Below are 55,205 nucleotides of genomic sequence, written 5' to 3'. Positions count from 1 at the left end.
GCCTGGCACCGCCGCTCTGTGAGCTCTGGCCGGCCCGGTTTACCCGGCGGTCCAGGCCCACGAGGTTATCTTTCCGGAATCAGGCCTTTCGGCGCAAAGCGCATGACCAGCAGCAGGATCGCCCCCATCAGCAGATACCGCATATAGACGGACCCGGCGACGAGATGCTGGGCCAGGGCCGACTCTTCCGGCATCGGATAGGTCAGGACATTCATGAACCAGCCGCCAAGCGGTTCTGCCTGGACCCACAGGAACCAGATCACGAACCCGCCGAGCACCGCGCCCCAGTTGTTGCCGGAACCGCCAAGAATCACCATCACCCAGATCAGGAAGGTGTAGCGCAGCGGAATGTAGCTGGTCGGCGTCAGCTGACCGTCGAGGGTGGCCAGCATGGCACCGGCTACGCCGCACACCGCGCAGCCGAGCACGAAGACCTGCAGGTGCCGGGCCTTCACATCCTTGCCCATGGCGGCGGCCGCGTCCCTATTGTCCCGGATCGCCCGCATCATCCGCCCCCAGGGCGACTGCAAGGCTCGCTCGGCCAGCCACATGATGATGGCCAGCACGGCAATGAAGAGCAGGGCATAACAGATCTTCACGAACACACCGGCAGCTTCCGACATGTCGCTCACCCCAATCGAGGAGGCGAAGGAAATGAACCAGTCCGTCTCGACAAGATCCACCTCGTAAGGGACCGGGCGCGGAATGCCAGTCACGTTCTTCACCCCGCGCGAGAGCCATTCCTCGTACTTGATGACGGCGATGATGATCTCTGAAATGCCGAGCGTGGCGATGGCCAGATAGTCGGCGCGCAGGCCGAGGGAAATCTTGCCGATCAGCCAGCCCGCGCCGGCCGCCACGAGACCGCCGACGGGCCAGGCCAGCAGGACCGGCAGGCCGAGTCCCCCGAGATAGCCGGTCAGTGCGGGATCGATGGCCTCGATCCGCTCTGTCGCCGGACCGAAGAAATGCGTCGTCAGGAAATAGCCGGGGATCAGCAGAAGAACCACCACATAGGGACGCAATCCCCGTGGAACGGCACGGCGGGCAAGCATAATGGCGACGACGGTTCCCACGAGAGAGAGGAACGACAGGAAAAGATCGCCTCCCGCGACCTCCCAGGCCTCCTGCACCGGCGCCATGGAAATCAGCACGGCGGCCAGGGCGCCGAGCGCCGTGAACCCCATGATCCCGACATTGAACAGGCCGGCATAGCCCCACTGCATGTTCACGCCGAGCGCCATGATCGCCGAGATCAGGCACAGGTTCAGAATGCCGAATGCAACGTTCCAGCTCTGGAAAAAGCCGACGGCGATCAGCACCAGGCCCATCAGGCTGTAATAGAGGGCGACCTTCTTCGTCATATGACTTTTCCTCGAATGATGCCCGTCGGTCTGACCAGCAGGACAGCGACCAGGATGACGAAGGACACCGCGAATTTGTAATCGGTGGAGAGCAGCTGGACGAGCCCGTCCGGCACCCAGCCATCCGGGCCGAGAAAGGCCAGGAAGCGCTTGAAGGCGTAGGTCACCATCACTTCCGAGAAGGCGATGATGAAGCCGCCAAGCACGGCCCCCACCGGCTGGCCGATGCCGCCGAGAATGGTCGCGGCGAAGATCGGCAGCAGGATCTGCAGGAAGATGAAGGGCTTGTACGTCTTGTCGAGACCGTAGAGCGTGCCGGCGATGGCGGCGAGCGCGGCAGCGATGATCCAGGCGATCAGCACAACCTTTTCCGGATCGATGCCGGACAGCAGCGCCAGGTCCTCTTCATCGGAATAGGCCCGCATGGCCTTGCCCCAGCGCGTCCTTTGCAGGAACCAGAACAGGAAGGCGACGACGACCAGCGCGACCACCACCGTGATCACCTGGCTTTGCTTGATGGCAATGCCCTGATCGAGGCCGGTGGCGGCCTTGAACTCCCGCACGGTGATCAGGAACCTGGCGCCGTCCGCGAAACTCTGGTCGTCCGGCCCGATGATGATGCGGATCAGCCCCGCCATCACGAACATGACGCCGACCGACACGATGGCGAAAACGATCGGGTTCGACCGCTTGCGGCGGTAGAAGCGGAAGACGAAACGGTCCGTCAGGCAGGCCATGCCGATGGCGGCGAGAATGCCGATCGGAAGAGCCAGAAGCGCTGTCGGCAAGGGATCGATGCTGACCCCCTGCGCCTGCAGGAACCAGGTGGCGAGGATCGCCGCCATGGCGCCGAAGGACATCATCTCGCCATGGGCAAAATTGGCGAAGCGCAGGATGCCGAAAATGATCGTGACCCCGAGGGCGCCGAGCGCGAGCTGGGCACCATAGGCCAGGGCCGGGACGAGGACGAAATTGCTTAGCAGAGCGAATGCGTTGGCGATATCCATCTCAGCCCCCGAGGAAGGAACGGCGAACTTCCTCGTTCGCCAGAAGGGCCTCGCCGGTATCGGTGAAGCGGTTGGTGCCCTGCACGAGGACAAAGCCGTGATCGGCGATCTCCAGCGCCTGGCGGGCGTTCTGCTCGACCATCAGGATGGCGATACCGGTGCGCGCGATCTCGACGATCTTGTCGAACAGCTCGTCCATGACGATCGGCGACACGCCGGCCGTCGGCTCGTCCAGCATCAGCAGCTTGGGCTGGGTCATCAGCGCCCGGCCGACCGCGACCTGCTGGCGCTGCCCGCCGGACAGCTCACCGGCCGGCTGGTTCCGCTTCTCGGCCAGGATCGGAAACAGGGAGAAGACCTGCTCCTTCGACTCCGTGATGTCGTCCTCGCGGATGAAGGCGCCCATCTCGAGATTTTCCTCGACGGTGAGCGAGACGAAGACGTTCCGGTTCTGCGGCACGAACCCCATGCCATGGCGTACCCGTTCCTGCGGCGCCATGGAGGTGATGTCCTCCCCGTCGAAGACAACACTGCCCTCGCGCAGGGTGAGCATGCCGAACACCGCCTTCATCGCCGTCGACTTGCCGGCCCCGTTCGGGCCGACGACGACGGCGACTTCACCGCGCTCCACGCGCAGTTCGCAGTCGGTCAGGATATCGGCCCCGCCATAGCCGCCGGTCATGCCGGTCGCGGAAAGAAAACTCATTGCTCCGACACCCGCTTGTGTTTGCGGCCGGTCCCGAGATAGGCCTCGATGACCTCTTCGTTGTTCATCACCTGATCGACGGTGCCTTCCGTCAGCAGCTTGCCCTCGGCCATGACGATGACCGGATCGCAAAGCCGGGCGATGAAATCCATGTCATGCTCGATCAGGCAGAAAGTGTAGCCGCGCTCCTTGTTCAGGCGCTGGATCGAGCGCGCGATGGTCTGCAGCAGGGTGCGGTTAACACCGGCGCCGACCTCGTCGAGAAAAACGATCTTGGCATCGACCATCATGGTGCGGCCAAGCTCGAGCAGCTTCTTCTGGCCACCTGAGAGATTGCCGGCCAGCTCATTTTCGAGATGCTGGATTTCCAGGAATTCAATCACGTCGCGGGCGCGTTCACGGACCTTTTCCTCGGTCTCGCGCACCGCGGCGAAATTGAACCAGGCATGGCGCAGATCCTCGCCGGACTGATCGCCCGGGACCACCATCAGATTTTCCAGCACCGTCAGGCTGGAAAACTCGTGGGCGATCTGGAAGGTGCGCAACAACCCCTTGTGGAACAGTTCGTGCGGCTGCAGCTCGGTCACATCCTCGCCGTCGAGATAAATCGTCCCCGATGTCGGCGGAAAGGCCCCCGCGATGATGTTGAAGAGCGTCGTCTTCCCCGCCCCGTTCGGGCCGATGAGCCCGGTAATGGAGCCTTGCTGGATTTCCAGCGACACGCCATTGACGGCGTGAATGCCACCAAATCGCTTGGTGACGTTTTCAACTCGGATCATTGATCAGTCCAAATGGGCGAAACGGCCAGGCTGGCGCCTGACCGTTCCCCGAAAAGTCTCTGCCCAACCGGTCAGTGATACCCGACGGTCTTCCACTTGCCATCAGCAACCGTGGTCTCACGGAAGCTGCCGGCGGACTCGCCCGGTGCGATCAGTTCCAGCGCGGTGCCGCCGACATAATCGATGTCGCCGCCATCGGCCAGAATCTTGAGCGCTTTCGCGAGTTCGCCCGGGAAGATTTTCTCGCCCGGTGCATTCGCCACTTTCTCGACATGGCTCTTGTAGGCAGCCGGATCTGTGCTGCCGGCGGACTGCATGGCCAGCAGCAGAATGGCGGATGCGTCATAGGCTTCCGGAACGTACGGATCGTCTCCCTTGAAGCCCTTGCCTTCCGCCAGCTTGGCAAGCTGCGCCGCGCCCGGGCTGTCCGTGCCCGGATTGGTTCCGATGGAGCCATCGAGATCGGCGCCGAAATGATCGGTCAGCGCTTCGCCGACCATGCCGTCCGGCAGGACGAACCGGTCGAAGGCACCGGTATCGAGCGCAGCCTGGATCATGCCCTTGCCGCCCTGGTCGAGATAACCGGCGACGATCAGGATGTCGCCGCCGGCAGATGCCAGAGTCGCGACTTCAGCGGAATAGTCGGCCTTGCCGTCTTCGTGCGCGGCAACGGCGGTGATCTTGCCGCCCTTGGCTTCGAAGGCGGACTGGATCGAGTCAGCCAGACCCTTGCCATAATCGTTGTTGGTGTAGGTCAGGGCAGCGGTCTTGATACCTTGCGCGACAAGGACCTCACCGATGATCTGGCCCTGGCGGGCGTCGGACGGGGCGGTGCGGAAGAACACACCGTCATCCTCGATGGTGCTCAGCGCCGGCGAGGTGGCCGACGGGGAAATCATCACCATGCCGTTCGGACGGGCGACGTTGTTCAGGACCGCAGTGGTCGCGCCGGAACAGGTCGCGCCGACGATACCGGCAACCCCCTCGGACGTGATCAGGCGGTCGGCAGCAGCCGTCGCGGCAGCAGCATCGACGCAGGTACTGTCACCGCGCACGGAGACAACCTTCTTGCCGCCAAGGAAAATGCCGCTGTCGGACACTTCCTGAATGGCCATCTCGCCACCAAGCGCCATCGGCTTGACCAGCGATTCCGTCGGGCCGGTAAAGCCCTGGAGCATGCCAATTTTGACGGTGTCTTGCGCATGAGCGGCAGTCGTCGACATCACCGCCGCACATAACAACGGTAGCAATCGTTTCATGGTCGCTTCCTCTGTAAGGTTTCGATTCGTGATTACGAATTCCGAACACTATACAAATCCGGATGCCCCCGGCAATGCCAAGTCAGCGTACCGCGCGCGGAATCAGGAAATCGTCGCGTGATCTCTCACTGCCGTTGATACGCAGCCGGGGAACAGATTGGTGAGACCTGCTCAGATCCGGGGAAACCGGAAAGATCACGCGGCGACGCCCCCCTTCAAAAGGCGTGGCGCTGTTCGATTGCGTCGTCCACCGGAACTTCTGCAACCATCGAGTCAATTTTCGCAATCCAGGTCGCGCGCGCCCGCCCTGTTTCAGGACGAATTGGCAAGTCTCCGGTTCCTATGCACCGAAATACTGACGAGATGCCCTTTTCCGACTAAGCTTTTAGTGTCGAAAGGAACATCGCAGGTTTGAGGTCGGTAACCAACGCAAGGACGCTTTTTGGCAATTCAGGGCAACTACCACTACAGATCTCTTTCACCACTCGGCAGCCCCTCACGCACGCTCGCCGTCGCGTCGGGCTGGAGTTATGGGTGCTGTTCGCTGGATGCACCGGCACAGAGTTTCGGCCCTTTCGCCAATCTGGTCGAAACCTGGCAGTCGCGCCGCCTGGATGGCCGCACTTTGCCTGCCCGCAGGGCGTTCGAGATGGAAGATTTCAGGGACTGGATGGGCCAGATCTTCATCGCCAAGATCGAGAGGGCCCCGTTCGACCTGCGATACACGCTCTGGGGCACCACGCTGGTCGACTGGTGGGGTGTCGATTATACCGGGAAAACCCTGGGAAATCAGTCGGAAAGCCCCGAAAGCTGGAATGCCGAGCGGCGGTATTTCGAGACCATGTCACGCGCGCCCTTCATTGGCCTCGCCGGCGGAATGCTCACGCAGCACAGCCGCGACCATGTCAAGGTCCTCGGCCTGGACCTTCCGCTCGGAGACGGGCCCCGGATGGACCGGGTATTGTCGGCACATCTCCGCGTCAATTTTGACGACGATGTCGGCACGATCATTCCCGACTGCCCGATCACACCTTTCGAAGACACATAGAGCGCCTGCCGGTCGAGAGAGTCCTCGGTCGAACTCGTGCGGAGGCGTCGAGTATCCTATGCGACCTGCCTGACACGGCTGTGTCCGACGACCGGGTCCGGACCTCAAGTTTCTCAAGGCGGATACGCCGGGGCCGGGTACCTGCAATTGTCCCTCCGCACTTGAACGAAAAGGCTCAGGGATTTCTCCCTGAGCCTTTTGACGGCCAGTACGAGAGATCAGAGCAGCGAACCTCTCAAGACTCCGATCCGGCAGGTTACTTCTGAAGCTCGGTCCAGATCGCCGTATAGAGATCACGCGACTCACCGGAGCAGGTCGGCAGGAACTTCCCCGGACCCCGAAGTTCGGCGGGCGTGACGATCTCCGGCGCGGTCCGCATTTCCTCCGGCATGAACGCTTCCGACCCGTCGATGCCGTTCGCATAGCGGGCAAAGGCGGAGATCAGGGCCGCGTTCTCCGGCTCCATGATGAAGTTCTGGAACAGCTTCGCGTTTTCCGGATTCTTCGCGTCCTTCAGGATGGCGACCGCATCCATCCACAGCGGATAGCCCTCTTTCGGATAGCCGTAGGCGACCTTCGGGTTGTTCAGCCGGGCGCGGAAGGTCGAGCCGTTCCAGTTCACCGTCGCCGGATACTCGCCGCTGGAAAGCTTGTCCGTCGTGCCGTAATCCATCGACAGCCATTTCGGCTTCGCGGCGACAAGAACATCCCGCACCTTTTTCAGGACGGTCTTGTCCGTCGTGCAGGGCTCACCGCCGACATAGAAGAGCGTCATGTTGATGATGTCGTTCATCTCCGGCACGACATTGACCTTGCCGACCAGCTCCGCCGGCGGATCGAGGAAGATCGCCGAGGTGTTGATATCGCCGCCATAGACCGAGGTATCCACGGCAACGCCCGTCGTGCCCCACTGCCACGGCACCGTGTAATGCCGCTTCGGATCCCACGGGACATCACGCCAGCTCTCGGAAACGTTCTTGAAATGCTCCATCTGGTCGGGACGGCTCTCAAGCAGCAACCCCTTCTCGACATAGATCGGAACATAGTTTCCGGTCGGCACCACGATATCGAAACCGTGCCCGCCAGCCTCGATCTTGGTCAGCGCCGTCGTGTTGGAATCATAGTCCGTGATGGTGACCTTGACGTCGTGGGCCTTCTCGAACTTCTTGATCAGGTCGGGGTTGGTGTAGTTGCCCCAGTTGTAGATGTTCAGTTCACCTGCGGCGAAAGCCTGGGTCGACAGGGCCAGCAGGGCGGTCGCAGACAGGGCGAGAAAAGACGGGCGCATAATGGATCTCCTTTTGTGCGCTTCGGAATTGTTCAGGTCGATTTTTCATTCCGTCCGGTCAGAATGAAAAATGCAGTAAGCAGCAGAACAGTCAGTCCGAGCAGCGCCGTCGAGATCGCATTGACCTCCGGCGTCACCGCCCGTCTCAGCTGACCCAGCATGTAGGTCGGCAAGGTGTCCTGGCCGGCGGATTTGACGAACTCCGTGATGATCACATCATCCAGCGAAATCACAAAGGCCAGCATGGCGCCCGCGACAACCCCCGGCGCGACCAGCGGCAGGGTCACCCGGCGGAAGGTCTGCCACGGCGTCGCGTAAAGATCCGCCGCCGCCACCTCCAGCACCCGGTCCATCCCCTCCAGCCGCGCCCGGATCGGCAGATAGGCGAAGGGCACGCAGAAGGCCGCATGGGCGAGGATCAGATAGGCAAGTCCCGAATACCCGGTCGCCACCTTGATCGAGGCGAAGAAGATCAGCAGTGCCACGGCGGTGACGATCTCCGGCACCATCAGCGGCTGGTTGATCATCACATAGATGAATGTGCTGCCGGGAAATTTCGCGGTCCGTGTGGTGCCGAGGGCCGCCATGGTCGCCAGGGTTGTTGCGATACCCGACGCCCAGAGCGCAATCACCAGCGAGCGCAGGGTGGCTTCCTGCACCTGCTCGTTCTGCGCCGCGACGGCGTACCAGTCGAGGGAGAAGCCTTCCCAGAGCGCCACTGAATCGCCCGCATTGAAGGAATAGAGCACGATGACGATGATCGGCGCATAGAGCGCGGCAAAGCAGATCATCGTCACGGCGGTGAATCCCGGCAGCCGTCTTACCGAGAACGCCTTGCGAACGGGCTCAGCCATGCGGCTCCTCCCGCGACGATGCCCGGACATACAGCAGCAGCGCCGCCATCACGATCAGCAGCAGCAGGATGGAAAGCGACGAGCCGAGCGGCCAGTTCCGGCCCTGCCCGAATTGCAGCTCGATGAAATTGCCGATCATCATGTTCTTGCCGCCGCCGAGCACCCGCGGCGTCACATAGGCACCGAGCGACGGCACGAAGACAAGAATCGATCCCGCCACAATGCCGGGCTTGATGATCGGCAGGATGACCTTGCGGAACACCTGCAGGCGGTTTGCATAGAGATCGTAGCCCGCCTCGACCAGCCGGAAATCCAGCCGCTCGATCGCGGCATAGAGCGGCAACACCATGAGCGGCAGATAGACATAGGCCATGCCGATCAGGACAGCCGTATCGGTGTACAGGATCTGGATCGGCTCCTCGATCAGACCGAGACCCCTCAGGCTGTTGTTAACGATCCCCTCGTTCCGCAGCATCTCGAGGATGGCAAAGGTCCGGATCAGCAGATTGGTCCAGAACGGAATGGTGATCAGGAACAGCCAGAACATCCGTTCCCTCCCGGACCGGGTGGCGATGAAATAGGCCGTCGGCAGGCCGAGCACGAGCGTGATGAGTGTCGTCGACAGGGACAGCCGGACGGAACGCCAGAAGATTGTCAGATGCGCGTCGGCCAGCCCGACCGTGTCGTCGAAGATGTCCCGGGAGAACAGGATCTGGAACCAGGCATTGAAGGACGGCTCCCAGATCACACCGCTGAAATCGCCGGGCTTGAGGAACGAATAGACCAGCACGATCAGAAGCGGGCCCGACGCCCCCACCAGCAGCAGCAGGATCGCCGGCAGGGACAGCAGCCAGTTGCGCCGGATATGGCGGCGCGTCGCCTCCGCTTCCAGAGAACGCGGCTGTCCGGTTTCGCCTGTCATGCCCCGTCCTCGACAACGCGCAGGGCTCCGGACGCGAAGCGAACGCCGACCCGACCCTGTTTTTCCAGACTCTGGTCGGCTCCCGCCTGTACCCGGGCGACCAGCACCGTGCCGTCGCCAAGATCGACATGGGCATGCATGTCGGTGCCGAAATAGACCAGCTCCGTGATCACGCCCGCCAGCACGCCCTCGCCCGCCGGATCGAGTTCGACCCGCTCCGGACGGATGGCAACGGTGACCCTGGTGCCCTTGGCAAGATTGCCCGGCATCACCGCCGGCGTGTGATTGCCGTTGCCCAACGTGACCGAGCCGGACTCCGCCACCGCCGCAGGCAGGAAATTGGACTCGCCAATAAAGTCGGCCACGAAGCGGTTGGTCGGGGCGTTGTAGATGTCGCGCGGTGCGCCGATCTGCAGGATGCGGCCGGCGCTCATCACGGCGATCCGGTCCGACATGGTCAGCGCTTCTTCCTGATCGTGCGTCACGAAAATGAAGGTGATGCCGGTCTCCATCTGCATCCGCTTCAGCTCGATCTGCATCTGCTTGCGCAACTTCAGGTCAAGCGCGGACAAGGGCTCGTCGAGCAGCAGCACGGACGGTTTCGGGGCCAGCGCACGGGCCAGGGCGACACGCTGCTGCTGGCCGCCGGAAAGCTGCGTGGGGTAGCGATGGGCCATCTGCTCCATGTGCACCAGCGTCAGAACCTCATCGATCGCGTGCGCCACCTCGGTCTTCGTCTTGCCGAGCATCTCGAGTCCGAAGCCGACATTCTGGGCCACGGTGAGGTGCGGGAACAGCGCGTAGCTCTGGAACACCGTATTGACCGGCCGCTTGAAAGGCGGGTCCGTGGTGATGTCCACGCCGTCCAGCACGATGCTGCCATAGGTCGGCGTCTCGAAGCCCGCGATCATCCGCAACAGCGTGGTCTTGCCGCACCCGGACGGGCCGAGCAGCGTGAAGAACTCGTTCGTCCTGATATCGACCGAGACATCGTCAAGCGCCCGGAGCCCGCTGGATACCGACCCGAAGATCTTTGTCACCGATTGTGCGGAAACGGCTATCTCGCTCACTCACTCGTCTCCTTGGAACCGGCATGCACCGCCGCAAGCGGCGGACGTTTATGAAACCAGGGCTGCGCCCGTTCCAGCTCGGCGCAAACGCCCATCAGCAGCTCGTCCGCCCCGAACGGCGCCGCCAGGTGAACGCCTATGGGAAGACCGGCGCTGGACCAGGCCAGCGGCACCGACGCCGCAGGCTGGCCGGTGGCATTGAAGGACGCGGTGTAGGGTGAATAGGCAAATACCCCGTCGGGCCCGAGCCTGTAGTCGAGATAGCTTTCCCGGTCATGGGAGAACCGGCCGACCCTCGCCGGCGGTTCCGCCAGGGTCGGGCTGACCAGCAGATCGAACCGGGCAAAGAAGGCCGCCATCTGCCGCCCGTAATCGTGCACCGTCTCCAGGGCATCGAGATAGGCAGCGCCGGATATGGTCTCGGCATAGGCGCAGGCACTGCGCGAGACCGGCTCGAGATCGTCCGCCTGCAACTCCCGGCCGAGCCGTTTCAGCTTGTGCTGCACCCCCAGCGCCGTGCCGCAGGCCACGATCACGGTCCATGCCTGCATCATGGCCAGCGTATCCGCTTCCGGCCGGGCAATCTCGACATGGTGTCCCATATCCGCGAGCAGTGCGGCTGCCGCTTCCGCAGCGGCGGCGCATTCCGGATCCACACGCTCCCCGTCGAGGGTCGTCGTGCACAGTGCGACCCGCAGCCCGGTACGGCTTTTCTCCATGGCATTGCTGAATGTGTCTTGAAGCGGCGGCGCCACATAGGGCGCGCCCAGATCCGTGCCGGAGCAGATATCGAGCAGCAATGCGCTGTCCCGCACCGACCGGGTCAAAAACCCTTCGATCGCCATGCCGCCCCAGCCCTCGCCCGACGCGGGGCCGTCAGGCAGGCGGGCGCGCGTCGGCTTGAAGCCGAACAGACCGCAGCTGGAAGCCGGAATGCGAATGGACCCGCCGCCGTCCGAACCATGGGCAGCGGGAACGATGCCCGCCGCCACGGCCGCGCCGGAGCCGCCGGACGATCCGCCCGGCGTGTAATCGAGATTCCAGGGATTGCGTGTCGGCCCGCCATAGACCGCCGCTTCCGTCGCACAGCCGATCCCGCCTTCCGGCGATGTGGTGCGCCCGAACACGACCAGACCGGCCGCAAGCAATCGCGAAACCAGGGTGGAATTGTAGGAATAGGTTGTGTTCCGAAGCAGCCGCGAGCCGTTGTGCCCCGGAAAACCGATGGCTTCGGCACCAAGATCCTTGAGCAGGAACGGAACGCCGGAGAGCGGTCCCTCCGGCAGGCCGGCGGCGATTGTCGCACGGGCCCGGTCGACCTGGAGCTGGGTAACCGCGTTCAGCTGCGGATTGAGTGCATCGACACGCGCGACTGCAGCGGAAAGCGCGTCGTCGGCACTGAAATCCCCACGGGAAATCCCGCGAGCGAGTCCGATTGCATCCAGATCGTCGTAACCGGACAGCTCTTGCACTCTCACCATCTCCGCTATCTGGGGCACCAGCCATGTCAGCTGACCCTGCTGTGTAAACACTGGGTAAACAGTTGACCAAGACGGGCCCGGACACAACGTCCATTATGGCGTCGTGATCTGAACCGGCCGCAGGTGGAAGCGCCCATCCGGATATGACGGCGCCCGAAATTAGGCGTATGATGCAGGCATCAGGCGGGTCGCGGTTTCCTCGTGATCGGCGCCGGGTCCGACGCCATGCCACGGCTGACTGCGCCCATCGAACCACTCGTTCGGGAGAAGCAAGTCATGGCCACCACAGAACAAATCAGAAATCCGATAGAATGGGGATGGGACCAGCTCCGGGTGCTTCAGCGTGCCTTCGGCGCCACGGGTCACGCGCTTGGCGGCGCCGAAAAAGTCACCGCAACGGTGCGGAAGATCTCGGTCGACGATTTGCGCGATGCCCTCGCCCGCGGCGCCGCCGACTTCGCGGCCTGCCGGACCGACGTGATCTTCCTGTGCCTGATCTACCCGGCCGCCGGGCTGTTCCTTGCGCATCTGGCCTTCGGTTATGATTTCCTGCCGCTGCTGTTTCCGCTCGCTTCCGGTTTCGCCCTTATCGGGCCTGTGGCAGCGGTCGGTCTGTACGAGATGAGCCGCAGACGTGAGCAGGGCCACCACGCCACTTGGGCGGACGGCCTCGGTGTGATCAAATCACCTGCGGCCGGAGCGATCCTGGTGCTAGGTCTCTATCTGCTCGCCATCTTCATCGCCTGGCTGGTGGTCGCCTACGGGATCTACTCCATGACCCTGGGCCCGCAACCGCCGGCCTCGGCGACAGCCTTCGTCAGCGCCGTATTCACCACGGCAGCCGGCTGGGCCATGGCGGTCATCGGTATCGGCGTCGGCTTCCTGTTCGCGGTCGCCGCGCTCACCATCAGCGTCGTGTCGTTTCCGATGCTGCTCGACCGCGATGTCGGTCTCTATCCGGCCATCGCCACCTCGATCCGGGCCGTGGCCGCGAATCCGTTCCCGATGGCCGTGTGGGGCGTGATCGTTGCCGGCGGCCTGGTGATCGGGACCATTCCGTTCTTCATCGGCCTCGCCGTCGTCATCCCGGTCCTCGGCCACGCCACCTGGCATCTGTACCGGAAGCTGGTGCCGCGCTGACGGACAGTCCTCCAGGAGAACCGGTCAATGCGGCCCGGACTTCTCCGCCTGGATCATCAGGCTCTTGATATGGCCGGCGAAAAACCACGTCGCGGGAATGCCCAGAACCAGCCCGCCGGCAATGGATTCATACGGGGTCAGCACAGGCCAGCCGAGCCAGCTGGAAATCAGCGAGGCAAAGAACAGATTGACCGCGGCGGCGCCCGCACCGAATGGGTACAGCCCTGCCAGCAGCTTCCATCCCGGCGCTTCCTTCATCGCCGGCTTACCAGCCATTGCACCGCCGCCAAAGCCAGAAGCAGGGCCACCGATGCCAGCAGGAACCAGCCCTCCGCCGTTGCGGTTTGCGGGTTCGGGATCGGGCGCTGGAAATTCGCCGCATGGGCCTGGAAGGGCAGCAGCATAATACCGAGAAAGAGCAGCGATCGCATGTCAGGTCTCCTGTATCAGTGAGCGATAGATGTCCGGGAGCGCGCGGATCAGGCGCGCGGGATCCGGCAGCAGGGTGAAGCCGGCGCGGTTGAAGATCCGCGCGAACCAGTCCTGGCCGTCAGCGTCGACGACGATGCCGTAGACCGACTGCCCCTGCATGCGCGCCTCGTGCACGGCCATGCGGCTGTCCTCGATACCGTGCACGCCTTCATAATGGTCAAGATCGTTCGGCTTGCCGTCGGTAAGTACCAGCAGGAGCTTGCGCGCGGCACTCTCCTGCGCCAATTGTGCCGTAGTATGCCGGATGGCCGCGCCGAGCCTTGTGTAGTGTCCCGGACGCAGACTGCCGATCCGCTCGGTGACCCGGGCCGACATCGGGGTGTCGAAACTCTTGCACCTTGTCAGGAACACACGGTCGCGGCGCAGCGACGAGAAGCCCCAGATGCCGAAGCGGTCACCGGCAGCGTCGATGCCGCCGGCAAGCGCCATCAGCGCCTCGCGCGCCGTGTCGATCACCGACCGGTCGCCGATCACGGCCTCGGTCGAGCGCGAGCAATCCATCAGCACCGCAACGCAGAGATCACGCTCGGTGACCCGCAGGCTCTGATAGATCCGGTCGCTGGCCGCGCCCGTCACGCGCAACGAGACCTGGGCCGCGATCAGCGCATCGAGATCAAGCTCCGCCCCGTCAATCTGACGCGGACGCATGATGCGGCGCGGATGCAGCGCCTCGAATTGGCGGCGGACACGGGTGATCAGGTGCTGGTCGACCTTGATGTCCCGCGTTGGGTCGGCCGTCGCTTCGGCCTCCAGAACGCGGCAGTGATCGGGCATGTAGGCCCGTGCCCGATGGTTCCATTCGGGGTAGGTGTGATGATCTGCCAGACGTTCGTGATCCGCATCCTGCGGCGCAAGATCGAGATGCAGGCGCAGCCTCGTTGCAGCACGCTTGCGGTTCTGCGACAGGGTGATGTGATCCTGATCCTCCGCCGCCTTCTGGGCATTGTCCTGATCGTCGTCATCGACCGAGCGATTGAGGTTCATGCTCTCGACCCAGCTCAGGATCGCCTCGAAACGATGGATGATGAAACTGTCCTTGCGATCGGCCTGCTCGCGCTCCTCGCGCTTGCCGACCTTTCGCGTGGTCGTCGCCAATCCCGGCGGCGCCGTGCCGGGATCCTGCTCGGCGGCTGCATCGCCCGGCGCAGCCCGTTCCAGCCGAAGCCAGATCGGCACCTGGGCGGGTGATGTATAGCCGCGGTGCGCTGTCGCGGTTCCGGCCCGGGCCTGACGAAGCAACACAATCGCCGGCTCGGATAGCTTTGCCTGGTCGCCGAGATACCGGCGGGTGAGTTCCTCCAGTGCACTCTCGGTCCGGTGTGAAGCATGTGACATACGGGTTTGGAGCAGATGCCTGCGCAAGGCCCTGAAAGGTTGGGTCAGCCCGGGGCAGGCGGCAAGCGTGCGCGACGTTGCCGCTTCCATGGCCAGAAGATGAGCCAGATCCAAGGAAAGCGGATCGGCTGACGGCTCCGGGGAAACCAGGCCGTCACAGCTGGCGGCCATTGCCGCAAGCCACAAATAGGCCGCCCGGTTGAGATCGGGCGTCGGGAATGCGTCCATGACCGGCGGCAGCCGCAGACGTTCACCATCGAAACTGGCCAGATATTCCAGCTGCCGCCCGTCACCGATTGTGCGCAGAACGCCGCGCCGATGCGGTGCCGCTGTCCCGGGCGCGGGGCCGATTTCGACACCCCCCGCTCCGCCCAGCGCCCGAAACAGGACCGCCAGAGAGGCCCGCATCGCCTCCAGCGACACGGCGCTCTCGTCGTAGCCTTCGGGCGCAGCCATGCGGCTGGCCCAGTCATGCCAGAGATTGCCGACCGTCTCTTCGGGCTCCATCAGATCAAGCGGGCTGATCATCTCAAGGCTCCCCGGTCAGCCGTAGACCACGGCGATCAGATCGCGGAGGGCCTGCTGGATGTCCGGCTCGTCGGTCAGCGGCTCGATCACCGCGGCCTCGAGCGCCTGTTCGAGCGGCATGCCGCCCGCGATCAGCGTCGCGGCGTAGATCAGCAGACGGGTCGATGCGCCCTCCTCGAGATCCATGCCGGACAGTGCCCGGATATGCCCGGCCAGCCGGACCAGCGGCGCGACACGGCTTTCCTCGAGACCGCTCTCGCTGGACACGACGGCAATTTCGGTCGCCGCATCCGGGAAGTCGAAACCTATCGACAGAAAACGCTGCCGTGTCGAAGGTTTCAGCCGTTTCAGGATGTTCTGGTAACCGGGGTTGTAGCTCGCCACCAGCATGAAGCCGGGCGGTGCGGTCAGCTCTTCCCCGGTGCGGTCGATCATCAGCGTCCGCCGGCTGTCCGTCAGCGGATGCAGCACCACGGTGACGTCCTTGCGCGCCTCGACGATCTCGTCGAGATAGCAGATCGCCCCCTCGCGCACGGCCCGTGTCAACGGCCCGTCGATCCATTCGGTCTCCCCGCCACGGAGCAGGTAGCGGCCGATCAGATCGGCGGCGGAGAGATCGTCATGACAGGCGACGGTGTAGAGCGGGCGGCCGAGCCGGGCCGCCATATGCTCCACGAACCGCGTCTTGCCGCACCCGGTCGGCCCCTTCAGGAGAAGGGGCAGACCATTGGTGTGGGCCGTCTCGAACAACGTGCACTCGTTGCCGACCGGACGGTAAAACGGGACGGGCTGAGTGCCCGTCACGTTTCTTGTATGCGCGTTCATGCCTGGCCGCTTTCGGGGATAACCGCTTCACCGGGCTCGACGATTTCCCGCTGCGGCACGAGCTGGCTGTACAGGAACAGCAGGGCGCCCAGCACGACGGCAACACCGGCCCCGAAACGCATGAAGTAGAAGATCTCGAGCGTGTCCTGCACATCCATGTAGTAGTCCCCGACCACCCGCTGCATATGCGTCTGGATGGTGCCGGCAAAGGTCAGCACGAAGGTCATGAAGGCCATGCCGCCGGTCATCAGCCAGAAGCTGCACATGTTCAGCACCTGGTTGTAGGGCGAGCGGCCCAGCAAGACCGGCATGGCATAGGTGAACATCGCCAGGTTCAGGGCGACATAGGCGCCATAGAAGGACAGATGCCCGTGCGCTGCCGTCACCTGCGTGCCGTGGGTGTAGTAATTGACCCCGTGCAGGGTATGCAGGAATCCCCAGACGCCGGCGCCGAAGAAGGCGACCGTCGCCGAGCCGAGCGACCACAGCAGGGCCGCCTTGTTCGGATGATTGCGCCGTCCCTTCCAGACCATCAGGAAGGCGAAGCTCATCATGGCGAAAAACGGCACCACCTCGAAGGTCGAGAAGATCGAGCCGACCCACTGCCAGTATTCCGGCAGACCGATCCAGTAGAAATGGTGGCCGGTCCCGAGAATGCCCGAGAACAGCGCCGTGGCGACAATGACATAGAGCCATTTCTCGATCACTTCGCGATCGACACCGGTCAGTTTCAGCATCAGGAAGGCGAGGATCGACGCCATTACCAGCTCCCAGGTGCCTTCGACCCAGAGATGGACCACGAACCACCAGTACATCTTGTCGAGGCTGAGGTTGGACGGGTTGATGAAGGCAAAGATCCAGAGCAGGGACAGCAGCCAGAGCCCGGTCAGAAGGACATTGGTGATCGCCGTCCGGCGCCCGGCCAGTACGGTCAGCGAGATATTGACGAGGAAGATCACCGCCGCCACCAGAATGCCGAACTTGACCCAGAGCGGTTGCTCGAGGAACTCGCGCCCGCCATGGATGCCGACGAGATAGCTCCCGACCGCACCGAGCGTGCCGACAACGAGAATGATCAGCTGCAGATAGGCGAGCTTGACCGAATAGAGCTCCCGCTCGCTTTCTTCCGGAACCAGATAGTAGGCGGCGCCGAAGAAGCCCAGCAGCAGCCAGACGATCAACGCGTTGGTATGGATCATGCGGATGATGTTGAACGGCAGCAGCTCGGACAATGTGTTCGGTGAGACATAGATCCAGCCGGCCAGCAGGCCGCCCAGCACCTGAATGGCGAACAGCCCCATCGCAACAACGAAATAGGCGTAGGCCACTTTTTGTGATTGGTATTTCATGATTTTCTCCCTCAACCCGCGTCGTTCGGCGGCCAGTTCTGGGTGTCGGTCTGATCGGCCCAGCGGAGGAAATCGGCGAGACCGCGCATTTCTTCTTCGGTGATTTCGAAGAACGGCATCTGCCGGCGGCCGGGTGTTCCGGAAGGCTGCGCCTTCATCCACGCATCAAGGATCTCGAATGCTCCTTCCGGATCGTCGAGAACGCCCCAGCGAGTCATCACGTTGCCGACTTCCGGCGCGAAATAGGCGCCCTCGCCATGCAGCGTGTGACAGTTGATGCAGCTGTGCCGTTCCCAGACTTCCTTGCCCAATTTGACTGCTTCGGTCAGCGGCATGCCTGCCGTGGATGTTTCGACGACATAGCGGTGGCTGTGGATTGTCATGACCACGAACACGATTACGAAGAACAGGGATCCTCCATAAAAAATGTTCCTGGCCCGCGATTTCGTAAGGATCTCTGACATTGTGCCGGACCTGCTCCTTGTTGCGGATGGAGCAGAAATACCGGGGGCCGCGCCGGGCAATGTTGTCCCAGCGCAAAGAACTCGGCGATTTGCCGTGTCACAACGAGATCACAGGGGATCGATGGGCATGAACCTTGACCATATGACCGCCTCGGGCTGGGGGAGCTTCGCAGTGCAGGGACAGTAACGCCATGAGACCGCCGGACATCGACGATCCAGACTTGCCGCTGACCACGCTGTTCAAGGAATGGCCCGAGACGCCAGCGGTCTTCATAAGGCACCGGATGTTGTGTTTCGGCTGTCCCATTGCGCCCTTCCACACGATCATCGACGCTTGTGCGGAATACAGTCTGGACGAGGAGGCGTTCCGGGCGGAACTGCGCCAGGCGGCAGGCCTCTAGAACAGGCTATTCTGCGGAAGCTGCGCTTAGCTCCCGGCGCCGCTCAGCAATACCAGACGGTGCGGGTCGGTCACGACAATATGACGCCGGGTGCTTTCCAGAATGCCCTGTTTCTGCCAGGCACTGAGCAGCCGGCTGACCGTATGAAGGGTCGTTCCGGTCATGTCCGAGATATTCTGCCTGGTAACCGGGAACGCGATTTCAATGCCGTTCTCGACCTTCCGGCCGGTCTGGTTGACCATCCTGAGAAGCGCTGCGGCCAGACGCTGTTCCACGGCCTGGGTCGCCAGCTCCATCAACTGGGAATGCAATTCTCCCATGCGCTCGCCGACCACCCTGTAGGTTTCGGTCGCGAAGCCGTCATACTTCGATGTGAAATCACCCCAGAGCCGAACCGGCCACGACAGGGCAATCGTCTCTGCCGCTGCAATCGCGGTCGCGGGATAGGTATCGCGCCCCAAGGCCGGGGCAATGCCGAAAAGCTGACCCGGGGCAATATGCATCGCGATGATCTGTTCCCCGCCGGGCGTTGACTTCACGACCCGGATATAGCCGTCCAGCAACAGGTAGAACTGTTCGGCATGCATGCCCTCGGAAAAGACGGTCGCGCCCTCTTCCACACGTCTGGAGATTGCCTGATCGAGGATTTCCCTAATCTGCGGGCGGTCGAGGCGTCGGAACGGTGGAAGCCCGACGAGAAGGCTTTCATCTAATTTATTCACAACCCGTTCCGAAGTTTGTTGCAGCACAAAGAGCCCTGCACCGCACTAAAGCATAACGCTGTCAGGCAAAAATACCGAAAACAAAGAACGGAATTTTCCATGCTCAACAAAACAATGATGGCGGCTGCAGCTCTTGTCCTGATGGCGGGACCCGCTCTGGCCGAAACCTACGAAGTCAAAATGCTCAACAAGGGCGCAGCGGGTTCCATGGTCTTCGAGCCTGACTTTGTTGCAGCTCAGCCGGGAGACACGATCCGCTTCATCTCCACCGACAAGGGGCACAATGTGGAATCGATCAAGGGAATGCTTCCCGACGGAGTGGAGAAATTCAAGAGCAAGATGAACAAGGATTTCGATCTCACCGTCAAGACGGAAGGCCTTTACGGGCTCAAATGCACCCCGCATTACGGCATGGGAATGATTGCGCTGATCCAGGTCGGCAAAGCCGGCAATCTTGATGATCTGCGCGCCGTCAAACAGCCGGGCAAGGCCAAGAAACGGTTCCATGACGCCTTCGCCCAGGTCAAGTGACCCGGACTTCGGACTGACCGATCCTGAGAGGGCGATGCAGATATGTGGCATCGCCCTTTTGCTGTTCCAAACACGGATGCATCGAGATGAGCAACGAGACGCGGATACCCGGTCGTGAGCCGGCCCTGTTCAGCTATGGATTTCGGCCCTTTTTCCTGTCCGCAGCCGTTTTTGCGGGCGTTGCTGTCTTGTGCTGGATGTTTCTGCTGGACGGAGTGATCGCGCTTTCGGGGCCGTTTGCACCAACGGACTGGCATGTCCACGAAATGCTGTTCGGATATGCATCGGCGGTCATTGCCGGATTCCTGTTCACGGCCATTCCGAACTGGACCGGGCGCGCGCCCAAACACGGCTGGCCACTGGTCTTCCTCTTTATCCTCTGGCTCGCCGGTCGGCTTGCCTGTGGCGGGCTCTTCGGATTGGATCCGGTTGGCGTCATGCTCGCCGATCTGGCATTCCTTGCCGCCATCGTCGCCGCGACCATCACGGAAATCGTTGCCGGCCGGAACTGGCGCAATCTGATGGTCGTGGTTCCGGTACTCCTTCTGCTGGGCGCCAATCTGGTCTTTCATCTCGAAGTCCAGTTCTCCGGAGTCTCGGACATCGGCCGGCGGCTTGGGACCGGCGTCATCGTCTTTCTCATCACGCTGATCGGTGGCCGGATCATCCCGAGCTTTACCCGGAACTGGCTGGTCAAGCGCGACAGCGACAGGCTTCCCGTGCCCTTCAACCGGTTCGACGCTGTCTGTCTGCTTGCCGGTGCGGGCGCCCTGATCGGCTGGTCGTTTTTCCCGGAGAACCCGGTCACCGGGGGAGGCATGCTGGGTGTGGCCGGATTGCATGGCGTGCGTCTGATCCGGTGGCAGGGCGCCCGGACCTGGAGGTCACCGCTGCTCGTCATGCTGCATATTGCCTATGCCTTCGTGCCCCTCGGGCTGGCCGCCGCCGGGGCCGCCTCGATCGGCTGGCTGCCATCCGCCGCCGGAGCGCATCTGCTTGGCATCGGCGGAATCGGCGGCATGACCATGGCGGTCATGATCCGGGCATCTCTCGGGCATACCGGCCACAAACTTGAGGCGGGTCCCGTCTTGACCATAGCGGCGGGTATGATTTTCAGTGCGGCTCTCATCCGGGCCTGTTTTCCGGACGCTTATGTCGGAGGCCTGTCCGGACTCTGGATCGCCGCAGGCCTCTGGATCGCGGGTTTCTCTATCTTCGCGGTGAAGATCGGGCCTTATCTGACCAGCACCAGCCGGAAGCCGACATAATCCGCAGGCAGGCCGGCGGCACAGCCGCCGACCTTCGGATTGCGGACCAGATCGATGACGATCGCGCGATGTTTTCCTTCGGCGATATGGGCGCCGCAATATTCCTGCTGCACCAGAGGCTTCGCCCCGTCGTCGCTCAGGTTCGTATTGGCCACACAGGTATTGGTCCACTCCCAGACATTGCCGGCAAGATCGAACAGACCGTGAGAATTCTCGCCAAACGCCCCGCGCGGCTTGAGTTCCGCTTCGTCACCGTCGCGGGCCGCGACATTGCGGGCATAGGCCTGCAGCCACCGTTGCGCCGGGTCGTCTTCGGCTTCTGCGACGATGGCCTCTTCGACAAACCGCTCGGCGGCGGCGCGCTGCCATTCCCTGTCATCCGGAAGGCGCCAGTGCAGGCCCGTCTGGCGCGAGAACCAGGCGGCATATGCCGTTGCATCGTACCAGTTGACCTCGGTTTGAGGCATCGTGGCGCTGTTCGGGCTGCCGCCCTGGGTAACCACTGAAGCCTTGCAGGCACCGTCGGCGACACAGGCCGCATACTCGGCGCGGCTGACCTGAAACTTCATGATCTCAAGCGGCGCTTCTGCCACGAGCTGTTCCAGCGGCGCCTCAACAAGCTTGCCATAATAGCGATAATTCCCGGCCGGCCGGTACGTGTACGGACCCGGCTCGATCACGACGGTCTCGGGCAAGTCGGTGATCGCGGGCGACGAGACGGTCCAGACGACAAGTGCGGCAATGGATCCGGCCAGAGCAAGCAGGGAGAGCTTTACAGTCAGGGAGTGCATTTCCATATCCCTCGACAAGACAAAAAGGAGCAGCCGTTTCCGGCCGCCCCTCGTTTGAGACTGGTGATCTGGCGCACTCAGGGCAGCGCTGTCTTGCCTTCATGAGCGGCGTTGTATTCCGTCGGCGCGACAACCTGTTCCATCAGGTCGTTGTTCCACTTGCCTTCGACCAGCACGTGAGCGGTCGCGCCAAGATTCACGGCCTCGATCAGGTTGTGGTTCACATAGGCATAGACGCCCGGCTGCAGGAACTCGTAAAGCGCAGCGCCCGCAGAGCCGCCCCGGATGAACCAGGTTTCCAGATCCCGGTCGGGAATATTGTTGAACTTGCCCGCCTCCCAGACCAGATCGCCATGCCCGCCGATCAGGTGTGGGCGGCTGTCGCGGTTGGCCTGACTGTGAACGAACAGAACCCGCTCGCCCTGGACCGCCGTCAGCGCATTGTCGCCCGTGAGGGCGCCGACCCTGCCATTGAACACGACATGGCTCGGGATCAGGCCGTTCATCACTTCGAGAGTGTCCGAATAGCTGTCGCCGACATCCGCGAAGCGCTTGTACTCGCCGTTTTCGTCCTTCGGGACGTAGAAATCATTCTCGCCAATGTAATAGACCCGGTCGTAGCTGATCGGCTTGCCGTTATGATCCGTCAAGCCCTTGCGCGGCAGCACCATGACGGCGCCCGCCATGCCGGAGACAACGTGCCACGGGATCATCGGACCGCCCGGGGCGCAGTGATAGACAAACGTGCCGGGCCGCGTTGCCTTCCAGCGCAGCGTCGTCTTTTCACCCGGATTGACCAGCGTCAGCGAACCGCCGCCGAGCGCACCCGTCGCGGAGTGAAAATCGATGTTGTGCTGCATCATGTTGTTCGGGCTGTTGTACAGCGTGAGTTCAACGTAATCGCCCTCATGAACCACCATCATCGGGCCAGGGACGGAGCCGTTGAAGGTCATCGCCTGAAGATAGGCGTCGTCGGAGATCTGCATCTCCTTCTCGACGATCTGCATCTCGAATTCGACGATACGCGGCTCGGCAGGTGCGATCTGCTCATGCGCATGCACGAACGGCGGTTTCACCAGCTTGTGCTTGATGCGCTTGAGGGATGACAGGTCGGCCGGCGGGGCCATCGACGTATCCATGATCTCTTCGCCTTGTGCGGCCTTGATGACCAGAGGGGTCGCGGCAAGTCCGGCGGCACCGATTAATGCGGCTCTACGCGTCAACATCGCTTCTTCCTTTCGAGCTTGAATTCCATTCGAGGAAAGGTTTAGCGATCCGCTCCGCGCGGTACTTTGTGCCAGCACAATGTCGGGTCGTGTTTCTTGCTGAAACTGCCTGGGCCTCCTGGGCGTACAGGCTGTTGCCCCGGCCTAAATGCGCGGCGCGCCAAGCAACCACAGTCCGAGTGCGGTATAGCCCACCATGAATACCGCCAGCAGAAGCTGGCTGGCGATCGCCCTGCCGCCGGTGCCGAGACGATCCAGCGCGATCATGTGCGCGATGGAGATGCCGATGATATGGCCGATGGTGATGATGGCGGTCTGGCTGTTCCAGATCACCAGGACACTCTCTGGACGGCTGAATATGGAAGTCGTTGTGTGCAGATGCGCTGTTCCGAACAGGTTCCAGCCGCGCGCGAACGGGTCGGAGAGCATCTGGTAGATATACTGATAATCGACCAGCAGCCGGGTCAGGAAATGGGAGCCGTGATAGGCGATGGAAATCGGCAGGATGGAATAGATCAGCCGGCCCGCCAGATCCGCCTCTGCATCCCGTGCACGGGCAAGGACGGCGCCGACGCGGACACAGCCATGGTAGATGACCCAGAGCAGGGCCCAGGCCGCCAGCAGACCCAGGGTATTCTGCCAGATCACCGCCGAGCGCCCGGGATAGTTCAGCGGATTGAAGCCGAGCATGCCCATCCAGCGGAAGGTAGTTGACCAGCCGTCGAAAGTGCCCGCCGCCAGCGACAGAAGCACAAACCCCACCCCGCTGCGCGGCAGCGGCGGCAGGATCCCGGCATGCACGCCGGGCAGACCGAGCCGGACCTGTCCCGAGCGGTCGGTGCCAAACGGTGCGATCTTGCTCACCAGCCGGAAATAGACGTGCAGCGGCTCGGCCCGGGCACACCACTCATCTTTGCCGAACAGCACCATGCCGGCGAAATTGACGCCCCAGAACAGCGACAGAAGCAGCACCAGCCGGTCCGGATCCATGCTGTGCGGGGATATCAGATCGACCCAGATGAAACAGAAAAACTGCAGGACCGCCGGCAGATACCCGAGCCGGGCAGGCAGAGTCATGCAGGGCTGGAAGCGGCGCCGGACGATATCGACGAGCCCGGTCCACGGGTTCAGCACCGCCCAGAGATTGCCGAAAAAGGCGCAGGCCAGCGTCATGCTGATCCAGCCGACGGTCCACAGCACGAGCGGCAAAGGATTCCGCAGCGGATCATGTGCGCCGATCTCACCGGCGACCAGCAGCAGCAGCACCAGTGCGGTCGACGCCAGAGACAGGTATCCGCCGGCCCCCTGCGGCATGCGGAACAGGGAGATCGTCGCGGTCGTGACCCGATGGAATACTTTCTGGGGCACCACTGCGAACAGCAGGAAAGAGGCGGCGACTGCCACGGCCGCGCCGGCGGCGTAGAAACCGGTCGGCAGCAGCAGGATCAGGCCACCGGCGGCTTCATGCGCCACGGCACCCGAGGGCAGAAGCAGGAAGACGGCAGCCAAAGACATAATCACCCGGCCGCTCAATGACCAACTCCCACATATTGGTGCAGAAGCGCTTTATTCTCCCGTACTTCCTCGATCGGGAATTCCGCCTTGATCTCTCCGTGATCCATGAAGGCCACCCGGTCCGCAACCGGCAGCACCGCGTCCACACGCTGCTCCACCAGAAGCACGGCAACACCGGAATCCCGCAGTTTCTTAACGGCATCGCGGATACCCGCAATGGCGGACGGCATCAGTCCCTCTGTCGGCTCGTCCAGCATGATCACCGATGGGGTGATGCACATGGCCCGCGCCATGGCGAGCATGGTTTGCTCGCCGCCCGACAGGGTGCCCGCGCGCTGTTTCATACGCTCTTTCAGGACAGGGAAAAGCTCCAGCGCATAGTCGAGGCCTTCCCGCCCCTGCCCGCGCGTGAGCAAACCGATTTCCAGATTTTCCCAGACCGTCAGCTCCGAGAACAGTCGGCGCCCCTGCGGCACATAGCCAATGCCCGCTCTGGGGATTTCCTCGGCCGGTCTGCCGAACAGGTTCACATCGTCCAGCCAGAGTGCGCCGGAGGCGGGCTTCACCGTGCCCATGATCGCTTTCAGCGCCGTCGTCTTTCCGGCGCCATTGCGCCCGAGAAGACACAACACTTCGCCGCCGCGCAGCTCGATACTGAAATCCCGCAGCGCCTGGCTGCGTCCGTAGAAGGCGTTATAGCCCTCGACCCGCATCACACTCATGCACGCGCTCCCAGATAGGCGGCCTGAACGGCGGCATTGTTCATGATGGCGTCCGGCGTTCCCTCTGCCAGGATGGTCCCGCGCTCCATCACCGTGATCTGGTCGGCCAGGGTCATGACCACATCCATGTTGTGTTCGATCAGAAGCACCGTGGTAACCTTGTTCACGGCCCGGACCACCTCCTTGAAACTCGCAATTTCGGAGTCTGACAATCCTTGGGTCGGCTCGTCGAGGATCAACAGTTTCGGCTGCAGGGCGAGCCCCATGGCAACCTCGAGAAGGCGCTGGTGCCCATAGGCCAATGTCCCCGCGACCTCACTCAGGCGATCCCCGAGCCCGACGGATTTCGCCGCCTCGGCCGCCTCCGCCTCGATATCCACCTCGCTGACATGATTGCGACTGAGCAGGCTGGGGCGCAGCCGGTTGTGGACGGCGACACAGATATTCTCCAGCACGCTCATCGAGCCGTAGATATTCGTGATCTGGAAGGTATAGGCGATGCCCTTGCGCACCCGTTTGTGCGCCGGCATCCGGCTGATATCCTCCCCGGCGAACTCCACACTCCCGGAGGTCGCCTTGATCCGGCCCGACAGCAGATTGACGAAGGTCGACTTGCCGGCCCCGTTCGGCCCGATGATGGCGCGGACCTCCCTTTCCCGGATCTGGAAGTCCACATTCTCGACCGCCTTCAGGCCGCCGAAATAGCGGGTGAGGCCCTTGGTCTTGAGCAGCGCTATTTCAGCCATGGCAGCCACCTGTCGCGCAGGGATCCGAGAATGCCTTTCGGAAACCACAAGGTGAGCACGACCAGCAGGGCGCCGACGACGATCAGATAGGCTGTCGTCACGCCGCTGAGACGGTCGATGAGCAAGGTCATCAATCCCGTGCCGACGAGCGGCCCGAGCAGGCTTCCGGGCCCGCCGACCAGCGTGAACAGCAGCGCCTCGATGGAGATTTTGAATTCCGCGAAGGCCGAGCCGATATAGCCGAACATCAATCCGTAGAGCGCGCCGGCTACACCCGAGATACCGCCGGACACGGTAAAGGCCAGCAGCTTGATCGCGTAGGTGTCGAAGCCGAGCATCCGGGTCCGGTCCTCGTTCTCCCGCACGGCGATAAGCAGGCGTCCCACCGGCCCTTGGGTGAAGGCGAACAGTCCCAGCAGAACCACGCCGAACACACTTAGCGCCAGATTGTAACGCGCCACGCCGGAGGTCATGTCGACCGCCAGCCCGAACAGGGAGAAGCTCCGCGCGGAAGTGGGCAGGGTCAGGCCCTGATCACCACCGGTGAACTCCGAGAAATACAGGATCAGGAGAAACGCCGCCTGGCTGAACATCAGGGTGACGATCATGAAGGAGACCGTCTGCGTCCTGAGTGCCAACAAGCCGATCAGGAAGGACAGGGCGATGGCGGCAAGGATGCCGGCAAGGAAGGCAACGGGAAGGGAGGTCCCGAGATAATAGCTGCACAGACCGGCGCCATAGACACCCGCGCCGAAGAACATCGCGTGGCCAAGACTGACGAGGCCGGTATAGCCCATCAGGACGTTGTACCCCATGGCGAAGACCGCAAGGATCAGGATCCGCGTGAACGCCAGGACCAGATAGTCGGACAGCAGGAATTGCAGGACGAACAGACCTGCCAATGTCGCGAGACAGAGCAGGAACAGCTTTTTGTTACGAAGAGACATCACCGGCCCGCCTTTCCGAACAGACCCTGCGGTCTGAACACCAGCACAAGCGCCACCAGCAACGTCGAGAAGATCTTGGCGAGCGTCGGCGAGAAGAAGACGGACAGCAGCCCGTCGGACATGCCGATCAGGATGGCGGCGGCAATCGTCCCGGGGATCGAGCCGAGCCCGCCCACGATGACGACGACGAAAGACAGCAGCAACGGATCGTGCCCCATCAGGTAATGCGCCTGCTGGCTCGGCACGACCAGGACGCCGCCGATGGCGGCCAGCATCGCACCGACCGCGAACACGCCGGAATAGACCTTGGTCACGGGAATGCCGAAATTCTGCGCCGTCTCCCTGTCCAGCTGGGTCGCCCGCATGTACAGGCCGACTTTCGAGTGGCGCAGCAGGTAAAGCAGCCCGCCGACAAGGACGACGGCAACGGCGATGATGAAGAACTTGTAGCCGGAATAGCCGAACCAGGGGAACCGGACCGTGTAATAGAACGGTGCTTCCACGGCCTGCGCATCCGGCCCGAAGGTGATCAGCGTCATCTGCTGGATGATGTACATCAGGCCGATCGTCGAGACGATGGTGGCTTCCGGATTGTAATCGATCCGCTTCAGGATGGCCCAGTCGGAAGCCCAGGCCAGCGCGCCGACGAACAGAGGCGCGACCAGCAAGGCCGCGATGAAGGGAACGTACGGCGGTCCCGGGATGAGGCTGGCGCAGACCCAGGCCGCGACAGCGCCGAGCATGAAGAACTCGCCATGGGCCACATTCACCACGCGCATCACGCCGAAGACCAGCGACAGTCCGAGCGCCGTCAGCATCAGCACCGATGCCTGCACGAGCCCTTCGAGCGTCGCCAGCAAGAGATAGGGAGCAATATCCATTTATTCTCTAGGCCTTCACCGCAGGCGCCGCATACTTATCCGCCACCGCCAAGGTCGTGATGTGTCCGCGATGGCCGGCGGATGCCCAAGGACAGGAGCACCCGCCGGCTATCGGAGTGATCAGAAGGACATCTTCGTGTAGTCGGCTTCGTCCGGATACAGCGTGTCTTCCGGCAAGACCGTGTGGACCACCTTCAGCTTGCCGTCGACCACCTTGGAGATGTTCTGCCGGGCGAAGGCCTGGTGCATCTTGCCATTGAAGATCTTACGGCCCTGCGGGAACGCGTTGCTCTCCTCGAAACCGGTGATGCTTTCCATCGCTTCCAGCATGGCGATCTTCTGCTTCGGCCCCTTGTAGTCGGCCATTTCCATCGCCTTCTTCATGGCAAACAGCGTCTCCCAGACCGAGAACATGTGGGAGAAGGTCGCGACGCTTTTTGGATCGTCGACACTCGCGCCATTGGCATCCACGCCGACCTTCTCGCGATAGAACTTGTCGAAGGAGGTCTGGTTCGGCTGGGCGTAGCGCGGCATGGCTTCCCAGAAATGCGTACCCTCTAGGTAGGCCAACTGCGGAATGTCGAAGGACACCGCTTCGAGGGAATCGATGAAGCCGAAGATTTCCGGCCGCTTGGAGCCGAGATGCTCGCCCAGCTCCTTGACGAAGGTGAGCACGCCCGGGCCAACGAGGACGTGATAGATCACTTCCGTGTTGAACGGAATCCGGGGCAGGTAGCGGGTGTAGGAGGTTTCGGTCGGCGGGATCGCGACATCCCCGACGATTTCACCGCCCTGCGCCTTGATCGCTGCCGTCAGATTGTCCCGGTGGTCATATCCGAAGGCATAGTCCGGATAGATCATCGTGACCTTCTTGCCGAGATTGCCGGTGATCCATGGCGCCATCGAGATGACCTGGCTCTTCACGTCGCTGATCGACGGCTGAAAGACATACCGGTTGAAGGCACCCGCCGCGAGCGAGTGCGCTTCGGAGCAGAGGAAATACGGCATCTTCAGCTCGCCGGCGCGCGGCGCGCTGGCTGCCGAGACATGCGAGAACAGGTGACCGAAGATGGCATCGACCTTGTGCTCGGCGCTGAATTTCTCAACCGCTTCGACGCCGCGCTTCGGGTCTGTGCCGTCATCCTCGACGATCATCTCGACAGGCAGGCCGTTGATGCCGCCCTGCTCGTTGATCAGCTTCACCGCCGCGAGCGCTGTCCGCTCGTACCAGCGGCCATAGGCCGCGCCGATGCCGGTCCGGTGGAATGGCCCGCCCAGCTTGATCACATCGCCGGATTGCGCCACCGCGCGGCCGATGATCCCCGGGGCCGCGAGCGCCGCACCGGCCACAGCCATGCCCGAGAGCAAGGTGCGCCGCGGCAGGGTCAAAGTCTTCTTGGTACCAGTAACATCCATTATTCCAGTCTCCCGATTTAAGCCATTCCCGTGATGTCGATCTTGATTCCTCCGGCCGCCCGTGCCGGATATTCATTGGGAAACCTTCGCTCCCTGGCGTCGCCCGACATGGGCGGCCGCGCCGGCTTCCGGAAATTCAGTGCCGTCGACCTGTGCAGCCCAACTCAGTCATCAGCCGGTTTGCACGACTCCCGGGACAGGAAGCAATCCCTCAATCCAGGCTGCAATGTCCTCAGCATCGGTCACGTCGGCATATTTCTGGCCCATATCGTAGAGGTTTGCGGCATGAGGCGCGGCGGCCCGTTCCGCACAGCAATCCGCCGCGACGAGAACATTGAACCCGGACTGTACGGCATCCACCACCGTCGCCCGCACGCAGCCCGACGTCGTCGCCCCCGCGACCACGAGCGTGTCCACACCGGCCCCGGCCAGCAATCCGGCGAGAGGCGTGCCGAAGAAGGCGGAAGCGCCTTTCTTCACGATCAGCGGGTCACCGGGCTGCATGCCCGTCCCGGCATCAATCTCGGCAAGGCGCGATCCTTCCAGAAACGCCGTCATGCCCTTCGCCTTCCGAAGCCAGGCGGTGTGTTCGAACTCGCCCGGCTGATAGGCGATTGTCGTGAAGATCACCGGGAAGCCGCCGGCACGGGTGAGGTCGGCCAGCCGTTTGGTCCGGGCGACTTCTTCCGCCATGTCCGACGCCGTCGGATAGCGGACATCGGTGAAACCATAGCTGAAATCGACCACAAGGATCGCCGGGCGCACACCGCGCGGCACGGAATTCCCGAAACCGGCGGCCTGGTATATCCGTTCCTGAGACATCAGTTTATGCCTTCCCTAGAAAAGCTCCGCATATCAGGCACGGAGCCGGTAGATCCGCCACGGTCCATCTTCACAACAATATCCCCTTCCCCGACGATCGGTGTGTCGTCCCGGAACAGAGAGCCGTTCCGCATCGGAATATCGAGGAGACAGGGCCTCCCGTTCGAGGCGTCCCAGCCTCTTCCCGTCATGGACATGATCGTATCGCCGCACACATCAAGGACTTTAGCATCGAAGACCCGGACCGACGCTCGGCGAAAAAGTCGCGGGCGCCGGTTATGGCATATCCTCCCGCGCGTCGGGCGGCGGATAGGTGCGGCCGGACAGCGGCAGTTTCTCCGTCCTTTCGAGCAGCATATCGATCATGCCCTTTTCCGCCCGGTTCAGGCGCGAGGCCGGATTGGTGACGAGAAAGACATCGATGGCCGGCGGATCGTCATAAGGCGGCAATCGCCAGAGCAGGCCATCGGCGACATCGCGGGTCATGACATGGATCGGCAAGGGTCCGATGCCGACCCCGGCGACGATCAGCCGCTTCACCTCTTCCAGCTGGGAGGAGGTCGCACGGATCGTGTGATCGAGATTGAGCTGTGTGCGCAGCACGGCGACGGGCCGGAGCGCGTCCTGCAGGCTGTCTGTGTCGAAGGTGACCGAGGGCTCGCCGTCGAGATCCGCCAATGTCAGATCCTTCTGTCCGAAAAACCGGTGGGTCGGCCCGCAGAAAAAGGCGAAATGCTCCCGGTACAGCTTGTCATAGGTCAGATCGGGATGCCGCTGATGGACCAGGCAGATCCCGAGGCTGGCTTCCTTTTCCAGCACCGACGCCACCACGTCCGCGCTGGTCCGGACGGATATGTCGAAGGTCACGTTGGCATGCTGGTGACTGTAATCCCTGAGGGTTGCGTCCAGCGGCGGAAAGATCACATGGCTGGCCAGGCGTATCCGCACATGGCCGCGGATTTCATCCTCAATATCCCGCAACTCCACCGTCAGCCGGGCAATGGTGCCGTGGATCTCAAGCGCCTCCCGGTAGAGACGCTGTCCGGCGTCCGTCACCCGGAAATGGCTCGGGCCCCGCTCGATCAGGCGCTTGCCGAGGCTCGTCTCCAGCCGCTTGAGCGCATTGCTGACGCTCGGCTGCTTCAGCAGCAGACGGTCCGCCGCGGCCGTGATCCCGCCCTCCTGAACGATGGCGATAAAGGTCCGCAGCAGATTCCAGTCCAGCTCCCGCGCCAGCCGTTCGCTGTCATCCATTCTCGGCAGATCCATCCACCATTCCTCAAATCAATGACCGTAATTTTCATTATCTATTGGAACAATGACCGAGCCTGATGGAGATTTCCACCCTCGATAAGAGCCGGAAAACCGGCCGTTTCGAAACAGGGTCGCGTAGCGTTGGGGACATTCGGGTGAGCGCATTGCGTAGCAAGGCCATGAGGCCATGGTGGCTGCTGTCACCGGCGCTGGTCACGATCACGCTTCTTGTCGTCGTGCCGATGTCGCTGATCCTGATTTATTCCTTCTATATCAATATCGATCTCGGTGTGGACCGGCCGGCCTTCTCGTTCGAGAACTGGCAGGAACTGTTCGCCGACAGCTACTACCATGTGGCCATCTGGAAAACCTTCCGGCTCTCCGTCATCGTCACCGTGCTGGCGGCCCTGCTCGGCTACATTCCGGCGTATTTCATCGCCAACACCACCTACAAGCACAAATGGTTGCTGCTCCTGCTGCTGATCCTGCCGTTCTGGGTCAGCTTCATCATCCGGACGCTCTCCTGGATCCACATCATGGGCAACCAGGGCGCCATCAACGGCATACTGCTCTGGCTCGGGGTGATCGACGAGCCGCTGCAGATGATGTTCAACGAGTTCGCCGTCATCGTCGGCTTCATCCACGTCTTCCTGCCCTACATGATCCTGAATATCTATGTCAGCCTTGAGGGCATCGACCGCAACCTGGTGCCGGCCGCACGGACTCTCGGCTGCTCGCCCTGGCAGGCTTTCCGCGAGGTGACCCTGCCGCTGTCCACGCCGGGCCTCGCGGCAGGCAGCCTGCTGGTCTTCGTGCTCACCGCGGGAAGCTACGTGACGCCGCTCATCCTCGGCGGCCCGAACGATTTCCTGTATGGCAACCTGATCTATGACGCGATCCTGTCCGAGCTGAACTGGCCGATGGGCGCGACCCTTTCCTTCACCCTGCTGGTTCTGCTCGGTCTCGTGGTTGTCCTCTACAGCCGGATCATGGGCATGAACCAACTCTACAAAGCCTTCGGGTGAGGAGCGGACCATGGGTTGGAGCCTGATCCGTTTCTATGCGATCGCCGTCTATGTCTTCATGTTCGCGCCGGTCGCCGTGGTCCTGCTGCTGGCCTTCAACAGCTCCCAGTTCGGCGGTTTCCCGATTGAGGGGTTCAGCCTGCAGTGGTTCGACAAGCTGTACCAGAACGAGGCCATCGTCCGCGCCTTCAAGACCTCGTTCCTGCTCGGGATCGGCACCGCCATCCTGGCGACCACGATTGGCGTACTCGCCTCCCTCGCCCTGGTCAGATACCGCTTCCCGGGCAAGGCCTGGATCACGACATTCCTGATCTCTCCGGTCCTGGTGCCGGAAACGGTCCTCGCCGTCGGCCTGCTGCTGTTCCTGCGCTGGCTGTCGATGCCCCGCTCCTTCTTTCTGCTGCTGATCGGCCACACGATCATCGCCCTGCCCTTTGTCGTGCTTGTCGTCCAGGCGCGGCTGGTCGGCATCCGCAAGGACTATGAGGAGGCGGCGCTCAGCCTCGGGGCCAATCCGCTGCAGACCTTCTTCCAGATCACGCTGCCCCTGCTGATGCCCGCCGTGTTCGCCGGCGCATTGTTCGCCTTCACGATTTCCTTCGACAACATCACGGCGACGGTCTTCTGGCGCCCGGCCGGCTCCGAGACCGTGCCGACACAGATCTTCGGCATGCTGCGCAATTCCGTCAGCCCGGAAATCAATGCCCTGGGCTTCGTCATGATCGTCATCACCGTCGGCGTGCCGCTCATGGCGGGCGGACTCGCCCGGTATTTCACGCGCAAACAACGATCATCCGCCACCCCATGAACAGAGGAGAATCAAAGATGAAAATCAGTTCGACAAAACGGTACGAGACCCTGCGCGAACGTATGGGCAACGGCGATATGGACCGCCGATCCTTCATGGCGCTGCTCGGTTATGCCGGCATCGCCGCCGGTGTCGCCGGCGGCAGCATGACTGCCCTCAGCCGTCACGCCATGGCCGCCGGAACAGAGATCTATTTCGAGGGCTGGGGCGGCGTCGTCAGCGAAGCCCTGCGCAAGCACGCCTTCGATCCCTATACGGCGAAGAGCGGCAACAAGGTCATCGACTCAGCCTTCGGCGGCGAGTCCGAGGTACTGACCAAGATCAAGGCAGCCGGTTCCATCGACGGCCACAACATGCTGCATTCCTCCGGTGTGAGCTGGTATCAGCGCTGGATCGACAACGGCTATGGCAGTGAGCTGAACGAGGCCAACATCCCGAACATGGTCAATGTGATGGACGCCATCATCAAGCCGTTCCGGGCGATCACGCCGAACAGCCTGTCCGCCGTCCCGTACGACTACGGCACCACCGGCATCGCCTACAACACCAAGTATGTGTCCAAGGAAGAAGCCGAGGCGCTCGGCGCCAACCTGCTGCTGAAGAAAGAGCTGAAAGGCAAGATCGGCGGCTGGGGCGGCGACTGGGCGAACCGGGCCTGGTACGGCGCGCTGCAATCCAACCAGGATCCGAACAACATCCAGGACTGGGACGCGGTCTGGGAAAAGGCCCGCGAACATCGCGGCCTGATCGTCAAATACTGGGAGTCCGGCGCCGAGCTGATGGATCTCCTTGCCAAGGAAGAGATCTACGTCACCGAAGCCTGGTCCGGCCGTGTCGCCGCCCTGCAGGCGCAGGGTCATCCGATTGGCTATCTCGATCCGAAGAACGGGCTCGCCTGGATGGAAAGCATGTTCGTCCTCAAGGGCTCGCCGATGGCCGAGGCCGAGGAGCTGCTGAACTTCATGCTGGCACCGGAAACCGCGCTTGCGGTCGCCGAAGGGCAGAAATATCCGTCCTCGCTCGATCCGAACAAGGTCGCCATGTCCGATGTGATCAAGGGCCTGCCGGCCTTCGATCCGACCGGCAAGCTGGAAGGCCTGGTCTTCCGTGACCCGACGACCTGGAACCCGGTCGAAAAAGCGCAGAAGAAACAATGGAACCGTCTCAAGAAAGGCGCCTGAGCCTTTTAGACGCGGCTGCCCGGCCGGCCTCTCCGGAGGCCGGCCGGGTCCGCTGGTACAGTGCATGAAGCGAGGAACGGTCAGTGGCGCAGGTTGAACTTGTCGGTATTCGGAAGGCCTTCGGCCCCGTCATCGCCGTCGAAGACGCACACATCACCTTCGAGGAAGGCTCCTTCACCACGCTGCTGGGGCCGTCGGGCTGCGGCAAGACGACCTTGCTGCGAATGATCGCCGGGCTCGAATTCCCCACCACCGGCGACATCCTGGTCGGCGGCCGGCGGGTGAACGACGTGCCCATCCACAAACGCAATCTCGGCCTGGTGTTCCAGAACTATGCACTGTTTCCGCACAAGACCATCGGTGAGAACATCGCCTTCGGCCTGAAATATCGCGGCGTGCCGAAAGAGGATGCCCGCAGGAAAGTCACCGAGGCCCTGAACATCGTCCGTCTTCCCGGCGTCGAGGAGCGGTTTCCGACCCAGCTGTCCGGCGGCCAGCAGCAGCGTATCGCGCTTGCCCGCGCCATCGTCGTCGAGCCGGACGTCCTGCTGCTCGACGAGCCGCTCTCGGCCCTGGACGCGAACCTGCGCGAGGAAATGCGCGTCGAGCTGAAGGCCATCCAGAACCGCATCGGCGTCACCACGATCTTCGTCACCCACGACCAGTCCGAAGCGCTGGCCATGTCCGACCGGATTGTCGTCATGAGCGCCGGCCGGGTCGAGCAGATCGGCACGCCGGAGCTGGTCTATAATCGCCCCGCCTCGGAATTCGTGACCACCTTCCTCGGCAATGCCAATATTCTCTCCGGCACGGTGAAGGCGCTGAAGGGCGGCATCGCCGAGGTCGAGATTTCCACCCTCGGCAGCATCTTTGCCATGCTGGAAGCAAGCGAGAGCCAGCCGCTGAAAGCCGGAACGCCGGTCAAGCTGTCGATAAAGGCCGAAAAACTGGCCCTGGAAAACCAGCGGGCCGCCGAACAGCACGATACCGTGCTGACGGCACAGGTGCGGGATGTCGATTACCAGGGTCAGGTCGCCCGTTATTTCCTGGAAGCCGGGAGTCAGTCCCTGCAGGCGATCAACCAGATCGACGAGCATCCGCACACGGTCGGCTCGGAGGTCGCAGTGCGGATCCGGGCCCGCGACTGCGTCATCCTGCCGGCGTGAACTGCCGCCCGGGCGCCTGCCGGGATGCTAGTTCGCCGGGATGTCGGCGAACAGGACCCGCGACAGCAGCCGGTCGACAGGCGCGAAATCATCTGTCAGCAACACCGGATCGGGCGCATCCCGGTCAACCAGGGCGCCGATATCGACCCGCTGCCAGGTGCGCTGGATGCCGAATGCAGAATGCATGACGCCTGCCGGGTTCGGACCGGCCGCGGCGACGACGATGTAGGTCACCCGTCCGTCTGTCTCGGCCGGTGCGTCAGCCACGGCCTCCCGCCAGATTTCCACACTGTTGAAATCCACCGTCAGTGTGTGTGTGAGGGCGGCCAGGAAGAGCGGGTTGCGCGCCGCATCGACGACATTCATCACGTAAAAGCCGTTCGGACGCAGCCGCGCGGCAACTTCGGCATGAAACTCCCGGCTGACCAGATGAGTCGGAACCGAGATATCGTGGAAAGCATCCCCGAAAATGACGTCGAAAGTGGGCGTGTTCGGCAGAGACTGCAGGAGGGCGCGGGCGTCGCGATGGTGGATCTCCAGGCCGGGCCGGTCGGACTCCAGCCACATATGTTGCCGCGCCGCTTCCGTGACCACCGGATCGATCTCGGCCACGACCAGACGCGCGCCTTCCACCGTCGCCGCCCAGGAACGCGGCAGGGAATAACCGCCACCACCGATGAAAAAGGCGGCAAAGTCGGTGCCGAGGAAATCCAGCGGGAACCGGCTCCTCGCGAACTCGTCGACAAACTGGATGTAGGGGCTGTAGAGCAGGCTCGGGTCAGCTCTGTCATTGATGCTGTGCACCAGATTGTCCAGCACCATGAGGTTGCTCTGCCGGCCGCTGAAGGGCGCGAAATCATCGATCACAATGCAGAAATAATCGCTCTCCACCGTGCAGCGGGAGGCGAAGGCGCCGCGGGCGGCGCCAGTGCCGGCCAGCGGCACGCCCATCGCGACAATGCAGATGACGGCAATGACGGCAGAGCGGCGGCCGGCCACGATCGCGCAGCAGAGCGCAAGCAGGACATAGAGCAGCGTGACGGCAATCAGAGTGCCGCCGGATCCGACCCAGGAGATGAAGACATAGCCGGCAGAGAGCGTCCCGGCGATGCTGCCGATCGTCCCGAGAGCATACATCCTTCCAAGCACCGCCCCGGTCCGGCCGGGCTCGGCATCGACGGCCAGCTTGGTGACAATCGGCGCCACCATGCCGACGAACAGGCTCGGCAGCAGGAACAGGGCCGTTGTCAGGATCACGACGAGCGTCACCTGCCCGAGCCCCGTTGCCAGCAGACCGACGGCCAGGTCGTTGAGGATGACCAGTGCAAGCAGGCTGCTTGCGCCGGCGCAGGCAAGTGCGCCGGCAAGACGCCTCATGGCGCTTGGCCGGTCGGTTTGCGGGCCGGCCAAAAGGCCGCCGATCCAGTGTCCCACGGACAGCCCGGCCAGAACCACCGCGATGATCGCCGTCCAGGTATAGAGCGACATGCCGACATAGGGGGCGATCAGCCGCCCGGCAACGATCTCCACAACGAGGCCACCGGCCGAACTGAGAAACAGGACGGATGCGAGGAAGAGACGGATGATCAGTGACAGGGGCCTGCCGTTATCTGCGGTCACGGTCATGACAGGATCCTGCCCGGTGCCGGCGCAAAGCCCCGGTCGCGCATCGCCCATTGGCAGGCGCCGGCGCCGAGCCACATTGCCAGCAGAGCAAGCCATGCGGTCAGCGACAGTACAGACCCGCCGGTAACCCCAGCGCCAACCGCACAGCCGCCGGCAAGCATGCCGCCGAAGCCCATCAGCACGGCGCCGACGACATAGCGCACCATGCCCGTCGACTGGTCGAAGACCTCGACATGGAATTCCCGCCGGATCAGGGAAGATGCAAAGGCCCCCAAGGCAACGCCGGGCACGAGGCCGAGACTGAAGCCGAGCGGTATACTGGATTCGGTAATGAGGGCCATGAGGGTATCCGCTGAAGGTCCGGTGAAGGTGACGCTCAGAACCGAGACCGGCTCGAACGAGACATGTGCCAGAGAGGCTGTATAGAGCCATCCGCAGGCGATGGTCGCGCCCAGCGCCACGGAGAGCAGGGCGCGGGACAGGCCCAGGGCCGACCTCGAGGCCAGCACCATTGCGGCCGCCAGCAGGGCGCCGCCGAGAACAATGCCGAAAGCGTCGGGCACATGAAGGTTTATGTTACGGATCTCCGGGCTGACCGTCCACAGGGCGGAAAGCTCGAGCCGCAAGGGCGACAGAATGCCGGAAAGTGCCGCCTGGGCGACAACAGTGACCAGCAACCCGGTCATCAGGGCCCGGAGGTTCCCGGTCGCGGAAAGCACCAGCAGGCGGCTCGCGCAACCACGGGCGAGGATCATGCCGGTGCCGAACATCGCGCCACCGATGATGGCCCCGGAAAGCGTTCCGACAGAGGTCAGCTGCCGCACTTCCATGGCCGGCAAAGCCTCCGTCCACAGCAATACTTGAACGCACAGAAGCGCCGCGCCGAAGACAAGCAGCCAGACCGCGAAACTCGGCCCGAATACGCCGCGCCAGAATTCCAGCGATGCACTCCTCAGGCAAAACCGGCTGGCCTGGGCGCAGGCACCGAATGCGAGGCCGACCAGCAACCCGCCAAGGCCGGCCTTCGCCGGGTCCGACAGCCGGTCGCTTGCCAGCAGTGTCTCCAGAAACTCCATATCGGCCTGCCCGTCAGTCACTCAGGGAACGCTTCCCGGCGACGGTCAGCGCGATACTCGTGTCAGCAACCCCGCCGCCGGCCGGACTGGCCGGCGGCGGGCTCTGTCGATGTCAGCCGAACATGTCCTTGCTGATCCCGGCATACCAGCCGATGCTTTCCTCGTAAGTCTGCTTGCGCAGGGCGGCATTCTCGCCGGTTTGGCTGATAAAGCCCGTGGTCTTGGCGATCTTCTCTGCCGTCGCCTCGTAGGCGGCCCCAACCTTCACACCGTTGTTGGTGCCGATCAGCGACCAGCAGGTGTTCGAGAACTTGGCCGGGAAGACCTTCGAGCCGGTCAGCGCTCCACGAATGGCATTCGCCGCCACCTTGGCCTGGCTGTTGGCGGAGAAGCCGGATTTCGGCATGTCCCCCTGATGCGCTGAATCTCCGAGCACATGGATATTCTCGTCCTCCCGGCTCTGCAGCGTGGCGGGAACCACAGGCGCCCAGCCCTTGTCGTTCGTGATCGCGGCACTTTCGGCGATCCGGCCGGCTTTCATTGCCGGAATGACATTGACAACATCAGCCTTCGTCACCTCGCCGCCTACGACCACTTCCATGCTGTCCGGGCGCACCTCCTGCAGCGGGCCGGTAAATTCAGAGTCCAGCCAGTCGATCATGCCGGGATAGGTGTTTTCCCAACCGGCCTGGAACAGGCCTTGCTTGGAGAATTTCTTCTTCGGGTCGAAGATCAGGATCTTCGCCGTCGGATTTTTCTGCTTCAGCATATGCGCGACCATGGAAACACGCTCGTACGGGCCCGGCGGGCACCGGTACGGATTCGGCGGCGCGATCATGGCGAAAACACCGCCCGGCCGCATCGCTTCGACCTGCGCCTTCAGAAGTTCGGTCTGCGAGCCCGCCTTGTAGGCATGGGGCATGTGGTTCTGCTTGGTGACATCCCAGCCAGGAACCGAGCCATCGACGAAATCGATGCCGGGAGACAGGACCAGCCGGTCGTAGGGCAACGATGCCCCGCCAGCCAGGGAGACCGTCTTCTTGTCCCGGTCTACGCCCACAGCCCAGTCGTGCACGACATTGATGCCGTATTCGCTGGCGAGCGCACCGTATGTATGGCCAAGCGATTCAAGGGTCCTGAAACCGCCGAGATAGAGGTTTGAGAAAAAGCAGCTGAAATAGGTACGGGTCGGCTCGATCAAAGTGACGTCGAGCGCACCTTTGCTGTCTTTCGCGAGATACCGGGCCACCGTTGCGCCACCAGCTCCGCCGCCAACGACAACGACCCTGGGTTTTCCGTGTCCGGCGCCCATGATCATCGGCGCGATGGAGAGTGCGGCGGTCGTCGCCGCTCCCTTAAGGATCGACCTTCTACTCAGAGACATGGCACTTCCTCCCTTGTACGCCCCGTTTATTCGAGGCCTTCGAAATACGCCGCTAAACCCGCGATCTCTTCGTCCGACAATCGCCCAGCGATCATCTGCATGACCGGATGCGCGCGGATCTCTTTCTTGTAGGCATGCATGGCGACGACAAAATCCTCCCGCGGCCACCCCGTGATCGACGGTATTCCATTGTCCGCGCCGCTCGAATGATGGCAGGTCATGCATTCGCCGGAAAGATATTCGCCGTAATCCGGATCGCCAACGATGACGAGAATGGCCGGATCCAGATCATGGTCGGTCGCTGTCAATGTGGGTTCCGCTTCCGGAATATCGCTCGGCTTGTCGGAGAATCCGCGCAGATAGGCGATGACATGCGACCGGTCCTCGGCACTTGGCATGCCGATGAAATTCATCCGCGTCCGCGACACCAGGCTTTTTGGGTTTTCGAGATAGGCGTCGAGACTGTCCGTCGTCCAGACCAGGCCATCGGCCCCGGCCCGGATCAATCCTTCGGAATACCGGAAAGCCTCGACCGAACCGGCGACGCGGCCAAACACTCCGTTGAGGTGCGGGCCGACGCCGTTTCGCGCGCCTTCGCCGACCCGGTGACACGCCTTGCAGACCTGGAACAACCGGGCGCCGGCTGTCGGATCCCCGAGTTCACTCGCGGCGACCGGACCGGCAGCAGGCGAGACGGCAAGCACCATGGCAAGGCTGAGTGCCTTGATAATGAGCGCCGTACACACACTCATCCGGATACCCTTTCCTACTTGGCCATCGCCTTCAGGTAAGCAATCACCGCCGTCAGGTCGTCTTCCTTCTTCAATCCGGCAAAGGCCATCTTGGTCCGCTTGATCATCGACCTGGGCTTGGCAAGGAAGGTCGCGAGCGTTTCCTCATCCCAAACCAGACCATCATCCCCGGCCTGTTTCATATCCTTGGAGTATTTCTTGAAACCTTCCGCAGCACCAGCGGTTCGCCCGAAGATACCGTTCAGGTGCGGCCCGATCTTGTGCTTGGCCTTGTCACCGACAGCATGGCAGGCCTTGCATTTCTTGAAGACCTTCTCGCCGTCCTTGACCAGCGCCGGATCCACCGCGGGAGCGGCGGCAACCTCGGTCGTTTCCTCTTTTGCCGGCGCTGCCTCATCCGCAGCCGGGGCGGCTGCAGAACGTTTAGATGTCGGATCGTCCGGCGTCACGTCGACGACCTGGGCACGGGCGGTGATCTTCACCTCGGACTTGCAGTCCGTCATGCAGGGCGTGCGGTTCTTCCAGACGGCAGTCTCCATACGGTCATCCGGATAGAATCCTCCGGCGTTCGGCATCACCACTTCGCTGAAATTGTCCCGGCTGAGCTCGAAATCTTCATCGACCATGTCGTTCAGATAGAGCAGATAGGCCGTCACCGAGTAGGTCTCGTCAGCCGTCAGGGACTGGGCGTCCCCGAACGGCATGGCCCGGTGTACGTAATCCCAGACCGTCGAGAGATAAGGCCAGTAGGAGCCGATCGTCTTGACCGGGCGGGCACTGGTCAGGGTGTCCCGACCGCCGGCCAGCACGGGCCAGCGATCGACGGCCTCGCCGAAATCACCATGGCAGGAGGCGCAGCGTTCCGAGAAAATCGGCTCGCCGTCCGCCACCGAGCCACTGCCTTCAGGCAGCCCAACGCCATCGGGGCGCACATCGATATCCCAGGCAGCAACCTCATCCGGCGTGGCCGGGCGCCCGAGCCCGGTCGGCTCCGCCATGGCAGGCCCGGCGAGACCTGCGACAACGGTCAGGGCCGCAAGATTAAGAAACCTCGACATTCTCGGCCTCCCCGTTCGCAGTGACGTGCCAGGTCTGGATTCCATTATTGTGATAGATCGAATTCTCGCCACGAACGGCGCGCAGTTCGTTCTTGGTCGGCTGCACGTATCCGGTGCTGTCGACGGCGCGCGACTGCAGGAGCAGCGGGCTGCCGTCCCAGTCGAACTCGTAATAGAAGCGGTGCATCGACTTGTCCCAGGACGGACCGTCGATCCGGGCCTGGCGCCAGTTGCGGCCGCCATCGGTGGTGACGTGCACTTCCTTGATGCTGCCGCGCCCGGACCAGGCAACGCCTGTAATGATGGTCTTGCCTTTGCCGTGCAGGATTGGCGCCTGCGGGCTCGGATTTGTGATCACCGACTTGGCGTCCATCTCCCAGGTGAAGCGGCGCGCTTTCCCGTTCGCCATGAGATCGGTGTATTTCGAGGTTTCCTCGCGATGATGCCAGGGCATGTCGCCGACTTCGATGCGGCGCAGCCACTTGACCCACATGTTGCCTTCCCATCCTGGCACCACCAGACGCACCGGATAGCCTTGCTCCGGGCGCAGTGCCTCGCCGTTCATGGCAAAGGCGACCAGACAGTCGTCGAGGGCCTTCTCGATCGGCACGGAACGGGTCATGGCCGCGGCGTCGGCACCTTCCGGCATGATCCATTTCGCGTTGGTCTTGAGACCGGCTTCCTCGAGGATCGTCTTCAGCGGGATGCCGGTATAGATGACATTGTGGATCATTCCATGGGTGAATTGGCAGCCGTTGAGCTGTGCGCCGCGCCATTCCATGCCGCTGTTGGCTGCGCATTCCAGGAAATAGGCGCGGTTCTCCCGGGGAAAACGCTTCAGATCCTGCATCGTGAAGACCAGCTCGCGCTCGACCAGCCCGTTGATCATCAGGCGGTACTTGGCCGGATCGACTTCCGCGACACCACTGTGATGGCGCTCGAAACAAAGCCCGTTCGGCGTGATCACACCGTCCAGTTCATGCAATGGCGTGAAGTTGATCGAGCTTACCGGGTCGGCGGTCAGCCAGGGAACATTCCGGCGGCGGACATGGGCTTCATACGGGGACGGCGTGCCGTAGGGTTTTACGTCAACGCCCTCGCCAAGCTGGTTAGCCCAGGGCTGAAGCTCGAGGATCGCGGGATCGCCGGCGGCCAATGCCGGCGCGGCGGCGAGCGCGCCACCAGCCGCCAGGCCGCCTTTCAGGAAGGTCCTGCGCGAGGTGGGTGAGGGTGTCTTGTCGGTCATCTTTCCTGCCTCCGGCACGGTCTATCCGGCAATTGTCTTCACGGCTGAATTCGGGGTGATCTCGATCCGTCCCTTGCGGGCGATATAGCTCTCGACAAGGTCGTAGATCGGCGGGCCCTCGGTGTTCTCGTTTACCGACGCCCAGCCTGCGACCACGTAGGACTTGCCCGGGTCGATTGCCTCGCCGGTTTTTAGCAGGGTCATCTCCGAGATGCGGCTGCCGATCGGCTTGGAGACATCGATCGTGTAGCCCATGCCTCCGACGCGGACCATATCGCCGCCCTGCTGATAATAGGGATCCGGATTGAACAGGTTGTCGCCGACATCCTCGAGAATGGTGTGGATCAGCTCGCCCGTCATCTCGCTGCGATAGACGTTGGGATAGGTCATCGCCGTCGCGCCATAGATGTCCTCGCGGGTGATATCGTCACCCGGCAGCAGGCTCGGCCCCCAGCGGAAGCCCGGCGAAAGCGCGATATCGGCTTCGCGTTCCTCCAGCAGGGCCTGGCAGATCAGGTCGTCCCAGGTCCCGTTGAAATTGCCACGCCGATACAGCAGGGACTCGGTCTGGCCGATCACCTCGCCGAGCTCCGTCTTGAACGGCGCCCGCTGGGCATCGACCAGTGCCGTCATTTCCGGATCGGGCGCGATGACATCCGAGAAAATCGGGATCAGGCGGTAGTTGAACCCCTTCACGCCGCCCTCGCGGACATCGAGATCGAGACGGGAGACGAACTTGCCGTGCGAGCCCGATGCGACCACCAGCGTATTGCCGACCTGCACGGGTTCCGGCAGGGCATCGTGCGTATGTCCGGACAGGATGACGTCGATGCCCTCGACCTGCTGCGCCATCTTTCGATCGACGTCGAACCCGTTGTGGGACAGCACGACGACAAGCTCGGCGCCATCGCCGCGCACTTCCTCGACCACCTCGCGCATGCGCTGCTCGCGGATACCGAAGGAGAGATTCGGGAACATCCAGCCCGGATTCGCGATCGGCAGATACGGGAAGGCCTGGCCGATGACGGCGACCTTGACGCCCCCGCGCTCGAACATCTTGTGGGAATCGTAGGCCGGCTCGTTCCATTCACTGTCAAAGATGTTGGCGCCGAGGAACGGGAACGGCAACGCGTCGACAATCTCGGTCACCCGGTCGATGCCGTAGGTGAACTCCCAATGGGAGGTCATCGCATCCGGCTTCAGCCCGTTCATGACATTGACCATGTCCTGGCCCTGCGTGCGCAGGGCGGTCAAGGAGCCGTGCCATGTGTCACCACCATCGAGGAACAGCGCATCCGGCCGGTCGGCACGGATTGACTTCAGAACCGTGGAGATCCGGTCGAAACCGCCGAGCTGGCCATATTCCCGGGCAAGGGCGACAAAATCTTCCGAGCTCAGCGCATATGCCTCGGGGGAGCCCGGTTCGAGTCCATAGGTATCGAGAAACTTCTTGCCGGAAATATGCGGCGGCAGCCCGGCAGACTGGCCAACGCCGATATTGATCGAAGGCTCACGGAACCAGACCGGCATGAGCTGGGCGTGACAGTCGGTCAGATGCACCAGTGTGACATTGCCTGTGGTCTCGAAGTTCAGCAGCTGATCCTGTGTGAGACGCTGCTGTGCGGCGAGCTTGGCCCAGTTCCCGAACCCGCTCAGACCGACGATCGCGGACGCGGCAAACGATGCCTGGAGGAAATCGCGGCGCGACAACATGACATGGAACTCCTTCGTCGGGTCCCGCTTCGGGACATAGCTCTCCCTGCTGAAACGTCCTGCGGTTCAGGCGACGGAAGATGATGCGAATTTTTTTCAGTCTGCGGCGGCACCCGGGAACACGCGGCTCCCGGGTGCCGGCCGGATCAATTGCGCAGTGCCGGCGTCTCGACCGAGAGGCCCTGACCACGCGATGCAAGATAGAGTTCGAGGGCCGTAAACTCGTCCGAACCGCGCTTGTATGGTGTGGCCCGAATGTTATCCATGCATCCCTTGAAACGGCGGTGGATGGAGCCCATCCCCTGCCACTTCAGGCGATAGACCGGAAAGCCATTGGTATGGCCCTGGCTCAGATGGTCGGCCCGGATCATGTTTCCGTAGTTATCCTCATGGCAATTGGCGCACGCCATGTCCAGCTGACCGACACGGGTGTAATAGAGCTCCTTGCCCCGCTCCCACCATTCGGCCGCCGGTCCGTCGGTCTTGACATTGACCGGCATGCCCCGCGACTGCAGGCCGATATAGGAGGTCATTGCCAGCATTTCCTGGCTTTCCCATTTCCACGGCTTGGCCTTCTGATGCTCTTCACGGGACCAGTTGATGTGGTCTTCAAGCGCGAACAGCGTCTTCTTGCCCTCGTGCCATTTCGGCATGCCGGCACGCAGCCCCTTCATGCTTTCGGCGGCATCGCCATGACAGTCCGCGCAAGACTTTCCGTCAGCCCCGTCGGCGGTCTCCCACAGCTCCTGACCGTACTCGGCGAAGATCATCGCCGGGTTCTCGAAATCGTCGGTCTGCAGGGACTGGGTTTCGTCATTCCGGAAACGCCATCCCGACAGGATTTCCGAAAAAGGCGAGTCCGCCGGCGCGTCCAGCTTGGTGACGAAGGTCTGACCCTCGACCACCAGTTCGGCATTTTCGTCGGCCAGCGCCGCACTCATTGTCGCTGCGAAGAGTCCGATCACCCCCATTGCCAAGAGTTTTTTCATGTCATCCCTCCCTTGTCTCCGCTCATTCAAGCGACGGAGATCTTTTTCTCGATGTCGTAGACGGAGCCGTCATCGTCGGTCCATTCGAACCGCATGGTTCCCGATTCCGTCAGCTTGACCGAAAACTCGACATAGGGGTTCGCGGCAATGGCCGGCTCCATGTCCATCCAGAACACGTCCGTGCCGTTAAATTTGGCGACAAACTTGTTGATGATCTTGCGGGGGATGAGCTCGCCGGTTTTCCGGTCCTTGCGCTGTCCCGACTCCATCGGATGACTGATCAGGGTCTTGATCGTGACCGCTTCGCCGACTTTCGCCGACTTCGGCACCTTCACGCGGGGTTTGATATTCGCCATAGTCTTGTCTCCTCGGGTCTTTAGCCGCCGCAGCCGCCGATCGTCACCTTGACTTCGCGCCGGGCCATTTTCGTCGAACCGTCAGCCATCTTCGCGACGGCAACGATGTCCTGCGTGCCCGCCAGGCGGATACGCGTGGACGCACGGCTCTCGGCGCTGGCCTTGGTGAAGTGGAACGTTCCGACACCCGGATTCGGGTTTCCGGCCGCCAGGATCATGATCTCGGTCGCACCGTCGGCGGATACTTCGATCGGAACAGTGTTTCCGTTCTCCGCGATTTCCGGAGCACCGATCTCGACTCCGCCTGTCTCCGGCATGCCACCGGCGAATTTCTTGATGGCCGCTTCGACTGCGTCCTCGCTCGCATTTGCCGGAACCTGTATCAGGCCAACGGCAGCCAGACCGGCAGCAAGCGCGAACAGGTCACGCCGTGTCATCTGCATAGGATATTCCTCCGTTTAATGTCGCTCGTCCGAGGCCCTGGGCCCGCGGTTCGCGCCTATTCTTCTTTCAGCGTCATCAGGTAGGCGACGACATCCTCGACCTGCTGTGCCGAGAGGATCGTCTTGCCGACGAACTTTTCCGCAACCCTGTTCATACCGCTATCGCGGTAGAAGCCAGGCATGATGGTTTCCGGCGAAATGGCCTCTTTCGAATTGACGACGATTGCCCGCAATTCAGCCGGAGTCCAGCGGCCGGCCACACCATCGAGAGGTGGCCCCACCTCGCCGTGATACGGCTGGTCGGCCAGATCCTTGTTCACGTGACAGGCCAGGCAATTGCCCAGTTTCCGGCCCATGAACCACTTGCGGCCCTTCTCGGCATCGCCCGGTTCATTGGTAAGCGGCTGCGTGATCGCCCCATCGACAATCTTGACGTCGGCAGGCTTGACCGTCTCGGCGGAAACCCCCGAAATTCCAAGCAGCAGCGCGAACGCAGTGGTGACTACAATCCTGATCACCGGATCTCCTCCCGTTTTTTTGTCGGACAGCTCTTTGACTGACCTTTAAATTAAAGAGACCGGAAATTCCAATTCAACGCAACAACAAATTCATATCTTTGAATTTGTTGTTGCGTTACAGGCATATGCCCTCTTGAGGAAGCTTCCGGCCAGCCTTACTGCGTCTTCTGTTGTTCGAGGAAGCGGCGGGCATGATATTTCTGGAAATGCTCCTCGCCCTCGTACCCTTTCTCCCGGACCCAGGCGAACATGTTCGTCGTGGTCCACTTGCCGAAGGCCCCGGGCATTGCAGCCACGGCAGCGCGCCCGGCATTCTCGCCGTCCGGCACCTGTTCGGGCATGAAAAGGATCGTCGGCGTGAACACCACGCCCCAGCGTTTGGCCATGTCCTTCTCCGGCAGAGCCGTGCCGTCCAGATCCGTGACTTCCTCATCACCGAACAGATTGTACTGAACGACAACGAAGTTCGCCTTTATGAAATCAACGACTTCCGGGTCGGACAACGGTCCCTCATGCAGCTGCTTGCAATAGATGCAGCCGCGCTGCTCGAAGATCATGGCGAGACGCTTGCCCTGGCTCTCCGCCTCGGCGATATCCTCGGCCACATCCTTGAAGGTGACCGTGAACCACGGCTTCTTGTGCAGGCCGTCCTCACCGACCTCTGCCACTGCCGGGCAGATGACCAGCAACGCAGCGAGCAGCCCAAAAATCACACGCGTCATGTCCTGTCTCCTTATCCGATGGTTCCGAATGCCGGGAAAGTGTCGATCATCCACTGGGCAATGACGCCGACCGTGTTGGTCCCGATCAGCACTGCGAAGACCAGCAGCGTGGCGCCAATGCCTTTCTCGATTGCTCCGAGGTAGCGGCGCACTGATTTCATCCAGCGCATGAACGGTCCAAAGAACAGACCGGCGAGAATGAACGGCAGGGTCATGCCGACGCCATATGCGAACAGCAGAAACGCACCGTGCTGCACCGTCTCCGCGGCGCTGGCGCTGAACAGGATCATCGCCAGGACCGGGCCGACGCAAGGGGTCCAGCCAAAGGCGAAGGCCAGCCCGACCAGATAGGGGCCGATCAGCCCGGCCGGTGCCGCGACATCCATCCGCGCCTGCCGGTACAGCAGGGGGATTTTCACCCATCCGAGAAAATGCAGCCCCATCGCCGCGATCACAACCGCCGCCACATATCGCAGAATGTCAAAATATTCGCGCAATTGCTGGCCGAAGACGGACGCACTGGCGCCGAGACCGACAAAGACGGTGATCACGCCAGCCGAAAACAGAATGGCGGACAGCACCACCTTCCGGCGCGCCGCACCATCACTGTCTGCATCTGAAATCTCGTTCATGGAAACCCCGGCGATATAGCAGAGGTAGAATGGAACGATCGGCAGAATGCAGGGCGTGAGGAACGATGCCAGACCGGCGATGAAGGCCCCGCCTACCCCTATGTCAAATCCCATTTGAAGCCCATTTTCCTGATTCTTTCCTGCGTTTCCCCGACCGAGCTTGCGGTCAACATATTCTCACATTAGAATTTGTTATTATGTTCCATGCTCAATTGCGACAAAGCAAGAAATTGTTGGCTGCGGCCACGATCCTGGCCGCAGCCTTCTCGGCAGCGGCAGGGGCCGGACACGCCCGCGCCGCGAGCGAGCTGCTGATGGTCGAGCAGGCGAACTGCGAATGGTGCGCGGCCTGGAACACGGAGATCGGCGTAGTCTACCATCTGACGGAGGAGGGAAAGCGGGCACCGCTGCGCCGGCAGGACCTTTTCGATCCCTGGCCGGCGGATCTGAAGATAAAGGGCCAGGTCCACTTCACACCGACCTTCATCCTGCTTGATGACGGGGCGGAGACCGGCCGCATCGAAGGCTATCCGGGCGAGGATTTCTTCTGGCCGCTGCTTGCCCGGCTTCTCGACAAAAAGACGCGGAAAATCCCGCCGACGGAAGGAAACGACTGATGAAACAGACGATTTTCGCATGCTCCCTACTGGCCGCGCTGCTGGTTCTTGCGCCAATTCAGCAATCCAATGCGCAGAATGCCGATGCGCTGGTTTCCCAGGAGTCGATGAAGCCCGAGGTCGCGCTTGATCTCGCGAAGGCGGCGCTGAAGATCTGTCAGGAGGCCGGATATCAGGTGGCCGTCGCCGTGGTCGACAGGGCAGGACTGACCCAGGTTCTGCTGCGGGATCGTTTTGCCGGTGCACATACCATCGACACGGCAACCCGCAAGGCCTGGACGGCAGCGAGTTTTCGAACCTCCACTCTGGATCTCACCGCCCTGGTCGAGACCGAGCCCGTGATGGCCCACCTGCCGGACATCACCAACGCCCTCGTCCTTGGCGGCGGCGTTCCGGTTCTGGCGGCGGGCAACCTGATCGGCGCGATCGGGATCTCCGGCGCTCCCGGAGCCGATCTGGACGACGCCTGTGCCCAAAAGGCTCTTGAAACCATCCAGGAATTCCTAGATTTCTAGCACAGCTACTTCCGGAGCCCACCTATGCCCCTGCCCGTCCTGGACGAATCCGTTACAGACGCCGAATTCGACGTGATGGTCGAAAACGCCAAACATGCGACGGAGTTCATGAAGGCGCTGGCGCATGAAGGGCGGCTCCTGATTCTCTGCCAGCTGGCCACGGGCGAGAAGTCCGTGACCGAGCTGGAGGAATTGCTCTCTTCCCGGCAGGCTGCTGTTTCGCAGCAGCTGGCTCGGCTCCGGCTTGAAGGTCTGGTCAATCACCGCCGCGACGGCAAGACCATCTATTACAGTCTGAAGGACGAGCGTGCGGTGCGTATGCTCGAACTGCTCTACGACATGTTCTGCAAGGACGAGGCGGAACCGGCCATATAGGCCCCTGAGCGACGTGCGCCGTCATAACTCCGGATCGACTCCCATGGCGCAAAACGCCACACTCCCGTGATGTTTGCCCTGTCAGAATCGCTCGCAGTGACTCTGGTCGGCTTTGCCACAGGTGCCATTCTGGGCCTTGCCGCACGCATTCCGCGATTCTGTACCCTTGGCGCAATCGAGGATGCGCTCTATGGCGGGAACCGGGACCGGATCATGATGTGGCCGATGGCGATCGGGGTTGCGGTCGCGGCAACCGCTGTGCTTGCAACCCTCGGCTGGGCGACGGTCGAGGATGCCGCTTATCTCCGGTTCGAATTCAGCCTCTCCGCCTCGGTCATCGGCGGCCTGATGTTCGGCATCGGCATGGCGCTTGCCGGCAATTGCGGATTCGGCGCCCTGGCCCGTGTCGGCGGCGGAGACATCCGGTCCGTCCTCATTGTCATGGTTATCGGCATTGCCGCCTATATGGCCGCGGTCGGCCCGCTGGCGGAACTCCGGACGACCTTGTTCCCGCGGAGCGAGGCGGCGGACCCGGCCGCGGGATCCATAGCCCGGTCGATCGCGGAGCATACCGGTATCCCGGTGCTCTACGTTGCCCTCGGCCTTGCCGTTCTGCTGATCACACCGGCTCTCACCGACCCGCATTTCATCGGCAACCGTGCGGCCGTGTTCTGGTCGGTCCTGATCGGTCTGTCCTGCAGCGCGGCCTGGTGGGGAACCAGCTACATTGCGCAAACCGGGTTCGACCCGATTCCAGTTGAATCCCACAGCTTCACCATGCCCCTGGGCGAGATGGTGCTGCAGGTCATGGGGGTCGGCGGCCCGCCCGGCGGGTTCTCTGTCGGGTCGGTCTGCGGCGTGCTGTGCGGCGCCCTGCTCGGCGCCCGGATCCGGCATCAGTTCCACTGGGAAGCCTGTGACGATCCGGGCGAGCTGCGCCGGCAGATCTTCGGAGCTGTCCTGATGGGCTTCGGCGGGGTGATCGCGCTTGGATGCTCCGTCGGACAGGGTCTCTCCGCATTTTCGGTTCTGGCCTGGAGCGCGCCGGTCACCGCAGCAGCGATTGGCGTCGGCGCCATTCTCGGATTGCGATATCTGGTCGAGGGCCGGCAGATGACCGATACTCTGCTGCTGCCCGTCCGGGCTCTTCGCGCCCTGCTTCGCCGCGACCCGGGATCACAACCCTGATGCGGCGCTGACGGATTTCGCGGCACATGGCTGGCGCATCTCGCCAGCGCAATCCGGCGCGAAAACGGCCATGAAAAGATGGGAAATGCACCACCGGTGCATTTCCTGGGGCAGGCTCCGGACCCATTGATCGGTCCGGAGCCCAATGGCAATGCGAAATATCTCTCCCGGCCCCGGGGCACAGTGCCGGAACAGCTGCCTCCCGGAGCTATTTGGCCTTTTTCCCCCCGAGAGAGACCGGCGACTTTGGCGTGAACGAGTTTGCGGTTGCCAGGATTTTGTCTTTCTCCCGTTTCGGCTTCTTGGCCTCTTTGTTTCCACGCCGGTTATTGCCCTTGGCCATGGTCTTTCCTTCCAAAATGCAGCGACCCAGCGCCGGAACGGCGCGGTGATGACTGCAACGATCAGCCGGCTGCAATCGACGGCAGCCAGCGCTGTGATAGTGACATGTTCAAATGATATTGTCGCGGAACGGCGCATGGCGAACGCCAGACGCAAGACCGGATGCTGGGAAAGAGGTCGCACGGCCCGGCGCCGAGAGCACAGCCCTCATCGAGGCCACACCTGACACGGGTCCATCACTCACCCCGCCGGCCTGACAAGCACGGGATCGAGCATCCGTTCGGCCGCCCGAAGCGCGGCATCCGCCCCCCTGGGGGTGTTAATGATAACCAGGCCGCTACCAATCATGCCTGGCGCGCCAGAGTTGCCGCGGAAGCGGACCTCACGGCGCACCATATCCGGCAGATCCGACGAGACGCGCCGCCATGGCCTCGTGCAGCCCGGCCTTCAGAATGGGGTACCAGACCATGACGGTCGCCTGCGGCCATTTTTCGTGCAGGCCGATAACGAAGTCGGCGACGCGGAGATACTCGGTCTTGATTTCGTAACTCGGATCAATCAGTACCAGCCCGCGGCGCGGTGTCGGCGGCGAGATCGCAAGAACCCCTTCGTAGCCATCCCGCTGATGGATATGGACATTGTGCCCACGCATGGCGCGTTTCAGCGCTTTGTGCTCCGCCGGATGCATCTCCATCAGATGGATCACGTCGGTCGATCTGAGCAGCTGAGCGGCGATCAGCGGCGAACCGGGATAGAAGCCCGCGCCGAACCTCCGCTCGGTCATCCGCGTCGCCTCCGCCAGCGGCTGATCCGCGGGAATGGCGCCGTCGGCAACCAGTTTCAGGACCCCGGCCTTCGCCTCCCCGGCTTCTCGGACTCCGCGGAGGAGAGATCGTAGACCGCGCGACCGGCACGGGTTTCGAGATAGCTGAGCGGTTTCGGCTTTTGCCGAAGATGCGTGCGGAGGGCCGCGAGGGCTCCATGCTTGAGAACATCGGCGAGGCAACCCGCGTGGTAAGCATGCTGATAGGACAGCATCGGTCTTGCTCCAGACTGATACGAGCTGATTTCCGGGCAGCAAACAATGGCTTAACCTTTATGGTCAAGCCGTTGTTTTATTTGGTTGCGGGGGCTGAGTTTGATCAAGGACCTACACTCGCAAGCACTGTCTAAAATCGACCGAAGACCAATCACAAAAAACATTTGGCGTAACTTCCTTTATTCGGGGTCAGATTTTCTAATTATTGCGATTCAAAAAACACCGAACGACGTCGAACATGCTCGCACTCCCATGAAATGCTCTTCCTTTATCTGCACTTCCGGGAACTATACGGTTGACGTACCACGAATCGGAATTACTTAAATGGGCGACAGGCCGGCGCTAGTTTTGGGTTATTTTCAGGATTTCTCGGCGGAGTGCGGTGGCAATGGAATAGGCATCGCTGTCAGTCATTGCGCGCTTAGGCCACCAGAGTGTTCCCGGAGACGGGGGCCAAATTTGGTCGAGCACGGCAGCGGCCTTGGGTTTGATCCTCACCATGTCGAGCATTTCATGATGCGGGGAGCTGAAGACCAGTACATAGAGCTTTCCGACTCCAAAGGCGCAGGTTTGCGTGTTCTGAATAGTCGGATCTTTGTTCGGGTCGGCTAATATCTCTGCTTCAGTGTAGATTGAGTGGGTTGATTTCGCAAAAACTGACCGGTCGTCTGGGCAGTCGTATTTGCCGATCCAGATTTTGAAGGTGTCGGGGGCTAGTTTTTTCTCTCGAAATGCGCTGCGCTGCTCCGGTGTGATGGCTGGCGCGTGATGCCTGTCGTATTCAACAGTTACCGCCACGCTCGTCGCCCAAGCCGCAATGGCGGCTTTGGATGCGTGGTCCAATAGGATGGATTTCCCATTCGTCATTGGGCCAACGACGAGTTTGGCATTTTCTTGAACGTCCCCCATCCATCCAGAATTGCAGGTTTTGCACACGCACCGAATTTTCCAGCTGACGAGCGGCGAGTTTCTCGGGTTTATCACATTCATTGAGGTCGGCTGTGGCTTGTTGTCTTTCTTGCCGCCACGAAAGAAGGCGACCGCCCTTTTTTTGTTTTTCCTGGGCAAGAAATTCTTGAGCCAATCGCCGAACACATGTTCTGCGTTAAGATCGGTTGATCCGCAGTAAATGCAGTTTTTCACATACATGGCTGAGGTGATCCGTGAAGAAAGCTAAGACGGACAGCGACTACCCGCAGGAAGAAGCTGAGAAGCGCCGCGACGAGCTTCTAGGCAATCTGTTGCGCACACCGCCGCAGCCGCGTCCAGAGCGCGACAGGACGCCGAAGCACGAGTTCGTCGTCATGGACGGCAAATTCAGAGTTGCGGTTATTAAATCGCAATCTGACGGTCGCATGATCGCTGACGTTTATAAGAATCTAGACGATCTGCGCGCCGGACAGCCAATCGAACGAGACGCCCATCTGACGGTTGGTTAAGTGTCGCCAGCCATATCGTCGAGGTTGTTGCGCTTCTGCCCGTCGGGGTTCGTCCGAAGGTGCGGTTTGGCATTTTGCCTGCGGACGGTGTGGGCGTTGCTCAGTTGCCCCGCGTCGGCCATCCGCATGGCTTCGCCAACGGATGTGAAACGCTGGTTGCCTTCGAGAAGAACGTGGGTAATGTCTCCTTCCGCGTCAGCGCGGGCATTAATGACTTTTCTTTCTTTCGCCATGACAAGCTCCTTTGATCATGGTGTTGCGGGAGGTGGGGGAAGCACGGGTCGCGAAACTGCGTGCATTCCCCACCCCGCATTTCTCTCAAATTCGGGACAAAATCAAGTGTTCAGGATTTGTTCTATTGAATCATGGGGTTGCACGTAACGCGATTCTGTGAATCCCGAATCGAATTGCTCTGGTTGTGGTTAGATTCGCCGCCGCCAGCGGATGAAGGCTCGCGCCTTCTGCTTAGGCGTGACCGGCCTCACGAGGTTGATGGTACATCAGCCGCTTACCGGCTGCCGCTTTGAGCAGGGCGATAGTCGTCTCGGTGTCGCTCATCTTGCGATGTGCATAGCGGAAATCGAACTCTGCCAGATACCGATGCAGGTGGGCTTCGCTAATGCTGTGGAACGTGCCGTAGATGCCCCGCTTGAGGATTGCGAAATAGCTCTCTGCGGTGTTGCTGTGGATGAAGCCACCGGCGCGGGCGTACTCGTCTTTGGAGTGGTTCACGGCAGAGTGTCCGGCGAACTCACGGCCCACCTTCGGATAGACCGGGCTTTCGTCCGTCATCAGGTGTGACTTGCGGTCTGCGGTTTTCACGATCAGCGGGCGCAGGGTCTTGGCTGTTACGTTCGGGACATGGAAAGAACGAGATTCGCCTTCGCGCTCAACGAAGGTGAGAACGGCCATCTTCTTCGGCGGCGGACCAAAGGCTTTGTTGCGTGCTTTGCCGCCGATATAGGTCTCATCGGCTTCCACGACCTTGTTGGAACCGCCTATAGGGCCGGGTGTCTTTGGCGTAGCGGCTTCGTTCAGGCGATGGGTCAGGAACCACGCGGACTCGTAAGTGATGCCGAGCATCCGTTCCAACTGCTTGGCGCTGATGCCCTTCTTGCTGGCTGCCTTTAGTTGAGCCGCCAGCAGCCACTTGGTCAGGGGGATCTTGCTACGCTCCATGACGGTCCCGACCGTGACGGAGAACGGCTTGCGGCAGTCCTTGCACTTGTAGACGCCCGGACGGGTGGATTTGCCTTTGAGCTTGGTGATGCGATCACCGGATACCTGGCAGCGGGGGCAGACCGGACCATGCGGCCACATGATGGCTTCAAGGTGCTCACGGGCTTTATCGTTATCGGAGTAGATCGGGTTTGTGAGGTCTAGCTTGAACATGAGTCCCGCCCCCTTTGCTGCGGTAACTCAAATATAGGAATTCAAGTGTGGTACGTCAACCGGATACTTCCCGCACTTCCGCTTCGGGGCGCGCGGGGTAGAGCATGAGGTTTATTGGAGATAGGTCAGCAGAGCCAAAGGAATTGGGCTAGCATCGAACAGACTGCCCATTCCCGAATCTGTCTCCCACGTGACCTGAGCCCCGAGTTTCCTCCGGCTATTGGTAGAGCCCGGTGATCAATTGATGGCTTGTTGTTAATGTGATGGCAAGCAGGTCCGGGGCATGCCCCGGACCTGCTTGCCTGGCGATCTCTGAAGGCGTTCTGCCTCCCAGACTCGAGTGCGGCCTGACAGTGTTGTAGTCCTCCTTCCAGTTGCTGAGCACGGCACAGGCGTGGCCCAGCGTGCCGAACAGGGTCTCGTTCAGGCACTCGTCCCTGAGGCGTCCGT

General features: G+C 62.0%; 59 protein-coding genes. 14 read left to right on the top strand and 45 right to left on the bottom strand.

Going from position 1 to position 55,205, the window contains the following annotated elements:
• Positions 1-65: 65 nt before the first annotated feature.
• From RH950_RS09325 to RH950_RS09305, 5 genes are all read right to left on the bottom strand, one after another.
• Positions 66-1,364 carry a branched-chain amino acid ABC transporter permease gene (locus RH950_RS09325; RefSeq protein ID WP_350055996.1) on the bottom strand — a complete coding sequence of 433 codons (1,299 nt, stop codon included), beginning with the start codon at positions 1,362-1,364 and terminating at the stop codon, positions 66-68.
• Complete coding sequence (locus RH950_RS09320; RefSeq protein WP_350055994.1) at positions 1,361-2,371, bottom strand: branched-chain amino acid ABC transporter permease; 1,011 nt, start codon at positions 2,369-2,371, stop codon at positions 1,361-1,363. Before RH950_RS09320 ends, RH950_RS09325 begins: the two co-directional genes overlap by 4 nt.
• A 1-nt stretch (position 2,372) precedes the next feature.
• The gene (locus RH950_RS09315) at positions 2,373-3,077 is read right to left on the bottom strand and encodes an ABC transporter ATP-binding protein (protein WP_350055992.1); all 705 of its coding nucleotides are present in this window, start codon (positions 3,075-3,077) and stop codon (positions 2,373-2,375) included.
• Positions 3,074-3,856: an ABC transporter ATP-binding protein gene (locus tag RH950_RS09310; RefSeq protein ID WP_350055990.1), complete on the bottom strand. Its 783-nt coding sequence runs from the start codon at positions 3,854-3,856 to the stop codon at positions 3,074-3,076. Before RH950_RS09310 ends, RH950_RS09315 begins: the two co-directional genes overlap by 4 nt.
• Positions 3,857-3,927: 71 nt before the next feature.
• Positions 3,928-5,115, bottom strand: a complete 1,188-nt coding sequence (locus tag RH950_RS09305) for an ABC transporter substrate-binding protein (protein ID WP_350055988.1) — start codon at positions 5,113-5,115, stop codon at positions 3,928-3,930.
• A gap of 442 nt (positions 5,116-5,557) precedes the next feature.
• Between RH950_RS09305 and RH950_RS09300 the strand changes: the two genes are divergently transcribed.
• Positions 5,558-6,163 carry a PAS domain-containing protein gene (locus tag RH950_RS09300; RefSeq protein WP_350055986.1) on the top strand — a complete coding sequence of 202 codons (606 nt, stop codon included), beginning with the start codon at positions 5,558-5,560 and terminating at the stop codon, positions 6,161-6,163.
• 256 nt (positions 6,164-6,419) lie between these two features.
• Here the strand turns inward: RH950_RS09300 and RH950_RS09295 are convergent, their stop codons facing one another.
• From RH950_RS09295 to RH950_RS09275, 5 genes are read right to left on the bottom strand one after another with little or no spacing between them, the layout of a single operon-like run.
• A complete protein-coding gene (locus RH950_RS09295) occupies positions 6,420-7,451 on the bottom strand; it encodes an extracellular solute-binding protein (RefSeq protein WP_350055984.1) in 1,032 nt (343 codons plus the stop codon).
• Between the two features lie 32 nt (positions 7,452-7,483).
• A complete protein-coding gene (locus RH950_RS09290) occupies positions 7,484-8,305 on the bottom strand; it encodes an ABC transporter permease (RefSeq protein WP_350055982.1) in 822 nt (273 codons plus the stop codon).
• Positions 8,298-9,227: an ABC transporter permease gene (locus RH950_RS09285; RefSeq protein WP_350055980.1), complete on the bottom strand. Its 930-nt coding sequence runs from the start codon at positions 9,225-9,227 to the stop codon at positions 8,298-8,300. The genes RH950_RS09290 and RH950_RS09285 overlap by 8 nt, the downstream gene beginning before the upstream one ends.
• On the bottom strand, positions 9,224-10,297 hold the full coding sequence (locus RH950_RS09280) for an ABC transporter ATP-binding protein (RefSeq protein WP_350055978.1): 1,074 nt from the start codon (positions 10,295-10,297) through the stop codon (positions 9,224-9,226). Before RH950_RS09280 ends, RH950_RS09285 begins: the two co-directional genes overlap by 4 nt.
• Positions 10,294-11,769 (bottom strand): amidase, encoded by a 1,476-nt coding sequence (locus tag RH950_RS09275; RefSeq protein ID WP_350055976.1) that lies wholly within the window; start codon positions 11,767-11,769, stop codon positions 10,294-10,296. The genes RH950_RS09280 and RH950_RS09275 overlap by 4 nt, the downstream gene beginning before the upstream one ends.
• 285 nt (positions 11,770-12,054) lie before the next feature.
• On the opposite strand from RH950_RS09275, the gene RH950_RS09270 reads away from it, so the two are divergent.
• Positions 12,055-12,918: a DUF2189 domain-containing protein gene (locus RH950_RS09270; RefSeq protein WP_350055974.1), complete on the top strand. Its 864-nt coding sequence runs from the start codon at positions 12,055-12,057 to the stop codon at positions 12,916-12,918.
• Positions 12,919-12,942: 24 nt separating this feature from the next.
• Here the strand turns inward: RH950_RS09270 and RH950_RS09265 are convergent, their stop codons facing one another.
• The 6 genes from RH950_RS09265 to RH950_RS09240 are packed head-to-tail and all read right to left on the bottom strand — an operon-like array spanning position 12,943 to position 17,911.
• Positions 12,943-13,194, bottom strand: coding sequence for a hypothetical protein (locus RH950_RS09265; RefSeq protein ID WP_350055972.1), 252 nt, complete (start codon positions 13,192-13,194; stop codon positions 12,943-12,945).
• The gene (locus RH950_RS09260; RefSeq protein WP_350055970.1) at positions 13,173-13,349 is read right to left on the bottom strand and encodes a hypothetical protein; all 177 of its coding nucleotides are present in this window, start codon (positions 13,347-13,349) and stop codon (positions 13,173-13,175) included. The genes RH950_RS09265 and RH950_RS09260 overlap by 22 nt, the downstream gene beginning before the upstream one ends.
• A gap of 1 nt (position 13,350) precedes the next feature.
• Positions 13,351-15,273 (bottom strand): nitric oxide reductase activation protein NorD, encoded by a 1,923-nt coding sequence (locus RH950_RS09255; protein WP_350055968.1) that lies wholly within the window; start codon positions 15,271-15,273, stop codon positions 13,351-13,353.
• A gap of 15 nt (positions 15,274-15,288) precedes the next feature.
• Positions 15,289-16,098, bottom strand: a complete 810-nt coding sequence (locus RH950_RS09250; protein WP_350055966.1) for a CbbQ/NirQ/NorQ/GpvN family protein — start codon at positions 16,096-16,098, stop codon at positions 15,289-15,291.
• Positions 16,095-17,447 (bottom strand): cbb3-type cytochrome c oxidase subunit I, encoded by a 1,353-nt coding sequence (locus RH950_RS09245; protein ID WP_350055964.1) that lies wholly within the window; start codon positions 17,445-17,447, stop codon positions 16,095-16,097. The genes RH950_RS09250 and RH950_RS09245 overlap by 4 nt, the downstream gene beginning before the upstream one ends.
• Before the next feature lie 11 nt (positions 17,448-17,458).
• Positions 17,459-17,911: a c-type cytochrome gene (locus tag RH950_RS09240; protein WP_350055962.1), complete on the bottom strand. Its 453-nt coding sequence runs from the start codon at positions 17,909-17,911 to the stop codon at positions 17,459-17,461.
• A gap of 191 nt (positions 17,912-18,102) precedes the next feature.
• Between RH950_RS09240 and RH950_RS09235 the strand changes: the two genes are divergently transcribed.
• Positions 18,103-18,312 carry a DUF1858 domain-containing protein gene (locus RH950_RS09235; protein ID WP_350055960.1) on the top strand — a complete coding sequence of 70 codons (210 nt, stop codon included), beginning with the start codon at positions 18,103-18,105 and terminating at the stop codon, positions 18,310-18,312.
• A 26-nt stretch (positions 18,313-18,338) separates the two neighbouring features.
• Here the strand turns inward: RH950_RS09235 and RH950_RS09230 are convergent, their stop codons facing one another.
• Positions 18,339-19,034 (bottom strand): Crp/Fnr family transcriptional regulator, encoded by a 696-nt coding sequence (locus RH950_RS09230; RefSeq protein WP_350055958.1) that lies wholly within the window; start codon positions 19,032-19,034, stop codon positions 18,339-18,341.
• Positions 19,035-19,133: 99 nt separating this feature from the next.
• Between RH950_RS09230 and RH950_RS09225 the strand changes: the two genes are divergently transcribed.
• The gene (locus RH950_RS09225) at positions 19,134-19,565 is read left to right on the top strand and encodes a pseudoazurin (RefSeq protein WP_350055956.1); all 432 of its coding nucleotides are present in this window, start codon (positions 19,134-19,136) and stop codon (positions 19,563-19,565) included.
• 86 nt (positions 19,566-19,651) lie between these two features.
• Positions 19,652-20,833 (top strand): NnrS family protein, encoded by a 1,182-nt coding sequence (locus RH950_RS09220; protein WP_350055954.1) that lies wholly within the window; start codon positions 19,652-19,654, stop codon positions 20,831-20,833.
• On the opposite strand, the gene RH950_RS09215 is transcribed toward RH950_RS09220, so the two are convergent.
• From RH950_RS09215 to RH950_RS09170, 10 genes are all read right to left on the bottom strand, one after another.
• Positions 20,800-21,624: an SUMF1/EgtB/PvdO family nonheme iron enzyme gene (locus tag RH950_RS09215; protein WP_350055952.1), complete on the bottom strand. Its 825-nt coding sequence runs from the start codon at positions 21,622-21,624 to the stop codon at positions 20,800-20,802. The genes RH950_RS09220 and RH950_RS09215 overlap by 34 nt on opposite strands.
• 77 nt (positions 21,625-21,701) lie before the next feature.
• Complete coding sequence (nirK, locus tag RH950_RS09210) at positions 21,702-22,850, bottom strand: copper-containing nitrite reductase (RefSeq protein ID WP_350055950.1); 1,149 nt, start codon at positions 22,848-22,850, stop codon at positions 21,702-21,704.
• Between the two features lie 144 nt (positions 22,851-22,994).
• Positions 22,995-24,371, bottom strand: coding sequence for a hypothetical protein (locus tag RH950_RS09205; RefSeq protein WP_350055948.1), 1,377 nt, complete (start codon positions 24,369-24,371; stop codon positions 22,995-22,997).
• Positions 24,372-24,379: 8 nt separating this feature from the next.
• The gene (locus RH950_RS09200; protein WP_350055946.1) at positions 24,380-25,087 is read right to left on the bottom strand and encodes an ABC transporter ATP-binding protein; all 708 of its coding nucleotides are present in this window, start codon (positions 25,085-25,087) and stop codon (positions 24,380-24,382) included.
• The gene (locus RH950_RS09195; protein ID WP_350055944.1) at positions 25,084-25,833 is read right to left on the bottom strand and encodes an ABC transporter ATP-binding protein; all 750 of its coding nucleotides are present in this window, start codon (positions 25,831-25,833) and stop codon (positions 25,084-25,086) included. Before RH950_RS09195 ends, RH950_RS09200 begins: the two co-directional genes overlap by 4 nt.
• The gene (locus RH950_RS09190; RefSeq protein ID WP_350055942.1) at positions 25,821-26,780 is read right to left on the bottom strand and encodes a branched-chain amino acid ABC transporter permease; all 960 of its coding nucleotides are present in this window, start codon (positions 26,778-26,780) and stop codon (positions 25,821-25,823) included. Before RH950_RS09190 ends, RH950_RS09195 begins: the two co-directional genes overlap by 13 nt.
• Positions 26,780-27,661, bottom strand: a complete 882-nt coding sequence (locus RH950_RS09185) for a branched-chain amino acid ABC transporter permease (protein ID WP_350055940.1) — start codon at positions 27,659-27,661, stop codon at positions 26,780-26,782. The genes RH950_RS09190 and RH950_RS09185 overlap by 1 nt, the downstream gene beginning before the upstream one ends.
• Before the next feature lie 120 nt (positions 27,662-27,781).
• Positions 27,782-29,077: an ABC transporter substrate-binding protein gene (locus RH950_RS09180; protein ID WP_350055938.1), complete on the bottom strand. Its 1,296-nt coding sequence runs from the start codon at positions 29,075-29,077 to the stop codon at positions 27,782-27,784.
• A gap of 171 nt (positions 29,078-29,248) precedes the next feature.
• On the bottom strand, positions 29,249-29,899 hold the full coding sequence (locus tag RH950_RS09175; RefSeq protein WP_350055936.1) for an isochorismatase family protein: 651 nt from the start codon (positions 29,897-29,899) through the stop codon (positions 29,249-29,251).
• Between the two features lie 276 nt (positions 29,900-30,175).
• A complete protein-coding gene (locus RH950_RS09170) occupies positions 30,176-31,168 on the bottom strand; it encodes a LysR family transcriptional regulator (RefSeq protein ID WP_350055935.1) in 993 nt (330 codons plus the stop codon).
• Positions 31,169-31,308: 140 nt separating this feature from the next.
• Between RH950_RS09170 and RH950_RS09165 the strand changes: the two genes are divergently transcribed.
• The 4 genes from RH950_RS09165 (at position 31,309) to RH950_RS09150 (ending at position 35,333) form a co-directional block, all read left to right on the top strand.
• Complete coding sequence (locus tag RH950_RS09165) at positions 31,309-32,178, top strand: ABC transporter permease (protein ID WP_350055933.1); 870 nt, start codon at positions 31,309-31,311, stop codon at positions 32,176-32,178.
• A gap of 10 nt (positions 32,179-32,188) precedes the next feature.
• Positions 32,189-32,986 (top strand): ABC transporter permease, encoded by a 798-nt coding sequence (locus RH950_RS09160; RefSeq protein WP_350055931.1) that lies wholly within the window; start codon positions 32,189-32,191, stop codon positions 32,984-32,986.
• A 17-nt stretch (positions 32,987-33,003) separates the two neighbouring features.
• Positions 33,004-34,167, top strand: coding sequence for an ABC transporter substrate-binding protein (locus RH950_RS09155; protein ID WP_350055929.1), 1,164 nt, complete (start codon positions 33,004-33,006; stop codon positions 34,165-34,167).
• Positions 34,168-34,250: 83 nt separating this feature from the next.
• A complete protein-coding gene (locus RH950_RS09150; RefSeq protein WP_350055927.1) occupies positions 34,251-35,333 on the top strand; it encodes an ABC transporter ATP-binding protein in 1,083 nt (360 codons plus the stop codon).
• 27 nt (positions 35,334-35,360) lie between these two features.
• On the opposite strand, the gene RH950_RS09145 is transcribed toward RH950_RS09150, so the two are convergent.
• The 13 genes from RH950_RS09145 to RH950_RS09085 all read right to left on the bottom strand — a co-directional run bounded on the left by RH950_RS09145 (position 35,361) and on the right by RH950_RS09085 (position 47,962).
• Positions 35,361-36,959: a fused MFS/spermidine synthase gene (locus RH950_RS09145; RefSeq protein WP_350055925.1), complete on the bottom strand. Its 1,599-nt coding sequence runs from the start codon at positions 36,957-36,959 to the stop codon at positions 35,361-35,363.
• Entirely contained in the window at positions 36,956-38,056 is a 1,101-nt protein-coding gene (locus RH950_RS09140; RefSeq protein WP_350055923.1) for a YeeE/YedE family protein, read from the bottom strand. Before RH950_RS09140 ends, RH950_RS09145 begins: the two co-directional genes overlap by 4 nt.
• Before the next feature lie 91 nt (positions 38,057-38,147).
• Entirely contained in the window at positions 38,148-39,419 is a 1,272-nt protein-coding gene (locus tag RH950_RS09135; RefSeq protein WP_350055921.1) for an FCSD flavin-binding domain-containing protein, read from the bottom strand.
• 26 nt (positions 39,420-39,445) lie between these two features.
• Entirely contained in the window at positions 39,446-40,171 is a 726-nt protein-coding gene (locus RH950_RS09130; RefSeq protein WP_350055919.1) for a c-type cytochrome, read from the bottom strand.
• 14 nt (positions 40,172-40,185) lie between these two features.
• Positions 40,186-41,229, bottom strand: coding sequence for a c-type cytochrome (locus RH950_RS09125; protein ID WP_350055917.1), 1,044 nt, complete (start codon positions 41,227-41,229; stop codon positions 40,186-40,188).
• Complete coding sequence (soxC, locus tag RH950_RS09120) at positions 41,213-42,475, bottom strand: sulfite dehydrogenase (RefSeq protein WP_350055915.1); 1,263 nt, start codon at positions 42,473-42,475, stop codon at positions 41,213-41,215. The genes RH950_RS09125 and soxC overlap by 17 nt, the downstream gene beginning before the upstream one ends.
• Positions 42,476-42,496: 21 nt before the next feature.
• Complete coding sequence (soxB, locus tag RH950_RS09115) at positions 42,497-44,188, bottom strand: thiosulfohydrolase SoxB (RefSeq protein WP_350055913.1); 1,692 nt, start codon at positions 44,186-44,188, stop codon at positions 42,497-42,499.
• 146 nt (positions 44,189-44,334) lie between these two features.
• Complete coding sequence (gene soxA, locus RH950_RS09110; RefSeq protein ID WP_350055911.1) at positions 44,335-45,177, bottom strand: sulfur oxidation c-type cytochrome SoxA; 843 nt, start codon at positions 45,175-45,177, stop codon at positions 44,335-44,337.
• 26 nt (positions 45,178-45,203) lie between these two features.
• Positions 45,204-45,533, bottom strand: a complete 330-nt coding sequence (soxZ, locus tag RH950_RS09105; RefSeq protein ID WP_350055909.1) for a thiosulfate oxidation carrier complex protein SoxZ — start codon at positions 45,531-45,533, stop codon at positions 45,204-45,206.
• A gap of 20 nt (positions 45,534-45,553) precedes the next feature.
• Positions 45,554-45,976, bottom strand: coding sequence for a thiosulfate oxidation carrier protein SoxY (soxY, locus tag RH950_RS09100; RefSeq protein WP_350055907.1), 423 nt, complete (start codon positions 45,974-45,976; stop codon positions 45,554-45,556).
• A 56-nt stretch (positions 45,977-46,032) separates the two neighbouring features.
• Positions 46,033-46,494, bottom strand: a complete 462-nt coding sequence (gene soxX, locus RH950_RS09095) for a sulfur oxidation c-type cytochrome SoxX (RefSeq protein ID WP_350055905.1) — start codon at positions 46,492-46,494, stop codon at positions 46,033-46,035.
• Positions 46,495-46,649: 155 nt separating this feature from the next.
• Positions 46,650-47,216, bottom strand: a complete 567-nt coding sequence (locus tag RH950_RS09090; RefSeq protein ID WP_350055903.1) for a thioredoxin family protein — start codon at positions 47,214-47,216, stop codon at positions 46,650-46,652.
• A gap of 11 nt (positions 47,217-47,227) precedes the next feature.
• Entirely contained in the window at positions 47,228-47,962 is a 735-nt protein-coding gene (locus tag RH950_RS09085; RefSeq protein WP_350055901.1) for a cytochrome c biogenesis CcdA family protein, read from the bottom strand.
• Positions 47,963-48,081: 119 nt separating this feature from the next.
• Here RH950_RS09085 and RH950_RS09080 point away from each other — a divergent pair, with 119 nt between their 5' ends.
• The 4 genes from RH950_RS09080 to RH950_RS09065 all read left to right on the top strand — a co-directional run bounded on the left by RH950_RS09080 (position 48,082) and on the right by RH950_RS09065 (position 50,543).
• Positions 48,082-48,465: a thioredoxin domain-containing protein gene (locus tag RH950_RS09080; RefSeq protein WP_350055899.1), complete on the top strand. Its 384-nt coding sequence runs from the start codon at positions 48,082-48,084 to the stop codon at positions 48,463-48,465.
• A complete protein-coding gene (locus RH950_RS09075) occupies positions 48,465-48,980 on the top strand; it encodes a GlcG/HbpS family heme-binding protein (RefSeq protein WP_350055897.1) in 516 nt (171 codons plus the stop codon). Before RH950_RS09080 ends, RH950_RS09075 begins: the two co-directional genes overlap by 1 nt.
• A gap of 24 nt (positions 48,981-49,004) precedes the next feature.
• Positions 49,005-49,355 (top strand): ArsR/SmtB family transcription factor, encoded by a 351-nt coding sequence (locus RH950_RS09070; RefSeq protein WP_350055895.1) that lies wholly within the window; start codon positions 49,005-49,007, stop codon positions 49,353-49,355.
• Between the two features lie 96 nt (positions 49,356-49,451).
• Complete coding sequence (locus RH950_RS09065; RefSeq protein WP_350055893.1) at positions 49,452-50,543, top strand: YeeE/YedE family protein; 1,092 nt, start codon at positions 49,452-49,454, stop codon at positions 50,541-50,543.
• Positions 50,544-51,267: 724 nt separating this feature from the next.
• Here the strand turns inward: RH950_RS09065 and rlmJ are convergent.
• The gene (rlmJ, locus tag RH950_RS09060) at positions 51,268-51,891 is read right to left on the bottom strand and encodes a 23S rRNA (adenine(2030)-N(6))-methyltransferase RlmJ (protein WP_350055891.1); all 624 of its coding nucleotides are present in this window, start codon (positions 51,889-51,891) and stop codon (positions 51,268-51,270) included.
• Positions 51,892-52,266: 375 nt separating this feature from the next.
• Entirely contained in the window at positions 52,267-53,073 is an 807-nt protein-coding gene (locus tag RH950_RS09055; RefSeq protein WP_350055889.1) for a hypothetical protein, read from the bottom strand.
• Positions 53,074-53,087: 14 nt separating this feature from the next.
• On the opposite strand from RH950_RS09055, the gene RH950_RS09050 reads away from it, so the two are divergent.
• On the top strand, positions 53,088-53,363 hold the full coding sequence (locus RH950_RS09050) for a hypothetical protein (RefSeq protein ID WP_350055887.1): 276 nt from the start codon (positions 53,088-53,090) through the stop codon (positions 53,361-53,363).
• Here the strand turns inward: RH950_RS09050 and RH950_RS09045 are convergent.
• The 3 genes from RH950_RS09045 to RH950_RS09035 form a co-directional block, all read right to left on the bottom strand.
• Entirely contained in the window at positions 53,360-53,596 is a 237-nt protein-coding gene (locus tag RH950_RS09045) for a DUF3892 domain-containing protein (RefSeq protein ID WP_350055885.1), read from the bottom strand. The two genes, RH950_RS09050 and RH950_RS09045, sit on opposite strands and share 4 nt — an antisense overlap.
• 232 nt (positions 53,597-53,828) lie before the next feature.
• A complete protein-coding gene (locus RH950_RS09040) occupies positions 53,829-54,755 on the bottom strand; it encodes an IS1595 family transposase (protein WP_350055883.1) in 927 nt (308 codons plus the stop codon).
• Positions 54,756-54,972: 217 nt separating this feature from the next.
• Positions 54,973-55,205, bottom strand: a 233-nt coding sequence (locus RH950_RS09035; RefSeq protein ID WP_350055881.1) for an integrase core domain-containing protein, incomplete at its 5' end; no start/stop codon positions are given.

The organism is Nisaea sp. (genome assembly GCF_040217065.1).
Taxonomy (GTDB): domain Bacteria; phylum Pseudomonadota; class Alphaproteobacteria; order Thalassobaculales; family Thalassobaculaceae; genus Nisaea.
This window is presented reverse-complemented; position numbering and strand designations above follow the sequence as displayed.

What these genes read in the sequence shown, in the direction of transcription:
- RH950_RS09325 (WP_350055996.1), bottom strand. Translation starts at nt 1,364, where the DNA reads ATGACGAAGAAGGTCGCCCTCTATTACAGCCTGATGGGCCTGGTGCTG.
- RH950_RS09320 (WP_350055994.1), bottom strand. Translation starts at nt 2,371, where the DNA reads ATGGATATCGCCAACGCATTCGCTCTGCTAAGCAATTTCGTCCTCGTC.
- RH950_RS09315 (WP_350055992.1), bottom strand. Translation starts at nt 3,077, where the DNA reads ATGAGTTTTCTTTCCGCGACCGGCATGACCGGCGGCTATGGCGGGGCC.
- RH950_RS09310 (WP_350055990.1), bottom strand. Translation starts at nt 3,856, where the DNA reads ATGATCCGAGTTGAAAACGTCACCAAGCGATTTGGTGGCATTCACGCC.
- RH950_RS09305 (WP_350055988.1), bottom strand. Translation starts at nt 5,115, where the DNA reads ATGAAACGATTGCTACCGTTGTTATGTGCGGCGGTGATGTCGACGACT.
- RH950_RS09295 (WP_350055984.1), bottom strand. Translation starts at nt 7,451, where the DNA reads ATGCGCCCGTCTTTTCTCGCCCTGTCTGCGACCGCCCTGCTGGCCCTG.
- RH950_RS09290 (WP_350055982.1), bottom strand. Translation starts at nt 8,305, where the DNA reads ATGGCTGAGCCCGTTCGCAAGGCGTTCTCGGTAAGACGGCTGCCGGGA.
- RH950_RS09285 (WP_350055980.1), bottom strand. Translation starts at nt 9,227, where the DNA reads ATGACAGGCGAAACCGGACAGCCGCGTTCTCTGGAAGCGGAGGCGACG.
- RH950_RS09270 (WP_350055974.1), top strand. Translation starts at nt 12,055, where the DNA reads ATGGCCACCACAGAACAAATCAGAAATCCGATAGAATGGGGATGGGAC.
- RH950_RS09265 (WP_350055972.1), bottom strand. Translation starts at nt 13,194, where the DNA reads ATGGCTGGTAAGCCGGCGATGAAGGAAGCGCCGGGATGGAAGCTGCTG.
- RH950_RS09260 (WP_350055970.1), bottom strand. Translation starts at nt 13,349, where the DNA reads ATGCGATCGCTGCTCTTTCTCGGTATTATGCTGCTGCCCTTCCAGGCC.
- RH950_RS09255 (WP_350055968.1), bottom strand. Translation starts at nt 15,273, where the DNA reads ATGATCAGCCCGCTTGATCTGATGGAGCCCGAAGAGACGGTCGGCAAT.
- RH950_RS09250 (WP_350055966.1), bottom strand. Translation starts at nt 16,098, where the DNA reads ATGAACGCGCATACAAGAAACGTGACGGGCACTCAGCCCGTCCCGTTT.
- RH950_RS09245 (WP_350055964.1), bottom strand. Translation starts at nt 17,447, where the DNA reads ATGAAATACCAATCACAAAAAGTGGCCTACGCCTATTTCGTTGTTGCG.
- RH950_RS09240 (WP_350055962.1), bottom strand. Translation starts at nt 17,911, where the DNA reads ATGTCAGAGATCCTTACGAAATCGCGGGCCAGGAACATTTTTTATGGA.
- RH950_RS09235 (WP_350055960.1), top strand. Translation starts at nt 18,103, where the DNA reads ATGAGACCGCCGGACATCGACGATCCAGACTTGCCGCTGACCACGCTG.
- RH950_RS09225 (WP_350055956.1), top strand. Translation starts at nt 19,134, where the DNA reads ATGCTCAACAAAACAATGATGGCGGCTGCAGCTCTTGTCCTGATGGCG.
- RH950_RS09220 (WP_350055954.1), top strand. Translation starts at nt 19,652, where the DNA reads ATGAGCAACGAGACGCGGATACCCGGTCGTGAGCCGGCCCTGTTCAGC.
- RH950_RS09215 (WP_350055952.1), bottom strand. Translation starts at nt 21,624, where the DNA reads ATGCACTCCCTGACTGTAAAGCTCTCCCTGCTTGCTCTGGCCGGATCC.
- nirK (WP_350055950.1), bottom strand. Translation starts at nt 22,850, where the DNA reads ATGTTGACGCGTAGAGCCGCATTAATCGGTGCCGCCGGACTTGCCGCG.
- RH950_RS09200 (WP_350055946.1), bottom strand. Translation starts at nt 25,087, where the DNA reads ATGAGTGTGATGCGGGTCGAGGGCTATAACGCCTTCTACGGACGCAGC.
- RH950_RS09195 (WP_350055944.1), bottom strand. Translation starts at nt 25,833, where the DNA reads ATGGCTGAAATAGCGCTGCTCAAGACCAAGGGCCTCACCCGCTATTTC.
- RH950_RS09190 (WP_350055942.1), bottom strand. Translation starts at nt 26,780, where the DNA reads ATGTCTCTTCGTAACAAAAAGCTGTTCCTGCTCTGTCTCGCGACATTG.
- RH950_RS09185 (WP_350055940.1), bottom strand. Translation starts at nt 27,661, where the DNA reads ATGGATATTGCTCCCTATCTCTTGCTGGCGACGCTCGAAGGGCTCGTG.
- RH950_RS09180 (WP_350055938.1), bottom strand. Translation starts at nt 29,077, where the DNA reads ATGGATGTTACTGGTACCAAGAAGACTTTGACCCTGCCGCGGCGCACC.
- RH950_RS09175 (WP_350055936.1), bottom strand. Translation starts at nt 29,899, where the DNA reads ATGTCTCAGGAACGGATATACCAGGCCGCCGGTTTCGGGAATTCCGTG.
- RH950_RS09170 (WP_350055935.1), bottom strand. Translation starts at nt 31,168, where the DNA reads ATGGATCTGCCGAGAATGGATGACAGCGAACGGCTGGCGCGGGAGCTG.
- RH950_RS09160 (WP_350055931.1), top strand. Translation starts at nt 32,189, where the DNA reads ATGGGTTGGAGCCTGATCCGTTTCTATGCGATCGCCGTCTATGTCTTC.
- RH950_RS09155 (WP_350055929.1), top strand. Translation starts at nt 33,004, where the DNA reads ATGAAAATCAGTTCGACAAAACGGTACGAGACCCTGCGCGAACGTATG.
- RH950_RS09145 (WP_350055925.1), bottom strand. Translation starts at nt 36,959, where the DNA reads ATGACCGTGACCGCAGATAACGGCAGGCCCCTGTCACTGATCATCCGT.
- RH950_RS09135 (WP_350055921.1), bottom strand. Translation starts at nt 39,419, where the DNA reads ATGTCTCTGAGTAGAAGGTCGATCCTTAAGGGAGCGGCGACGACCGCC.
- RH950_RS09130 (WP_350055919.1), bottom strand. Translation starts at nt 40,171, where the DNA reads ATGAGTGTGTGTACGGCGCTCATTATCAAGGCACTCAGCCTTGCCATG.
- RH950_RS09125 (WP_350055917.1), bottom strand. Translation starts at nt 41,229, where the DNA reads ATGTCGAGGTTTCTTAATCTTGCGGCCCTGACCGTTGTCGCAGGTCTC.
- soxC (WP_350055915.1), bottom strand. Translation starts at nt 42,475, where the DNA reads ATGACCGACAAGACACCCTCACCCACCTCGCGCAGGACCTTCCTGAAA.
- soxB (WP_350055913.1), bottom strand. Translation starts at nt 44,188, where the DNA reads ATGTTGTCGCGCCGCGATTTCCTCCAGGCATCGTTTGCCGCGTCCGCG.
- soxA (WP_350055911.1), bottom strand. Translation starts at nt 45,177, where the DNA reads ATGAAAAAACTCTTGGCAATGGGGGTGATCGGACTCTTCGCAGCGACA.
- soxZ (WP_350055909.1), bottom strand. Translation starts at nt 45,533, where the DNA reads ATGGCGAATATCAAACCCCGCGTGAAGGTGCCGAAGTCGGCGAAAGTC.
- soxY (WP_350055907.1), bottom strand. Translation starts at nt 45,976, where the DNA reads ATGCAGATGACACGGCGTGACCTGTTCGCGCTTGCTGCCGGTCTGGCT.
- RH950_RS09090 (WP_350055903.1), bottom strand. Translation starts at nt 47,216, where the DNA reads ATGACGCGTGTGATTTTTGGGCTGCTCGCTGCGTTGCTGGTCATCTGC.
- RH950_RS09085 (WP_350055901.1), bottom strand. Translation starts at nt 47,962, where the DNA reads ATGGGATTTGACATAGGGGTAGGCGGGGCCTTCATCGCCGGTCTGGCA.
- RH950_RS09075 (WP_350055897.1), top strand. Translation starts at nt 48,465, where the DNA reads ATGAAACAGACGATTTTCGCATGCTCCCTACTGGCCGCGCTGCTGGTT.
- RH950_RS09070 (WP_350055895.1), top strand. Translation starts at nt 49,005, where the DNA reads ATGCCCCTGCCCGTCCTGGACGAATCCGTTACAGACGCCGAATTCGAC.
- RH950_RS09055 (WP_350055889.1), bottom strand. Translation starts at nt 53,073, where the DNA reads ATGTATGTGAAAAACTGCATTTACTGCGGATCAACCGATCTTAACGCA.
- RH950_RS09045 (WP_350055885.1), bottom strand. Translation starts at nt 53,596, where the DNA reads ATGGCGAAAGAAAGAAAAGTCATTAATGCCCGCGCTGACGCGGAAGGA.
- RH950_RS09040 (WP_350055883.1), bottom strand. Translation starts at nt 54,755, where the DNA reads ATGTTCAAGCTAGACCTCACAAACCCGATCTACTCCGATAACGATAAA.